A 57671-nucleotide genomic window follows, 5' to 3' on the forward strand; every position below is an offset into this window, starting at 1 on the left:
ACCCGGCACCCGCACCACGCCCAGCAGGCCCGCGCCGAACGCGCCGACCAGCGCGCCTGCGAGCGTGTAGCCGAGCACGCGGCCGAGGTTGGGCTGTACCGCGCGCCACCAGCCGCCGCGCTGCGCCAGCGTGAGGCCGGTGGCGATGCCGCCGCACATCGCCGCGCAGTGCGCGCCGCCGAGCAGCCCGGTCAGCGCCGCGGCGCCGAGCACCAGCCAGTCAGGCACGGCCGGGGCCCCCCTGCGCGTCGTCGGTCAGGATGTCGAGCGCCGCGGCGTCGAGTTCGTCGAACTGGCCGCGCCGCACCGCCCACACGAACGCCCATACCGCCACGCCCAGCAGCATCAGGCTCAGCGGAATCAGCATCAGCAGGATGGTCATGGCGCCTCCCGGCGGGCGAGCCGCAGTGCGTTGAGGGTGACGGTGAGCGAGGAGACGGCCATGCCGAGCGCGGCGATCCACGGCGTCACCAGCCCGAGCATCGCCAGCGGCAGCGCGACCACGTTGTAGCCCACCGCCCAGGCGAAGTTCTGGCGGACGATGGCGCGCGTGCGGCGGGCCAGCGCGAACGCCGCCGGCAGGCGGTCCAGGCGCGCGCGCGTGAGCACGAAGTCGGCGCTGCGGTGGGCGAGCGCGGCACCGCTGTCCATCGCGAAGGACACATCGGCGCCGGCCAGCACGGGCGCGTCGTTGAGGCCGTCGCCGACCATCGCCACCCTGCGGCCGTCGTGCTGCAGCGCGCGGATGCGCTCGAGCTTGTGTTCCGGCAGCAGGCGCGCCTGCGCCGCGTCGATGCCGAGCGTGCGCGCGGTGCGGGCCACCGCCTCGGCGCCGTCGCCGCTGGCGAGCTGCAGCGACAGCCCCGCCGCGCGCAGCGCCGCCAGCGCGGCGGGCGCGTCCTCGCGCAGGCGCTCGCCGAGCACGAAGCGCGCGGCGGCGGTGCCGTCCACGCCCAGCCACACCTGGCCGTCGTCCTGTGCGCCGTCGACCGCGAAACCGGCCTGGCCGAGCCGCCAGCGGCGGCCGTCGATGACGCCTTCGATGCCGCGCCCGCCGACCGCGACGACCTCGCGCACGGCGCGGCCGTCGTCGTGCGCGGCGAACGCCTGCGCCAAGGGATGGCCGCTGTCGCGTTCGAGCGCGGCGGCGATCGCGAGCGCGTCGCGCTCGGACACGACGCCAAATGTGTCGATGCGTTCGAGCGCGGGATGCGGATCGGTCAGCGTGCCGGTCTTGTCGAACACCACCGTGTCGATTTCGGCCAGGCGTTCGAGCGCGTCCGGCCGCAGCGCCAGCACGCCCATCCGCGCGAGCGCGCCGTGGGCGACGGCCAGCGCGGTCGGCACCGCCAGCGACAGCGCGCACGGGCAGGAGATCACCAGCAGCGCCAGCGCAACCTCGAATGCGCGCTCGGGCGCGTACAGCCGCCAGCCGAGCCAGGTCAGCGCGGCGAGCAGGAGCAGCGCGACCACGAACACGCTGGCGACGCGGTCGGCCACGCGCGCCAGCGGCGGGCGGTGCGCCTGCGCCTCCTCGACCAGCCGCGCGAGTTGCGACAGCCGGGTGGCGGCGCCGGTGGCGGTCACGCGCAGGCGCGCCGGGCGCTCGCGGCACAGCGTGCCGGCGTAGACGCGCTCGCCGGCCGCGCGCGCGACCGGATGCGATTCGCCGGTCAGCAACGCTTCCTCGAACGCGGCCGGTTCCAGCAGCTCGCCGTCGGCGGGGACGGTGTCGCCGATGCCGAGGCAGACCACGTCGCCCACCGCCAGCGCCGCCAGAGGCACCGACTCGCGGCCGCCGTCGGCGCGTTCGCGCACGGCGAACGCCGGCCGCGCCCGCGCCAGCGCGTCGACCTGCGCGCTGGCGATCGCGCGTGCGCGCTGTTCGAGCATGCGCGCGGCCAGCAGCAGGAACACGAACATCACCGCGGCGTCGTACCAGACGTGGGCGCCGCCGCGGACGGTCTCGATCGCGCTCGCCGCCCAGGCGAGCAGGGTGGAGGCGGCCACCAGCGTGTCCATGCCCGGCCGGTGCCCGCGCAGCTCGCGCGCCATGCCGGTGAGGAACGGCCAGCCGGCGTAGAACACCACCGGGGTGGCGACGAGGAAGGTGATCCAGCGCAGGAAGTCACGCGTGGGGATCGCCATGCTGCCGGTGGTGTCGAGGTACAGCGCCTCGGCGAACATCATCGCCTGCATCGCGCCGAGCCCGGCCACGCCGAGCCGCAGCAGCCAGCGGTTGCGCTCGCTGCGGCGCGCGCGCTCGCGCTGCTCGCCGGTGGCGAGCCACGGCCGGTAGCCGAGCGCGGCCAGCCGGCGCAGCGGCTGCGAGAGCGGCGCCACGCGCGGGTCCCACACCAGCCGCACGCGGCCGGTGACCGCGTTCGCGCCGGCCTCGCGCACGCCGGGCTCGCGGCTCAGCGCGCGGTCGATCAGCCAGGCGCAGGCCGCGCAGCGCATGCCGTCGGCGACCAGGGTGATCTCGCGGCAGCCGTCCTCGCGCGTGCGCGCGTGCTCGGCGAGCACGTCGTCGCGGTCCCACAGCGACAGGTCGGGCAGGTCGGGCTGCACCTTCGCGCCTTCCGCGGTGCGCAGGCGGTAGTAGTCGTCGAGGTGGGCATCGACGATCCACTGCGCGGCCGCCAGGCAGCCGTCGCAGCAGAACGCGCGTTCGGCGCCGGCGAACGCCGCGCGCAGTGCGTCGGCCGCCGCGGGCTGGCCGCAGTGGTGGCAGCACGCGGAAGCGGCGGCGGCCGGAACGGCGGTGGCGGCGACGGCGTTCATCGCGTGCCGGTGGCCTCCGTGAGCGCCGGCGCCAGGCGCACGGCGTACTGCGCGCGCGGCAGGCGGCCGACGATGCGCCAGCGGCGGGCCTGGTCGCCGGCTTCGAGATTCCAGTCGTGGCCGTCGTCGAGCGCCGCCTTCGCGCGCCAGCCGGTGGCGGTGGGCTGCAGCACCAGCCGCACGTCGCGCGCGGCCTCGGTCGGGTGGCGGGCGAACACCTGCAGCGGCTGTGCGCGGTCGAAGTCGCCGGTGACGGGCAGCAGCTCGACCACGCCGTCCTGACTGCGCAGCACCGCGCTGAGCTTGCGCGCGCGCGCCTCGGCGTCGGGCCCGACGTCGGCCACCTGCACCTGCGCGGTGCGCCGCACCGGATCGGCCACGCTGTCGATGCTGCCGCCGCGCGAGGAGATCACCACCATCGCGATGCCGGCGACGATCGCCACCGCGGGCAGCGCGATCACCAGCCAGACGATGGGCACGCGCCAGAAGGGCGTCTTTTCGTTCATGGTTGCGGTCCGAAGAAGGTGTTCTCGACGGTCCGGCTTCGGCCGTCGTCGGACTCGACGATGAAGGCGATCTCGTGACGGCCGCGCACCGGGCCGCTCGCCAGCACCGTCAGCGGCACCGCGCTCACCGCCGAGGCGGCGACGTCGATGCGCAGCTCGCCGCCGCGCAGCGTCAGCGGCAGGCCGGCCGCGTCGAGCCGCACGCGGTAGCGGTGCGGCCGGTCGGTCTTGTTGACCAGCTTGAGCGTGTAGCCGTTCTCGATGCCGTCGGCGCTCGCGCGGTAGAGCGCGTTGCGGTCGCGCAGCGCCTCGGCGATGAACGGCTCGCGGTGGGTGACGCCCCAGGCGAACGCCGACAGCAGCACGAGCAGCAGCGTGCCGTAGACGAAGATGCGCGGCCGCAGCACGCGCGAGGGCCTGCCGTCGATCGCGTTCTGGGTGGTGTAGCGGATCAACCCGTGCGGATAGCCGAGCTTGCCCATGACGTCGTCGCAGGCGTCGATGCAGGCGCCGCAGGCGATGCACTCGTATTGCAGGCCGTTGCGGATGTCGATGCCGGTCGGGCAGACCTGCACGCAGATGGTGCAGTCGATGCAGTCGCCCAGCTCCTCCGGCGCGAACTTCGGCAGCGGCTCGGCCTTCTCGCCGGCATGGGCGAGCGTGATGGTGCCGCGCGCCTGCGCACGCGCGTCCGCCGCGCTCGGGTGCCGGCTGGCGCGGAACACGTAGTCGTAGGCGGTCGACAGGTCGAGCAGGCCGCGCGCGCGCTCCAGCACGCTGGCCAGTCCGCGCTTGCGCGGGCCGCGCGGTTCGCCGCGGCGCGGGTCGTAGGCGATCAGCAGCGTGTTGCGGTCGAACATCGCGCTCTGGAAACGCGCGTACGGGCACATGTACTTGCACACCTGCTCGCGCAGGAAGCCGGCGTTGCCCCAGGTGGCGAGCGCGTAGAACAGCACCCAGAACGTCTCCCAGCCGCCCCATTCGAACGGCACCAGGCGCGCGGCGAGGTCGGTGATCGGGGTGAAGAAGCCGACGAAGGTGAAGCCGGTCCAGAGCGCGAACGCGAGCCACAGCAGGTGCTTGGCGCCCTTGCGCAGCGCCTTCTCGCGCGTCCACGGGCCCTGGTCGAGCTTCATGCGCCTGCCGCGGTCGCCTTCGGTCCAGCGTTCCATCCACAGGAACACCTCGGTCCACACCGTCTGCGGGCAGGCGTAGCCGCACCACAGGCGGCCGGCGAGGGCGGTGAAGAAGAACAGCGCGATGCCGGCGATGATCAGCAGCAGCGCCAGGAACACGAAGTCCTGCGGCCAGAACGTCAGCCCGAACACGTGGAACCTGCGCGCCGGCAGGTCGAACAGCACCGCCTGGCGACCGTCCCAGCGCAGCCAGGGGAACACGTAGAACATGCCGAGCAGCCAGATCACGGCCGCCACGCGCAGGCGCGCGAACGTGCCGGACACGTCGCGCGGGTAGATCTTGCGCTCGCTGACGTAGAGCAGGTTGCCCTCGTCGTCGCGCAATTGCAGGGGGATGGCTTTGCTCATCGCATCACGCGTCCGGCGGCAGCGGCTTGTTGAAGCGGCTGGCCGGGCGCAACAGGATCCAGGTGAACAGGCTGGAGGCGGCGGTCGACGCCCAGAACAGGAAGAACGCCACCGAATAGCCCAGCCCGCGGCTGATCCGCAGCCGCGGGAAAGTGATGTCGCGCAGTTCGAGCGGATCGACGAAGGCGAAGAACACCATCGTCGCCACGCCCGCCGCGAAGAAGCTGGGCCACAGGATCGCGCCGAGGCGCTGGGCCAGCGGTCGCGGCGGGTGGTCGAACGCCGTCATCGCATCACTCCAGCGCGCGCATGGTCGGCGCTTCGCCGTCCGCACCGGCGGTGTCCGCCGACGCGGTCGCGGTCGCCGTTGCGGTGCGCGTGGCGGCGGCGTTGGACAGCGACCACACGTACGCCGCGACCAGACGCGCGCGGGTTTCGCCGAGCAGCTCGCGGTGCGCCGGCATCACGCCGTGGCGGCCTTCGCGGATGGTCTTGACGATGCTGGCCTTGTCGCTGCCGTACAGCCAGTAGTCGTCCGTCAGGTCGGGCGCGCCCATGCTGGGGTTGCCCTTGCCGTCGACGCCGTGGCAGGCGGCGCACACACCCTCGTAGTACTTGCGGCCCTGATGGGCGAGCACGTCGTTGGCGGGGATCTTCTCCATGCCCATCACCTGCACGTACGCCGCCACCGCGTCCACCGCGATCTCGCCGCCCATGCCGGTCAGCACCTGGCCCCAGCCCGGCATGACGCCTTCGCGGCCGTCGAGCACGGTTTCGAGGATGCGCTCGGGTTCGCCGCCCCAGTGCCAGACGTCGTCGGTGAGGTCGGGGTAGCCGACCGCGCCCTTGCCGCCCGAGCCATGGCAGGTGGCGCAGGTGTTGGCGAAGATGGACCGCCCCAGCTCCAGCGCGCGCGGGTCGCGTGCCAACGCGTCGACCGGCTTGCCTTCGTACGGCGCGAACGTCTCGGCCAGGCGTGCCTGGTAGCGCGCCTTCTGCAGGTCGTGCTCCTTCGCCGAGCTCCAGCCGCCGTAGCCGGCGAAGCTGCCGAGGCCGGGATACCAGATCAGATAGCCGATGCTGAAGACGATGGTCAGATAGAACAGGTTGATCCACCAGCGCGGCAGCGGCTTGTTGTACTCGGTGATGTTGCCGTCCCACACGTGGCCGGTGTCTTCGGGCTTGGGGTCGCCCGGACGGCGCCTGGCCGTCCACCACAGCAGCCACACGCAGCCGACGATGTTGATCGCGACCAGCGCGATCACGTACCAGGACCACGAGGCGCTCATCGCTGCGTCTCCCCTTCGTGCTCATCCAGCGGCATGCGCGCCGCTTCCTCGAACTCCGCGCGCCGGCGCGGGCTCCAGACCCAGATCGTGCCGCCGACGAACAGCGTCAGCAGCGTGGCGGTGACGATTCCCGACAGCATCGGTCAGTTCCCCTTGGGTGCGTGCTTGCCGAGGCCCTGCAGGTAGGCGACCACGGCATCCAGTTCGGTCTTGCCGGCGACGTCGGCGGCGGCTCCGGCGATCTGCTCATCGGTGTACGGATCGCCCAGCGCCTTGAGCGCGCGCATCCGCTCGGCGACCTGCGCGCCGTCGATCTCGCGCTCGGCCAGCCACGGGAACGAGGGCATGTTCGACTCCGGCACCACGTCGCGCGGGTTGATCAGGTGGACGCGGTGCCAGTCGTCGGAGTAGCGGCCGCCGACGCGCGCGAGGTCCGGCCCGGTGCGCTTGGAGCCCCACTGGAACGGGCGGTCGTAGACCGACTCGCCGGCCAGCGAGTAGTGGCCGTAGCGCTCGGTCTCGAAGCGCAGCGTGCGCACCATCTGCGAATGGCAGTTGTAGCAGCCCTCGCGGACGTAGACGTCGCGCCCGGCCAGCTCCAGCGGCGGATACGGCTTCACGCCCGGCAGCGGCTCGATCGCCTCGGCCTGGTACATCAGCGGCACGATCTCGGCCAGGCCGCCGAAGGAGACGACCACCGCGATCAGCACGGCCAGCAGGCCGACGTTCTTCTCGACTTTCTCGTGTGCAAGGCTCATGTGCGGTCCTCAGGCGCGCGCTTCTTCGGGGTGCGGCATCAGCACCGGCTGCTCGGCCGGCTCGCGCGCCATCGCGTAGGTCTTCCAGGTGTTCCAGGCCATCACGCCCATGCCGCCCAGCACCAGCAGGCCACCGGCCAGACGGCCGAGGTAGTAGGGGTAGGTGGCGTTGAGCGCCTCGACGAAGCTGTAGGTGAGCGTGCCGTCGGGGTTGGTGGCGCGCCACATCAGGCCCTGCATCACCCCGGCGATCCACATCGAGACGATGTAGAACACCACGCCGACGGTGTGGATCCAGAAGTGCAGGTCGATCGCCCGGATCGAGTACATCGACTTCAGGCCGAGCATGCGCGGCAGCAGCGCGTACAGCGAGCCGATCGAGATCATCGCCACCCAGCCGAGCGCGCCGGCGTGCACGTGGCCCACCGTCCAGTCGGTGTAGTGGCTGAGCGAGTTGACCGTCTTGATCGACATCATCGGCCCCTCGAAGGTGGCGATCATGTAGAACGAGACGGCGACGATCAGGAACTTCAGGATCGGGTCGGTGCGCAGCTTGTACCAGACACCCGACAGGGTCATGATGCCGTTGATCGCGCCGCCCCAGGACGGGGCCAGCAGGATCAGCGAGAACACCATGCCCAGCGACTGCGCCCAGTCGGGCAGCGCGGTGTACTGCAGGTGGTGCGGGCCGGCCCACATGTACACGGCGATCAGCGCCCAGAAGTGCACGATCGACAGGCGGTAGGAGTAGACCGGGCGCTCGACCTGCTTGGGGATGTAGTAGTACATCATCCCGAGGAAGCCCGCGGTCAGGAAGAAGCCGACCGCGTTGTGACCGTACCACCACTGCACCATCGCATCGACCGCGCCCGAGTACACCGGGTACGACTTCCAGAGCCCGGCCGGCATGGCGATGTTGTTGACGATGTGCAGCAGCGCCACGGCGATGATGAAGCTGCCGTAGAACCAGTTGGCGACGTAGATGTGCTTCACCCGGCGCCGGGCGATGGTGCCGAAGAACAGCACCGCGTAGGCCACCCACACCGCCGTGATCAGCAGGTCGATCGGCCACTCCAGCTCGGCGTATTCCTTGCTCTGGGTGATGCCGAGCGGCAGCGTGATGGCGGCGGCGACGATCACCACCTGCCAGCCCCAGAACACGAACGCGGCCAGCCTGTCGGAGATCAGCCGCACATGGCAGGTGCGCTGCACGACGTGCAGCGAGGTCGCGAACAGCGCCGAACCGCCGAAGGCGAAGATCACCGCGTTGGTGTGCAGCGGCCGCAGGCGGCCGTAGCTGAGCCACGGGATACCTTCGCCGATCTGCGGCCAGTAGAGCTGCGCCGCAATCAGCACGCCGACCGCCATGCCGACGATGCCCCACAGGATGGTGGCGACCGTGAACTGGCGGACGACCTTGTCGTTGTAGAAGCCCCCGGCGGCGGCCGGCGCGCGCGAGGCGACGGCGCTCCCCGGTTCGGTGGCGTGGTTGGCGATCATGGATTGCCCCTGTTTCAGGTGCGCGCATTGTTCCCAAGCGCGCCTGCGGGCTTCTTGATCCAGATCAATTCGACGTGAAGGGCGCCGTGCGCGCGTGGCCTTGCAGCGTCGCGGCAGCGGGATGCGACGGTGCGTTCCGTGCGCGGCCGGGTCGGAGGCTTGGGGGTTCGGTGTGGCGCGGCTTGGCGTGAAGCTCGGCGGTAGCGTGCGCGCCTGCGGCGCGCCCCCTCACCCCAGCCCTCTCCCCCGCGAGCGGGGGAGAGGGGGATGGGTGCGCGGCTTGGGTGTGAGGCTCGGCGGTATGGGTGTGCCGCGAGCTTGGGAGTGGCTTCAGCCGGGATCGCGGAACCGGCGCTGCGTTCGCGCGCCTGCGGCGCGCCCCCTCACCCCAGCCCTCTCCCCCGCGAGCGGGGGAGAGGGGGAAGGGCGCGCGGTGGCGGTAGGCGCCGCACCTTCGCGTCGGTCCGCGTTCGGGTCAGTCGAGGGCGAGGGTGCCGTCCGCGGCAGCCGCGGCGCATTCGGTCGCCATTTCGGCCTGCTCGTCGACCTCCACCTGCCACACGGCCACGGGCGCGTCGGCGTGGTTCAGGCGGGCGGCGCCGCCCGCGTTGGCCTGGGCGTCGAGGCCGATGCCGAGCCACGCCAGCCGCGCGGCGATCATCGCGCGCACGGCCGCCGAGCGCGCGCCGATGCCGCCGCTGAAGACGAGGTGGTCGATGCCGCCGAGGCTGGTGCCCATCGCGGCGATGCCCTGCGCGACGCGGCGCGCGAACACGTCCAGCGCCAGCCGCGCCGCCGGCTCCGGCGAGCGCAGCAGCTCGCGCACGTCGCCCGACGATCCGGACAGCCCGCGCAGGCCGGAGTCGCGGTAGAGCGCGTGCTCGAGCGCGTCCTCGCGCATCGCATGCCGGCGCATCAGGAACAGCAGCGCGCCGGGGTCGAGACTGCCGCTGCGGGTGCTCATCGGCAGGCCGTCCAGAGGCGTCATCCCCATCGTGGTGTCCACACTGCGGCCCGCGGCCACCGCGCACAGGCTGGAGCCGCCGCCCAGATGCGCCAGCACCACGCGCGCCTGCGCCGCATCGGCCGCCAGGGCGGTCAACGCGCGCATCGCCGCCGCGAACGCGAGGCCGTGGAAGCCGTACCGGCGCACGCCCAGCGCGTGCCAGGCCTCCGGCACCGGCAGCCGTCTCACCGCCTCCGGCAGCGTGGCGTGCCAAGCGGTGTCGTAGACGCCGAACTGCCGCGCCGCGGGCCACAGCGCGCACGCGCGGCCGACCAGCGCGAGCGCGCCCGGCTGGTGGATCGGCGCCAGCGGCGCGAGCGCATGCAGCCGCGCCAGCTCCTCCTCGTCGAGCGGCCTCGGCCGGGTGGCGTCGCCGCCGTGGACGATGCGGTGCGCGACCCAGGCCGGCGCGCGCGGCAGGCCGAGCGCGGCGGCGGCGCGGGTCAACAGCGCGTCCGGCCCGTCGGCGGCACCGAGGTCGAGTTCGACGCGGCCGAGCGGCTGCGCGCGGTGCGCGCGCAGGCCGCCGAAACAGGCCACCTTCAACGTCGAGGAGCCGAGGTTGAGCGTCAGCAGCAGCGCATCGTTCATGGCGCCTCGTCGTCCGGAACGAGCACGGCCGCGCCGTCCAGCGCGCCGGCGCGCAGCGCGGCGAGCGCGGCGTCGGCGGCGGTCAGCGGGTAGCGCACCACGTGGGTCGTCACGCGCGCCTGCGCGGCGGCGTCGAAGAAGGTCGCCGCGTCCTCGCGGGTGAGGTTGGCCACCGACACCAGTTCGCGCTCCTCCCACAGGAGCCGGTACGGGAATGCGGGGATGTCGCTCATGTGGATGCCGGCGCAGACCACGCGGGCGCCCTTGCGCACCTGGCGCAGCGCATGCGGCACCAGCGCGCCGACCGGCGCGAACAGGATCGCGGCGTCCAGCGGCTCCGGCGCGTCCTGGTCCGAACCGCCCGCCCAGCACGCGCCCAGCGAGCGCGCGAACGCCTGCGCCCGCGCGTCGCCCGGACGGGTGAACGCGAACACGCGCTGCCCGCGCCAGCGCGCAAGCTGCACGACGATGTGCGCGGCGGCGCCGAAGCCGTACAGGCCCAGGCGCGGCGCTTCGCCGGCGATGCGCAGCGCGCGCCAGCCGATCAGGCCCGCGCACAGCAACGGCGCGGCCGCCACCGGGTCCGGCCAGCGCGCATCGAGCGGCACGCAGAACGCCGCCTCGGCCACGACGTGGGTGGCGTAGCCGCCGTCGCGGGTGCAGCCGGTGAAGGCGGGCGCGTCGCACAGGTTCTCGCGCCCCATCCGGCAGTAATCGCAGCGCCCGCAGGTGTGGCCGAGCCAGGGCACGCCGACGCGCTGGCCGGGCGTGAGGTTGCGCACGCCCTCGCCGAGCGCTTCCACGATGCCCACCGCCTCGTGTCCCGGCACGACCGGATAGCGCGCCTGCGGCAGTTCGCCGTCGAGCAGGTGCAGATCGGTGCGGCACACGCCGCAGGCTTCGACCCGCAGCCGCACCTCGCCCGCACCCGGCGCCGCGGGCGGACGCACGGTGCGCTCCAGCCGCGTGTGCGGCGCGCGCAGCAGCATCGCGTAGCCCCCGCTCACGCGCGGTCCTCAGCCGGGGCCGGCGCGCAGCGCGGCGGGATCGCCGCGGCCTTCGACCGCCGCGCGTTCGTCGGTGTCGAGCAGGGCATCGACCGGAAGCATCAGCACCTCCGCCGCCGCGGCCAGCGCGTGCGCCCAGGTGCAGCGGTTGGCGAACAGCAGGCCGTCGACGTCGAGCGTTCCGCCGCGGTTGATGTAGCCGAGCGCGCGCGTCGTCTGCGGTCCGGTGTCGATCCGGCGCAGCGCGCCGAGCAGTGGCTCGGGCCGGGTGTGGGTGAGGAACACGCGCGGCAGCCCCGGCGGGAACAGGCGCGCGAGCGCGGCATCGTCGAGCGTCCACGCCGCCTCGTATTCGTCGCGTGGCGTGCGCAGCCGCCCCGGTTCGGCGATGCACAGCACCGCGGGCGGGTGGCCGCGTTCGCGCAGACGGCGCGCGGCGCGGCGCGCCTCGGCGAGCTGGTAGGCGCCGACCGCGATCAGCAGCAGCTCCGCGGCGTCCGCCTCGCCCTCGATCGCCGCGACGCCGTCGTCCGCCAGCCGTTCGGCCTGCGCGGGCGTGGTGACGTCGGCCACCTCGCGCTTGGGGATCACCATCGCGGCGATGCGGCCGTGGCGCCGGTACGCGCGGTCCAGTGCATGCAGCGCGCTTTGCGCATCGGGCGGGAACAGCACCGAGACGGTGTCGGCCATCTCGCCGAGCAACGCTTCGGCCAGGGTCGGATCCTGGTGCGAGATCTCGTTCTTGGCGTTCTCCCAGGTGTGCGAGGTGAGCACCACCGGCACCGTCAGCCAGCGCGCCGGGCGGCCGGCGATCGCCTGCTGGCGGGCGAAGGTGATCTCCTGCCGCAGCGCGCCCAGCATCTTCGGCGCGAACGCCTCGTAGGTGACGACGAGGTTCAGCCCGCCCTTGTTGCCGAGCGCGGCGCATACCACCGCTTCCTCGTTGAGCGCGGTGACGACCGCGCCGGTGCGCGATTCGGCGATGCCGGGCTCGGGATCGGGCACGCGGTGGCGGAGCAGGTCGAGCGTGCGGTCGAGCTTGTTGCTGCGCAGCTCGTCCGGATTGCCGACCCGCACGCGCAGATGCGGATTGGCCTGCACGATGGCGCAGAAGTGCGCGTCGAACGCCGCCATCGGCGAGCGCGCGCCGCCGGGCGCGATCGGCTCGACCGGCGGCAGCGCGGGCGTGGCCACGTCGCGGGTGGCGAGCGCGTGGTCGCGCTCGAGCGGACGTCCCTGCGCGGCGTGGGTGGCGAGCGCGGCCACCGCCTCGCGCAGGGCGTCGGGCGCCACGTGCAGGCGCGCGGCGCCCTCGTTGAACAGCGCGCGCGAGGCCGCGTCGCGCGCCGGGTTGCCCGGCAGCGGCAGGTTGTGCGCGCGGTTGCTGCCGGCGCCCGGAAAGCCGTAGCCCTTGATCGTTTCGGCGATGCCGTAGTGCAGTGGCGCGGCGGCCGCCTCCTGCGCGCCGCGCTCCACGCGCCAGATGCCCCAGGCGATCGCCGCCGGATCGCGGCCGTCGATGCCGACCGGGCGGAAGCCGTTGAGCTGCAGATGGCGGTGCAGCCAGCGCTCGCCGCCCTGCTGTTCGATCGTGGTGCGCTGCTCGATGCGCCGGCCGTTGAGGATCATGATCGGCGCCACGAGGCCGCTGTCCTCCGCGCGCCACCAGCGCGGCGCCCAGTCGCTGCCGCGCTGCTCCTCGAACGCACCGTCGCTGAGGAAGGCCACCAGCCGCTCGCCCGGCAGCGGCGCGTGCACGTAGTGCAGCTCGGCGAAGCCCAGATAGCCGCCCTCCAGCACGCCGCCGGCGGTGTGCACGTTGACGTGCGAGCCGAGCGGGGCCTCCGGCAGGCCGTCGGCGCGCACGCGATAGCCGTAGAAGTCCTGCGTCAGCCGGGTGAGGCCGGCATCGCTCAGGCCGTAGCGCGCGGCGTGCGCCGCGGTCATGTTGCCGACGATCGCGTTGACCGCGTCGATCGCCGCCACGCAGTGGCCCTGGCCCATCAGCCACGCGCGCGTGCGGCCGTCGAGCGCATTGATCGCCAGATAGCCGGCGTACGCCACCGCCATGTTGAGCGAGCCGCCGGTGTGGCCTTCGGGCGTCGGCTTGAACTGCGCGGCTTGCAGCGGCGCGCCGTCGAGCCGCACCTCGCGCGCGTAGGTCATGTGCACCACCAGCCACATGCCGGCGCTGGCGATGCGGTCCGCCGCCTGCAGGCGGCGCCAGCCGGTGGCGGCGTCGGGCAGCGCGCCCTCGGCGACCAGCGCCTGCACCATCGCGTGCACGCGCAGTTGGGTCAGCGGATCGTGCGCGATCACGCCGTAGCCCCGCGCCCACGCCGCGAACGCGGCATCGGCCTCGCGCAGCGCGGCCGCCCGTGCGGCCGCCTCGTCGCGCGCGACGGGCGGCAGATCCTCGCTGCCGCTGCACGGCAGATGCTCGCCCGCGCTCATGGCACCGCCTCCACGGCCGCCGGCGCGAACATCGCCGGCAGCTCGGCGGCGATCAGCGGCGCCAGCGTGATGCCGCTGGTGGCGTGCGGGATGCTGTCGGTGGTGACGATGCGGGTGGCGCCGGCCTCGCGCAGCCGCACGTCGGCCTGTTCGGCGAACACGCCGTGGATCGCCACGCACACCACCTCGTCGAAGCCGAGCGCGCGCAGCCGGCGCACGGTTTCGATCGCGGTGTGGCCGGAGGCGACGATGTCGTCCACCACCACCGGCGTGCGGCCGCGCGCGCCCGCCAGATCGGGCAGGGAGATCTCCACCTCGCGGTCGCCGCGGCGGGTCTTCTGCAGCACCTGCCAGGGCAGGCCGGCGAGCGCGGCGATGCGGCCGACCCACTGCGCGCTTTCCGAATCCGGCCCGACCAGCACCGCGTCCGGCACCTCGCGCGCGATCCACCCGGCCAGCCGCGGCGCGGCTTCCACGCAGCGGGTCGGGATCGGGTAGATCGCCGACAGCGTGTCGTACCGGTGCAGGTGCGGATCGACCGTCAGCAGCCAGTCGAAGCCCTGCGCGAGGAAGCGCGCGAACAGCGGCGCGCTGACCGCTTCGCCGGGGCGGAAACGCGCGTCCTGGCGCATGTAGGCCAGATACGGCGCGACCAGCCCGACGCGGCGCGCGCCGAACTCGCGCGCGGTGTCGGCGGCGAAGCGCAGCGCCAGCGCCTTGGTGTCCGGATCGTCGAGGCTGGCGACGATCGCCACCTCGCAGCCGGCAAGCGATTCGTCCAGCGTCACCAGCGATTCGCCGTCGGGGAAGCGGCGCCACTCGAAGCGGCCGACGCGCGCGCCCACCGACGGCGCGATCGCCTCGGCCAGCGGCCGCTGGGCGGGCAGGGGCAGCAGCACGCGGTTCATGCGGTCTCTCCGATCAGCACGATGTCGGCATGGGCCTGCGCGTATTCCAGCGCATAGGCCAGTTCACCCGGCGTGTGCGCGTGGACGTGCAGCAGCGGCTGGCCGCGCTCGACCGGATCGCCGACGCGCAGCCGGAAGTCCACTCCGGCGGTGGCGCTGGCGGGCGCACCGGCCAGCTTGGCGATGCGCGCCAGGCGGCGGTTGTCGACCGCGCGCACCACGCCGTGATGCGCGCACGGCAGCGGCGCGACGTGCGGCGCCTGCGCGGGTTCGCGGAAGCCGCCCTGCGCCTCGCAGATGCGCAGGAACTTCCGCAGCGCCGCGCCGCCGGCGAGCAGCCGCTCGGCCTGCGCGCGGCCCTGGCCGGGCGCGGCGCCGGGCGCGATCTCGAGCAGGGCGCCGGCCAGATGCAGCGCGCGTTCGCGCAGGTCGGCCGGCGCGCCGGGTTCGTTGCGCAGCACCGCCAGCACGTCGCGCGCCTCCAGCGCCGGGCCGATGCCGTGGCCGACCGGCTGGCGGCCGTCGGTCATGCGCACCTCGAGCGCGATGCCGAGCGCGGCGGCGGTGACCGCCAGCCGCGCGCGCAGCGCCTCGGCGGCCTCGGCCGAGCGCACTTTCGCGGTCGGGCCGACCGGCACGTCCACCAGCACGTGCGTCGCGCCCGCGGCGGCCTTCTTCGACAGCACGCTGGCGACCAGTTGGCCGTCGCTGTCGAAATCGAGCGGGCGTTCGACGCGGATCAGCACGTCGTCGGCCGGGCTCAGGCGCACGGTGCCGCCCCACACCACGCAGCCGCCCTCGCGTTCGACCACGCGGCGCATGGCGTCCAGCCCGAGCGCCACCGGCGCCATCACCTCCATCGTGTCGGCGGTGCCGGCGGGCGAGGTGATCGCGCGCGAGGACGTCTTGGGGATGCGGTGGCCGGCGGCGGCGACGATCGCCACCACGATCGGTGTGGTGCGGTTGCCCGGCAGGCCGCCGACGCAGTGCTTGTCCAGCACCGCGCCGCCGCCCCAGTCGAGCCGCTCGCCCACCGCCACCATCGCGCGCGTCAGCGCGATCGTCTCGGCGTGGTCGAGCCGCGTGCCGGCGCAGGCGGTGACGAACGCCGCCAGTTCGATGTCCGACAGCCGGTTGGCGACGGTGTCGCGCATCAGTTGCAGGAAGTCGGCCTCGTCGAGCCGTTGGCCGAACACCTTGGCGCGCAGGGCCGCCGCCGACGGCGGCGGCTCGGCGTGGGTGATCGTGGCATAGCCGTCGTGTTCGGGCCGCAGCGCGTTCCACGCCGCTTCCGACAGCGCGGCGACGTCGGTCGGCGGCCAGTCGCCGGTGCCGACGTTCAACGTCGCCACCAGTTCGCCCCCGCCATTGCGGATGCGCACGCGGGTGAGGGCGGTGAAGCCTTCCGAGCGGCAGACCGCGCAATCGCGATGCATGAACACCACCGGCTGCTGGTAGGTGTCGATCCCGGCACGGACCAGGCGCAGGCGGTTGGGGCGGGACGCATCGGCCATGGCGCTTCTCGAAGGACGGCCGGGCCACCATAGCCCGGCGTGCGTGGAGGGAATTGACGCAGGTCAAGCCGCGCCGCGCCGGCGCATGCGCACCGCGTCGGCGATCGCCAGCAGCGCCCACGGCGCGGCCAGCGCGCCGAGCGCGTAGGCCGGCGGCGGCGGCGCGAAGCCGAACGCGCGCGCCGCCGTGTCCCACGAGGCGAGCGTGGCCAGCAACGCCAGCGCGGCCGCCGCGATCGCACGGAACGCCGGGTTGGCGCGCACCACCGCGGCCACGAACGAGTGCGCGTGCTGGCGGTTGAACACGATCAGGCCGAGGTTGCCGGCCACCAGCGCGATGAACGCCAGCGCGCCGGCCTGCGGCGCGGGCAGCGCGTTCCACAGCGCGGCGCCGTACACGGCCGCCACCGCGAGAAATACCAGCGCCCCGGCGCCGAGGCCGGAGGCGAGCGTGCGCGCGTCGAGCAGGCGCGCGCCGGGCGGCCGCGGCGGGCGGCGCATCACGTCGGCGGCGGGCGGCTCGCGCTCGAACACCAGCGTCGAGGCCGGATCGATGATCAGTTCCAGGATCACTACGTGCAGAGGCAGCAGCACCAGCGGCTGGCCGAGCAGCAACGGCAGCAGCGCGAGCCCGGTGATCGGCACGTGCACGGCGAGGATGTAGCGCACCGCGCGCACGATGTTGTCGTAGATCGCGCGGCCCTGGCGGATCGCGTGCACGACGGTGACGAAGTCGTCGTCCAGCAGCACGATCGCCGCCGCCTCGCGCGCGACGTCGGTGCCGCGTCCGCCCATCGCCACGCCGACGTCGGCGGCGACCAGCGCCGGCGCGTCGTTGACGCCGTCGCCGGTCATCGCCACCACCGCGCCCTGCGCCTTGAGCGCGCGCACCAGACGCAGTTTCTGCTCGGGCTTCATGCGCGCGAACACGTCGATTCCGGCCGCGCAGCGCGCCAGCGCCGCGTCGTCGAGCCGGGCGACATCGGCGCCGGTGCGCGCCTCCCCGGCCCGCGCCAGCCCGGCCTGCGCCGCGATCGCGCGCGCGGTCTCCAGGTGATCGCCGGTCATCATCACCACGCGCACGCCCGCCGCCTGCGCCTCGGCCACCGCGGCCGGGACGCCCTCGCGCAACGGATCGGCGAGTGCGATCAGACCGCGCCATGCGAAGCGGAAGCCGCGCGCGCCGAGCGGCAGCGTGCGCGCATCGTCCACCCACTCGGCCGAGCACGCGCCGAGCACGCGCAGGCCGCGTCGCGCCATCGCCTCCGCCTCGCCCGAAAGCCGCGCGCGTTCCTCGTCGGGCAGGCCGCACAGCTCGGCGACCGCTTCCGGCGCGCCCTTGCACGCCACCTGCAGCCGCGCGGCGCCGGGCGCGCGCCAGACGTGCGCGGTCGCCAGCAGCTCGGGAGAAAGCGGGTATTCGTGCACGCGCACCCAGTCGGCGCGGTCCGGCACGCCGGCCGCGCGCGCGGCGTCGCGGATGGCGCGCTCCATCGGATCGTGCGGCGCATCCGGACAGGCGCGTTCGGCGCATTCGACGAGCGCGCGCAGCGCCGGCGCCAGCCCCTCGCGCGGGGGCGCACGCAGCCCTTCGGCGCACAGCTCGGCGACCCGCATGCGGTTCTCGGTGAGCGTGCCGGTCTTGTCGGTGCACAGCACGGTGACGGCGCCGAGCGCCTCGATCGCCGGCGGGCGCCGCACCAGCGCGCGATGGCGCGCCATCCGCCACGCGCCAAGGGCGAGGAACACCGTCAGCACCACCGGGAACTCCTCCGGAATGTTGGCGATCGCCAGCGTGATGCCCGCCAGCAGGGCCTGCAGCCAGTCGCGGTAGCGCAGCATCACCAGCGCGACCACCAGCACCGAGACGGCGATGCTCAACGCGGCGAACACGCGGACGACGCGGCGCATCTCGCGCTGCATCGGGGTCGGCTGCGGGCGCAGCGTGCGCAGCGTGCTGCCGATGCGGCCGACCTCGGTGTCGGCGCCGATGGCGATCACCTCGGCCACGCCGTGGCCGGCCACCACCAGGGTGGACGCATGCAGCACCGCGTCGCCGCTCGCCGCGCCGGCGGCGACCGTGCGCCGCACCGGCACCGACTCGCCGGTCAGCAGCGACTCGTCGACCGTCAGCCCGCTCTCCTCCAGCACGCGCGCGTCGGCCGGGACCCGGTCGCCTTCGGACACCAGCATCACGTCGCCCACCACCACCTCGCGGCCCGGCACCACACGCACTTCGCCGTCGCGCAGCACCCGCGCGCGCGGGCTGCTGAGGTCGCGCAGCGCCTGCAGCGCGCGTTCCGAACGCAGCTCCTGGTAGGCCGTGATCGCGACCACCAGCACCACCGAGAGCGCCAGCGCGACGGCCTCCTGCGGATCGCCCAGCAGCACGTAGAGCGCCGCCGCGCCGATCAGCAGCAGGATCATCGGCTCGCGCAGCACCGCGATCACCAGCGCGAACGTGCCGCGCCGGTCCGGTTGCGGCAGCACGTTCGGCCCGTGGCGGGCCAGCCGCTCGGCCGCCTGCGCCGCGCTCAGGCCCCGCGGCGGTGTCGCCGGTGCCGTCATCCGGCAGTGCCGCGGCGCGCCGCCGCGCGCCGGATCGCGGGACGCGCGCGCCGGGGCCGCGTCGGCGAGCGCATGCTCAGTGCCTCATGAACAGCGGCACGCGGCTGCGGTGCAGCAGCTCGCGGGTCACGCCGCCGAGCATCCATTCGGCCAGACGCGTGCGTCCATAAGCGCCCATCACGATCAGATCGGCCTCCGCCGCGAACGCGGTCGAGAGGATGACGTGGGCGGGATCGGCATCGGCCGCGATCCGGCGGAGCTCGTACTCGAGCTGATGGCGCGCGGCCCAGTCGGCCAGATCGAAGTCCGGCAGCGGGCGGTCGGGCTTGCGTTCTTCCCCGGCGACGACGGTGATGCGGCGCGCCCGCTCCAGCAGCGGCAGGGCGTCGTGCAGCGCGCGGATGGCTTCGGCCGAACCGTTCCAGGCGATGACCACCCGCTCGCAGTTGGGGTCGTCGGCCGTGCAGTCGGCCGGAACGACGATGCAGGGCACTCCGGCGGTCAGCACCAGCTCGGCCAGGCCGCCCGGCGTTCCCCACGGCTCGGCCGGGTTGGCGCCGAGCACCAGCAGGTCGTGCCAGTGCCCCATGTAGCGCAGCACGTTGGCGGGCAGTCCGCTGGAGACCACCCAGCGCGGATGCGGCACGCCGAGCGACGACGCCCAGGCGAGGACGTCCGGCCCGGCGGCGCGCGCGCGTTCCAGTTCCTCCTGCACGCTGGCGTATTCGACCAGCGCGAACGCGGCGTCGTACATCGGCGGCACCGGCAGGCCGGGCGGAACGTTCACCGCGGTCAGCGTGGCGCGCCAGCGCGCCGCGAGCGCGGCGGCGTAGGTCAGCGCCGGCTCGCGGCGGGTGTGGTCGAGCACATGGACGAGTACGTCGCGCATTTCCCTGCTCCTTCTCGCGCCGGAAGGCCGGCGCCCGGATGGTGATCCCGTGGCGCGCGGCCGGTATTGATCCGCGTCAAGCCGGCCTCGACCGTGCCGCGGGCGCCGTCCGATGCCGCGCACCCTCGCTCCGCGCGGGTGAAGCGGCGGTCTCGGACGCAGCGGGCCGCTGCGCGTCGAGCCGCACCTGTTCCAGGTGCTCGGGCACGCGGCAGGTCCATCCCAGTTCGTTCTGGATGCGGCGGCGCAGGGTGTCGGACGCGTTCGGCTCGCCGTGGGTGACGTAGGCGACCGCCGGACGGCTGCCGCCCTCGCGCATCCACGCCAGCAGTTCATCGGCGTCGGCGTGCGCCGAATAGCCCTGCAACTGCACCACCTCGGCGCGGATCGGGACGTCGCGGCCGAACATGCGCAGCGTCTTCGCGCCCGCCGCCAGCGAAGCGCCGCGGGTGCCGCCGGCCTGGTAGCCGCTGAGCAGGATGGCGTTGCGCGGATCCGGGCCGAACGCGGCGATGTGGTGCAGCACGCGCCCGCCGGTGGCCATGCCGCTGGCGGAGATGATGATCATCGGCCCGGAGCGGCGGTTCAGCGCCTTGGACTCCTCGACCGAGTGCACGAAGTGCGCGGTCTCGTACATGCGCCGGCACTCCTCCTCGCCGAGCCGGTGCTCGCCGCCGTGGCGGTGATAGAGCGCGGTCGCGTCCACCGCCATCGGGCTGTTGAGGAAGATCGGCACCGCCGGCAGCTCGCCGCGCTGGCGCAGCCGGGCCAGATGCAGCAGCAGCGACTGCGCGCGGCCGACCGCGAACGCCGGCACCACCACCACGCCGCCGCGCGCGATCACCCGCCGCACCGCGACCGACAGCTCGCGGTCGGGATCGACCGCCGCATGCGCGCGGTCGCCGTAGGTCGATTCGCACACCAGCACGTCGCAATCGGGACGGGGCGCCGGCGGGCGCATCAGCGCATCGTCGGGGCGGCCGAGATCGCCGCTGAAGTGCACGCGGACGCCGTCGATCTCCAGCGTGATCTGCGCCGCGCCGAGAATGTGCCCGGCCGGCCGGAAGCTCGCGCGGATGCCCGGCGCCAGCTCGCGCGTGCGGTCGAAGTCGCAGTCGCGCAGCAGTCCGAGGGCGTCGCGCGCATCGCGTTCGGTGTACAGCGGACGCGGCTGCGCATGGCGGGAATAGCCGTGACGCCGTGCGAACTCGGCTTCCTCCTCGAGCAGCCGGCCCGAGTCGGGCAGCAGCAGGCCGCACAGCTCGCGCGTGCCCGACGTGCACCACACCGGCCCGCGGAAACCGTCGCGCGCCAGCGCGGGCAGGTAGCCGGAATGGTCCAGGTGCGCATGCGTGAGCAGCACCGCGTCGATCGTCGCCGGATCGACCGGGAACGGCTGCCGGTTGCGTTCGCGCAACTGCTTGTAGCCCTGGAACAGGCCGCAATCGACCAGCACGCGCAGGCGTCCGGTATCGATCAGATAGCGCGAGCCGGTGACGGTGCCTGCGGCACCGAGGAACCGCAGCGTCGGGGTGTCGGTCATGGGCGCTCTCCGGCTCAGCGTGCGGTGTAGCCGCCGTCGATCACCAGCTCGGCGCCGGTGACGAACTTCGACTCGTCCGAGGCCAGGTACACCACGCCCCAGGCGATGTCGTCCGGCTCGCCGATGTGGCCGAGCGGATGCAGGTTGCCCAGGTCCTTCAGCGCCTGCTCGAGATCGGTGGCGCCGCTGGACTGCAGATGGTGCTCGACCATCGGCGTGCGGATGTAGCCGGGATGGATCGAGTTCACCCGGATACGGTCGGGCGCGTAGATCAGCGCGTCGGTCTTGGTCATCAGCCGCACCGCGCCCTTGGAGGCGTGATACGGCGGCACGTCGGGCGCGCCGACCAGACCGTAGATCGACGACAGATTGACGATGCTGCCGCCGCCCGCGCGCTTCAGGTGCGGGATCGCGTGCTTGGTGCAGAGGAACACGCCCTTGACGTTGACCGCCTGCACGCGGTCCCACTCCTCCACGGTCACTTCGTGGGTGGGTTTGTTGATGCCGGCGATGCCGGCGTTGTTGACCAGCACGTCGAGGCCGCCGAACCAGGCGGCGGCCTCGTCGATCGCACGCTGCACCTCGCTTTCGGAGGCGACGTCGACGTGCCAGTAGCGCGACTCGTGGCCCTGCACCTGCAACTGGCGCAGCAGCGCCTGGCCCTCGCTGTCGAGCACATCGAACAGCGCGACCCGCGCGCCTTCCTCCGCCATCCGCAGCGCGCAGGCGCGGCCGATGCCGACGGCTGCGCCGGTGACGATGCAGACCTTGTCCTTGAGGCGGTTCATCGCTTCGCTCCCGATCCGGAGGCCCCACCTTGCGCCGCACCGGGGCAGGGTGCCTTGACCCGGATCAAACCGCGGTGGACGGGCTGCCGGGGTTTGCGACCGCCCGCACGTCGCGCCCGCCGCCGCGGTGCCGGCGCCGTCGCACGCCTATTTACTGGCGTGCGGGGCTGCTCCAAGCTCGCGCCATGCCGCTCTTCGACACCGTGCAGGGGTTCCTGGTCGCGCTGGGCATCGGCCTGCTGGTCGGTGTCGACCGCGAGCGTCGCAAGGGCCGCGAGCGCGCGCACGGCGTGGCCGGGCTGCGCACGTTCGCGCTGGCCGCGTTGCTGGGGGCGGTCGCGCACGAGCTGGGGCCGGTCGCGATGGCCGTCGCCGGCGCGTTCGTCACCGCCGCGTCGCTCGCGAGCTGGTTCTGGACCCGCGCCCGCGACCCCGGCCTGACCACCGAGACCGCGCTGCTGGTGGTGTTCCTGCTGGGCATGGTGGCGATGCGCGAGCCGGTGCTGGCGGGCGGGCTGGGCGTGGCGGTGGCGGTGCTGCTGGCCGCGAAGTCGCAACTGCACCGCTTCGCGCGCAGCGTGCTGAGCGAACAGGAGCTGCACGACGCGTTGATGCTGGCGGCCGGCGCGCTGATCGTCCTGCCGCTGTTGCCCGACGACGCGATCGATCCCTGGGGCGTGCTCAATCCGCGCGCCCTGTGGCTGCTGGTGCTGCTGGTGATCGCCATCAACGCCGGCGGCCACGTCGCGCTGCGGCTGTTCGGCGCGCGCGGGGGGCTGCTGTTCGCCGGATTCGCCGGCGGGTTCGTTTCCAGCACGGCCACCATCGCCGCGCTCGGGGTGCGTGCGAAGGCGACGCCGGCGGTCATGCCGGCGTGCGTCAGCGCGGCTGTTGTGTCCAACCTGAGCACGGTGATCCAGCTCGCGCTGATCACCGGCGCGCTCTCGCCGCGGCTCACCGTGTCGATGGCCGGACCGCTGCTCGCCGCCGCGCTGGCGGTGCTGGCGTTCGCCGCGATCGCGGGCTGGCGCGGCCGCGATCGGCCGCCGCCGGAGGGCGGCGTGCTCGCCGATCATGCGTTCAAGCTGCGCTACGTGCTGATGTTCGTCGCGGTGCTGAGCGCGGTGATGCTGGCATCCGCCGCCGCGCTCGCGTACTGGGGCCATGCCGCGCTCGGCTGGACGCTGGCGCTGTCCGGCTTCGCCGACGTGCACGCCGCCGCCGCCACCGCGGCGCAACTGGTGGCGGTCGGGCACGTACCGGTGAGCGATGCGGGCACCGGCGTGCTCGCCGCGCTGGCGACCAATTCGCTGATGAAGCTGTTGATGGCGCTGGCCAGCGGCGGGCGCGGCTATGCGCTGCGCGTGCTGCCCGGCGTGGCGGCGATGGTGGCCGCGTTCGCGGCCGCGCTGTGGCTGGGCGCCTGAAACCCCGACGCGCCCGACATTGCAGGAGCGGCTTCAGCCGCTCCTGCAGCGCGCGGGCGGCGCTTACTTGGTGACGACCAGCTTGCCCTTCATGATCCCCGAGTGGCCGGGGAAGGAGCAGAAGAACGTGTAGTCGCCGCCGGCCTGCAGCTTGGCGCCGGGCATCGTCGCGCGGGTGGTTGCGCCGCCGCCGATGACCGAGGTGAAGCCGAGCACGCGGGCGTCGCCCTTCGGCACGTACTGGTTCGGCAGTCCGGCCTTCATGCCGGCCGCGGCCACCGCGGAGACGTCCGCGGTCCGCGTGACTACGACGTTGTGGCCCATCGCCTGCGCCGGCAGCTTGCCGACGTGCGCGAGCTCGAGCGTGATGGTCTTGCACGAAGCCGACACGGTGACGGTCTTCTGGTCGAACTGCATGCGATCGTCGCCCTTGAGCTTGACGGTGCAGTTCGGCGCGGCCTGCGCCTGGGCGGCGGCGAACAGCAGCCCGAGGGCGAGGAGGGAGAGCGGGAGTTTCATGAACAACCTCGTGGAAACGTGGGAGGAGGGGAATCAGGGCGTCGTCGCGCGGCGCACCGCGGCGATGAAGTCCGGATCGGGACGCGCGCCCATCCGCTCGGTGCGCGCCAGCACGCGGCCGTCGGCATCGAGCAGCACCAGCGCGCTGGTGTGGTTGAACTCGCCGTCGGCGAGCGGGCGGTAGCGGATGCCGAGCACGCCGGCCACCGCGCGCACCTCGGTCGGAGGCGGGCTGGCCAGCGTCCAGCGCGCGGTGTCGAGCCTGCGCCTTGCAGCCACCGCCTTCAGCGCGGCCGGCGTGTCGCGCCCCGGGTCCATGCTGATCAGCAGCACGCCCAGGCGCTGCTTCTGCGCCGGCGTGAGGTTGCGGTCGATCGCCTGCGCCGAGTCGACGATCAGCGGGCAGATGTACTGGCAGGAGGTGTAGAACATCGACACCAGTTGCGGCTTGCCGCGACGCGTGCGCCAGTCGGCGCGGCGGCCGTCCTGGTCGGTGAGCGGAAGCGTGAGCTGGTAGACCGAATCGGACGGCAGCGGCGCGGCCGCCTTCCTCGGCGGTGCCGCGACCGCGACGGACGCGAACGCGGCCAGCAGCAGCGGAAGCGGGCGGAGGAGCGTCTTCATTCGCGTGCACCCCGTGCGCAGCGGAAGCCGAGGTTGGCGGTGGTGTCGGCGCCGTCGAGTGCGGACAGCATCGCGACCCGCATCAGCACCGCGTAGTTCTCGCGGTCGTCCATCGAGATCGCGCCGGCGCCGCAGAAGCGCAGCTTGTCGGCGTCGCCCTGTTCGCGGTTGTCGGAGGACACCAGCAGGGCGGAGTAGTCGTCGGTCCATTCCCACACCAGGCCGTGCAGGTCCTGCACGCCCCAGGCGTTGGGCGGTTGCAGCCCGGCGCGCGGCAGCACTTCGTTCGAAGGCCGCGCGTACCAGGCGAGGATGCGCCTGCGCCAGGCCGGATCGCGCCGCGCGTCGGTGCGGCGCTCGTCGGCGGCGGCGGCGAATTCCCATTCGTTCCAGGTCGGCAGGCGCGCGCCCTGGTCCTCGCAGTAGGCGTTGGCGGCGAACCAGCTCACCCAGGTCACCGGCTGGTCCGGCAGCGCACGCGGGCCGAGCGTGGTGGGTCCGGCCCAGTGCGAGAGGTAGCGCTGCTCGGCGAACACCTTGGCGATCCGGCCGCGCTGCCACTCGGGGCGACGCCTGACGAAGGCGAGGAATTCGGCGTTCGTCACCGGCCGCTGCATCAGCTCGAACGGCGCGATGCGCACCGGCGCGCCCTTGACGTCCTCGTACTGCAGCGCCGAGCGGAACGTGCCGCCGGGCAGCCGCACGTAGCGCGCGCCGCTGTCGCCGGCCAGTCCCGCCGCCGGCAGCGCCAGCGCGAGCAGCGCCGCCAGCGCTTTCCGCGCCGTGGCAGCGGCTCGCGCGACGGCCGGGCGCGCGTCGCGCACCCGGCCCGCGTTGCGGCGAAGGGCGGTCGCCCGGGGCATCGCTCAGTGGCCCTCGGAGGCGTTGGCCGGCTTGCTGGCGCGGATCTGCGCGACTTCCTCCTTGGTCACGCGGCCGCCCGGATTGCCCCAGTTGTTGAGCACGAAGGTGGAGATGTTCGCCACTTCGTCGTCGGTGAGCTGGTTCATCGGCGGCATCACCGAGTTGTACTCCTTGCCGTTGACCACGACCTTGCCCTGCAGGCCGTGCAGGATCGCGGTCGGCACGCCCTTCGGGTTCTTCGCGATCCAGTCGGACTTGGCCAGCGGCGGGAACACGCCCTCGAGGCCCTCGCCGTTGGCCTGGTGGCAGGTGGAGCAGGTGCCGGCGAACAGCGCCTTGCCGGCGGCGATCTGGTCCTGCACGGTCAGCGCGCCGGTCTTGGCCGCGGCGGCCGCCGTCGCCACCGCCTGCAGGTTGGCCTGCGCGCGGTCGCCCAGATACACCTCGTCGACTTCCTTGCCGGAGTAGATGTCCTTCCGCTCGGGGCCGTCCGCCTTGAGGATCGCCAGCGCGCCCTTGTTGAAGGCGCGGAAGATCGAGTGGTCGACCAGGACGTAGCTGCCCGGTACTTCGAGGTGGAAGTCCATCATCGCCGCGCCGCCGGCCGGGATCAGCGTGGTCTGCACGTTCTCCTGGTACTTGGTGCCGCCCTCGAACCAGACCTTGTCGAAGATCTCGCCGATCACGTGGAAGCTCGACACCAGGTTGGGGCCGCCGTTGCCGACGTACAGGCGCACCGTCTCGCCGGTCTTGGCGGTGAGCGCCTTGTCGCCGGTCAGCGCGCCTTCGGCGCCGTTGAACAGCACGTAGGTCGGGTGCTCGTCGATCGCCTTCTCCATGTCGAAGGGCTGGTGGCCTTTCTCGCGGTACTTGCCCTTGGTGTAGAAGTCGCCCTGCATCACGTAGTACTCGCGATCGACCTTGGGCATGCCTTCCGGCGGCTCGACCAGGATCAGGCCGTACATGCCGTTGGCCACGTGCATGCCGACCGGCGCGGTGGCGCAGTGGTAGACGTACAGGCCGGCGTTGAGCGCCTTGAAGGTGAAGCGCGACTTGTGGCCGGGCGCCGTGAAGCTGGAAGCCGCGCCGCCGCCGGGGCCGGTGACGCCGTGCAGGTCGATGTTGTGCGGCATCTTGCTGTCCGGCGCGTTCTTCAGGTGGAACTCGACGGTGTCGCCCTGGCGCACGCGGATGAAGCTGCCCGGCACGGTGCCGCCGAAGGTCCAGAAGGTGTAGGTCACGCCTTCGGAGATCGGCATCTCCTTCTCGACGACTTCCAGCTCGACGATCACCTTGGCCGGATGGTTGCGGTTGACCGGCGGCGGCACCATCGGCGGCGCGGTCAGCACCGCCTTGATGGGCTCGCCCTGCGGCGGGCCGAAATCGCCCTTCTTCGAACCGCCGCTGTCGTCCGACTGCGCGGTGCCGGCGGGCTTCGCATCGTCGGCGTCGGCATCGCGGCCGCGATCGCATCCCGCCAGCGCGAGAGCGACCGCCACGGCAACGGCAAGAGCACGGGTTGCAGCTTGCATGGGAATCCCCCTGTTGGGTTGGTGTCTTGTTCTTCGACGGGAGCCAGCATGCGCTTCGGCGACATCCGCCACCTTGATCTGGATCAACCCCGACCGTGGCGATGGAAGCGGACGTTTGATCTGGATCATGGCGGCGCGTCCCTGCACGGCCGAGAGTGCGACGCATCCATTCGGAGACGCCGTGATGACTTCGCAGAGGTCGTGTGCAATCGCCATCGCCTGTGCCGCGTTCGTGACCTCCGTCGCGCACGCCGCGCCCCCCGAACTGCGCTGGGACTGGAACCTGCGCGCACGCCACGAACAGGTCGACGACGAGGCCTTCGCGCGCGAGGGCGCGCTCACCACGCTGCGCCTGCGCGCCGGGTTCGACGCGCGCCTGCCGCGCGGCTTCGGCGTGCGCCTCGAAGGCGAGGGCGTGCTCGCCGACGACGACCGCGCCAACACCACCGCCAACGGCCGCGCCGAGTACCCCGCGATCGCCGATCCCGAAGGCGCCGAGATCAACCAGGCCTTCCTGCGCTGGGAGGGGACGCGGATGGCGGCGACGCTCGGACGCCAGCGCATCAACCTCGACAACCAGCGCTGGATCGGCGCGGTCGGCTGGCGCCAGAACGAGCAGACCTTCGATGCCGCGCAGATCGAACTGAAGCCGGCGAAGGACTGGCAGGTGCGCTACGCCTGGCTCGATCGCGCGCATCGCGTCAACGGCGATCGCGCGCGCGATCCGCTGCTGCGCGAGCGCGCGCTCGATACGCATCTGCTCAACGTGGCGCACACACGCGGCATCCAGCGCTGGGTGGGCTATGCCTACCTGCACGAGGACCGCGACGTCGCGCGCGCATCGAGCGCCACCTACGGCGTGCGCTGGAACGCCGGGCGCGTGACGGAAGGCAGGGGCTGGGGCCTGACCGTGGAAGCGGCGCAACAGCGCGACTACGGCGGCAACCCGGACGACTTCGCGCACGGCTACTGGCTGGTCGAACCGTCGATCACCCATGCCGGCATCGCCTGGCGCGCGGGCTGGGAGCATCTCGGGGGCAACGGCCGTCACGCGCTGCAGACGCCGCTGGCGACGCTGCACGCGTTCAACGGCTGGGCGGACAAGTTCACCACCACGCCGCCGGGGGGGCTGGAGGACGTATACGCCGGCGCCGGCGGCAAGCTGCCGCGCGGCCTGGAATGGGCGGTGACGTGGCACCACTACCGCGCCGACGCCGGCGGCCGTTACGGACGCGAGTGGGACGCCTCGCTGGCGTTCCCGGTCGGCAGACAGGTCAAGGGTCTGGCGAAAATCGCCGACTACCGCAGCGACGGTTTCGCGCGCGACACGCGCAAGCTCTGGCTGCAACTGGAGTGGAGCCGGTAGAGCGGATCCGGCATCGGCAGGCGCCCGGGCGCGAGCGTTCAGCCCGCCTCGGTGCGGTTGCGTCCGGCGGCCTTGGCGCGGTACAGCGCGGCATCGGCGCGCGCCAGCAGCGTGGCCTCGTCCTCGTTCGACCGCAGCGTCGCCGCGCCGATGCTCACCGTGATGCCGATCCGGCCGTTGGGCACGTCCACCCGCGTGCGTTCGATGAGCGCGCGGATGCGTTCGGCGACGTCCAGCGCCTCGCGCGGTCCGCTGTCGGGCAGCACGACCAGGAACTCCTCGCCGCCGAAGCGCGCGGCGAGGTCGCACTCGCGCACCTCGCGCGCGAGCAGGCGCGCCACCGCCGCCAGCACGCGGTCGCCGTCGGCGTGGCCCCAGCGGTCGTTGACGCGCTTGAAGTGGTCGATGTCGAGCATCAGCAGCGACAGCGGCGCGCCGCCGCGGTGCGCGCGGGCGCGCTCGACCGCCAGCCGTGCTTCGGCGGCGCGGCGGTTCGGAAGACCGGTGAGCGCATCGTGCAACGCGTCGCGCCGCGCGCCGAGCAGGTCGACCAGCAACCGCAACTGGGAATGCCCGACCCATGCGGCGATGGCCGCGATCGTGCCGTACAGCCACACGCCGCGCCAGAACGGCGGGTCCGCCTCCATGTCGGCGGACGCCAGCGGAATCACCAGCAGCCAGGCCGGAATCAGCGCGGCGCGCAGGCTGCGAATCCACGGCAGCGGCAGCGCGGCCAGTTGCGCGACGACCAGGAACGGCGCGAGCGTGTAGTTGAGATGCATCACCGAGGCGTGCATCGACTCCAGCGCGATCGACATCGCACCGAATCCCGCGACTTGCGCCCACAGGACCAGCCGCACCAGATTCACCGGCGACAAGCGGGTGGCGAACCGGGCGAGCGCCAGCAGCGCCACCGCCAGCAGCAGGCGCAGCGGCAGCACCCGCATCAGTTCTTCCCGTTGCAGCGCGTACAGATCCAGCGGCACCCAGCCCACCACCAGCGCCGCCAGCATCCGCGCCAGCGTCGCCACCCGTTCCTGGATCAGCCGGCCCTGCTGTGCGCGGTGGATGCGCGGCACCCACACGCGCCCGGACCACCACGCGTCGAAGCGGTGCAGCAGGCGGGGGAGCGGCAGGCGGGTCAGGGCGACCATGCGATCGGCACGCGGTACGCGAAGGTGAGGGGCGCGCGTCCCTGCGCCGCGGGCCGTCCGGGGCGTGTGCCGCCGGCCGGTCTCACCCGAGCACCTCGCGCACCAACGTGGCCAGATGGTCGAAGTAGAGGTCGATGTAGCTGATTCCGTTGCCGGTGTCGAGCAGGTAGGGATTCATCAATGTGTGGCGCAGGATCAGCAGACGGTCGGCGCCGTCGCGGTCGCCGAAGGTGGCAGGGTCCAGTCCGAGCGCGCGCGCGGTCCGCTCCATCTCCGCCGCGCCGATCGCCTCGGGGCGCAACGTGGTGGTGGTGCCGAAGAACTGCCTCGACTGCACCGGCTGGTCCGGCGCGCAGCGCAGCCGCGCGGCGAGCGCGCGCACGAACGCGTTCGTCTGCGCCACGTCGCGGTTGCCGGCGGGGTTGAGCGCCAGACACACCAGATTGCTGTCGGGCGGATAGGGCACGCGCGCGTTGACGAGCCCGGCCATGCGCTGCGCGAAGCGCTGGGCGGCCTCGTGGAAGGCCTCCGCGGCGAGCACCGTCTGCCGCGGCAGCAGGCCGAAGCCGGTGTGGTCGAGCGGCAGCACGCGATGGGTGACGTACACCGCCGCCGCGCTCGCGCCCGCCTTGGAGCCTTCCAGCACGTAGCGGCCGAGATGCCGGTAGCGCGCCAGGTAGCCGGCGTCCTCGCCGCCGTCGAACACGTAATCCGCCTCCTCGGTCAGCAGCGCCATCGCGCGGTGGTCGCGGCAGACGAAGGCGCCGGCGCCGTAGGGCAGGTAGCCGAGCTTGTGCGGATCGACGGTGACCGAATCGGCCCCGCCCAAGGCGGCGAACGCGGCATGCACGTGCGGCTGCGGGAAACCGCGGTACTCCGCGCGCATCTCCTCGCGCGTGCGCAGGCTGCCGTCGGGATTGCGGAACAGGGTGGCGAGATAGCCGCCCCAGGCGGCATCCACGTGCACCGAGAAGCCCAGCCCGCGCGCGGCCATCGCCTCGCGCGCCGCCACCGCGCGATCGACCGGGTCGATCGTGCCGTACTCGGTGGTGCCGAGCACGGCCACCACGGCCAGCACCGGCTGGCGCTCGCGCGCGCAGCGCTCCAGCGCGGCGTCGAGCGCGTCGGCGTCCAGCCGCATGCCGCGTTCGGGCAGCAGATGCAGTTGTTCGCTGCCCAGGCCCAGCAGCTTGATGCCCTTGCTCCAGGAATAGTGCGCGGTGATCGGCGCCAGCACGCGCGGCACGCGCAGCGCGGGATGGCGCGCGAAGAACGCGGTGAGGCCGAGCGTCTCGATGCGTTGCGCCTGCACCCGCCGCCGCCAGCGGCGGCGCTCGTCGGCCGGCTGCGCGGCCAGCCAGCGCTGCCAGCGCGTCAGCAGCGCGATGCCTTCCGCCGGCGCGAGGTTGAACGCCCGCACCGCGTCCGCGGGCGCGGCGATGTCCGGCGCGCCGGCGGCGTGCAGCGCCACCGGGAAGGCCTTCAGCGCCAGCGCGAGCCGCAGCGCCTGGTAGTTGGCCGCGGTGCCGCCGGAGGCGAGGTGGCCGAACGCGCAGTCCTCGCGCGCCGGATCGTCGGGGAAGCCGAGCATGCGCGCGAGCTGCAGGCCGACCTGCACCTCCAGATCCACCGTCACCGGCGCGACGTCCTCGCAGACGTTGTTCGGGTTGTACGGCAGCGTCAGCATCTGCGCGGCCAGCCCCGGCAGCAGCAGATCGGACGCCATGTGGCCGATGTAGCGCGGGCTGTGGAACGGCACCGAGCGCTTGAGCGCGGCCGACAGGCGGTGCAGTTCGTGACGCATGCGCGCCTCGAAGGTCTGGTAGGCCGGATGCTGCGCGGCGCGGGTGGGAATCGCCGGCGGGTCGTCCGGATGCACGTTGCGGCGCCAGTAGACGTGGTCGCGCAGGAACTCGACCACCAGCTTCTCCAGCAGGCCGTCGTTCTCGCCGTACGGACCGAGGAAGCAGGCGTCCAGCGTGCGCCGTTCGGTGTCCGGGTCCGGAAAGGCGGCCGACGGCGGACGCGCCGCGGCCTCGGCCGCCGGCGGGAGAGGAAGGGGCGAGAGGGCCATGTGCGCTCCGGGCCGGAACGTCCGGCCGAGGGTCATGGCCTCAGGCTAGGGCGCGCGAGGCGGGCCGGCCTTGATCCGGATCAACCCGCGCTCAGGCCCCGAGCAGCGCGAACACGCCCAGCGGATGGTGCGCGCGCGCCACCCCGATCATGTACGCGTAAGTGACCAGCGCGGCCACGTAGAACCCGGCGCGCGCGGCGCGCGTGCGGGCGCGGCGCAGCGCCATCGCCCCCAGCACGACGTAAGCCACCAGCAGCGTCAGCTTCACCGCCAGCCAGCCGTTGGCGAACATCGCGCCGGGCAGGATGGTCAGCAGCATCAGCGCCGCGGTCAGCAGGGTGGTGTCGATGGTGTAGCTCAGCCAGCGCACCGGCGCCGCGTTCGGCCAGCGCGCGCCGAGCAGCACGCCCAGCCCGCGCAGCGCGAACAGGCCGCCGCTGAGCAGCACGGTGAGCACGTGGACGTTCTTGATCTGCGGATAGAACTCGATCATCGCCTCATCCCGGTCGTCCGTCGGCGCGCGGCGCCAGATAGATCCGCCCCAGCCGCACGATCCACGGCGCCAGTGCCACCAGCCAGCCGGCCGCGGACAGCGCTTGCCAGGTCATGCCGTCGTCCGCCAGCTCCGCGCCCAGACGCATCAGCGTCACGCCCTGGATCGCCCAGAACGCGTACCACGCCACCTTCGGCATCACCAGCGGCCGGCCGGAGTGGCCCTGGGTGACGCGGGTGACCATCGCGATCAGCACGCTGCCGAAAAAGCCCACGAACAGCGCGTGCGCCGGCGCGCGGCCGAGCAGGAACGCGCCGCTGGCGGCGTAGACGAGGCTCTGCCCCGCGTACAGCGCGAACGCCACGGGCAGCCACAGCAGGCCGAGGAACAGCACGCGCAGGAGGCCCGGGGCCGCCCCGCGCGGCCACCAGCGCGCCAGCGCCAGCAGCGTCAGCGCGAGCAGGCCCAGATCCGGCAGCCACAGCCAGGCGTAGCCGTGCACCAGTTCCAGCCCCAGGTGCGCGAGCGCAAGCGCGAGGACCGCGCCCAGCAGCCAGAACGGGCGCCACATCGTGTAGCCCTGGACCGCGTTGCCGGCGAAGAACGGGAACATGCGGTGGGCGACGGTGAAGTAGATCGGCAGCAGGAAGCCGAAGCTGCCGATCTTGATCGCGGCGAACGCCCACGACGGCGATGCCCCGAGCAGGAACGCCAGCCACCCGCCCAGCCCGATCAGCCCCAGCCACAACGCCCCGAAGCAGGCGCGCGCGTGCCAGGTCGCGCCGCGCTCCTGCCACAGCAGCGGAGCCAGCGCCGACAGCGCGGCCAGCCAGCCGGCCAGCGTCATCAGGGTGCCCACCAGCACGCCCGCGTCCCAGCCCAGCGCGCCCAGCAGCGTGACGATCTGCCCGCCGAACAGGCCGGCGCCGACCGGCACGTAGCGCCAGCGGTCCGGTTCCGGCAGTCCCATCCAGCGCGGGAACACGGTCAGCAGGAAGCCGAAGATGAAGCTGGCCAGCATCTGGTACTGCATCACGAACGCATGCAGCCAGCCGGCGTAAGGCTCCGGCTGCGGATAGCCCGCGATCCAGCCGCGCGCGGCGGCCAGCCAGCCGAACCACCACAGCATCGCCAGCAGCACGTTGCTGGCGCCGACGAAGAACATCAGCCGGTGAGGCGCGGCGGCGAGCAGGCGGGGCGAGAGCGGGCGAGGCGGCGTGGCGGTCTGCATGCGCCGCAGTATCCGCATCGCGCGTGCAGGGCACCTTGATCTGGATCAGCCGCGTCGGACGGCGCGTCTTCGCAGGGGGGGCTTTCCTCTCCTCCCCTACGAATGCAGGGGGAGGTCGGGAGGGGGTTGCGCAGAATCCGAGGCGCGGTGGCCTCGCCGACACCATCCCCACCCAGCCCTCCCCTTGAAGGGGGGTAGGCTCCTCCCCCTGCGAATGCAGGGGGAGGCCGCAAGGCACTCCTCCCCTTGCTCGCGCAGCGAGCAGGGGGAGGTGGGGAGGGGGTTGCTCGGCAGCCGACGCACTGCGGGTCACCAACGCAACCCCACCCAACCCTCCCCTGTAAACAGGGGAGGGCTCTCCTCCCCCTGCGAATGCAGGGGGAGGCCGGGAGGGGGTTGCGTGGTCCCTGCCGGATTGCAGCCGCAGCATGCTCCCGGCCCGCAGCGACCACTCCTCCCCTTGCCCGCGTAGCGAGCAGGGGGAGGTGGGGAGGGGGTGCTCGGCAGCCGACGCACCGCGGGGCGCCGGCGCAACCCTGCCGAACAAAAAAGAGCCCCGGCCAAGGCCGGGGCTCGCAGGACGGCACGCGATCAGCGATCGGTTTCGGTCACGCCGCCGCCGACCTCCTCGCGTCGCGGCGCCACCCAGAGCCGGAACACGAACCAGGTCAGGGCGAGCGCGCCGATGCTGAACACCGTGTCCCCCGGCACGCGCAGCCACACCAGCATGTCGACGATCGGCTTCTGCATGAAATCGGCCGAACGCGCATACCAGTAGCCGTGCTCGATCGCCGCCAGCAACTGCAGCGTGCCCAGCGGCAGCAGGGTCAGCAGCGCCATCAGGCCCAGGCCGATGTTGAACGACCAGAACGAGATCTTCAGCGCCCGCGTATCCCAGCGCATCTGGCCGCGCAGCCCGCGCAGGCTGAACAGCAGCAGGGCGATGCCGAGCATGCCGTACACGCCGAACAGCGCGGTGTGGCCGTGCAGCGGCGTCAGATTCAGGCCCTGCATGAAGTACAGCGACAGCGGCGGATTGATGAGGAAGCCGAACAGGCCGGCGCCCACCAGGTTCCAGAACGACACCGCGATGAAGAACAGGATCGGCCACTTGTAGCGGACCATCCACGGCGTCGCCTTGCCCAGCTTGTAGGTGTGGTAGGCCTCGAAGCCGATGTAGGCCAGCGGCACCACTTCCAGCGCGCTGAAGCTCGCGCCCAGCGCCACCACCGCGGTCGGCGTGCCGACGAAGTAGAGGTGGTGCAGCGTGCCCAGCACGCCGCCGGCGAGGAAGATCACCGTGGCGAACAGCACCGCCACCGTCGCCGTGTGCGCGCGGATCAGGCCGAGCCGGACGAAGATCAGCGACATCACCGCGGCGGCGAACACCTCGAAGAAGCCCTCCACCCACAGGTGCACCAGCCACCAGCGCCAGTACTCCACCTCGCTGATGTGCGTGTGCTCGCCCCACATCAGCGCCGAGGCGAAGAACAGACCGATGGCGACGGTGGACAGGAACATCAGCCCGACGATCGACTTGGTGTCGCTCTTGGGCCCGCGCAGCACCGGCCACAGCGCCCGGCCGACCAGCGTCAGCCACAGGATCAGGCCGATGAACAGGAACCACTGCCAGAAGCGGCCCATGTCGGCGTATTCCCAGCCCTGGTGGCCGAACCAGAAGTTGTTCTCCAGCCCCAGCTTCTGCATCACCGCCATCCACTGCCCGGCGAAGGAACCGACGACGATGATCAGCAGACACACGAACAGGAAGTTCACCCCGAGACGCTGGAACTTCGGCTCGTGCCCGGAGAGCGCCGGCGCGATGTACAGGCCGGTGCCGAGCCAGGCCACCGCGATCCACAGCACCGCCAGTTGCGTGTGCCAGGTGCGGGTGATCGAGTAGGGCAGCACTTCCGACAGCGCGAAGCCGTACGCCTCCTGGCCTTCGACCTGGTAGTGCGCGGTGATCGCGCCCAGCAGGATCTGCACCAGGAACAGCGCCAGCACCACCCAGAAGTACTTGGCGGTGGCGCGCATCGACGGCGTCACCCGCAGCGTCGCCAGCGGATCGCTGGCCGGGAAGGTGTGGTGCTCCTCCTGGTGCGTGCGCGCGTGGTGCCAGCCGAGCAGGCCGATGCCCGCCAGCAGGAACAGCACCGAGAACGCCGACCACACCCACAGCGACGGCGGCGGCGTGTTGCCCACCAGCGGCTCGCTCGGCCAGTTGTTGGTGTAGGTGACGCGCTTGTCCACCACGCCGGGCTGGCTCGGGGCGAGCGTGTCGCCGGCGGCGCCGCCGCGTTCCGTGGTGGCCGCCCACGCCGTCCACCAGAAGAACGCGGTCAGCGCGCGCCGGTGGTCGGCGGCGGGGACCGTGTCGTTCTTCATCGCGTAGGCCTCGCGCAGCGAGGCGGTGGCCGGGTCGTTGCCGAACAGGCTCTCGTAGTGCGCGGCGACGTTGGAGATCGCCGCCACCCGGTCTTCGTCCAGGGTGATGGTGCCGGTCGCGGGATCGTAAGTGTTCTTGCGCATCATCGGCTGCAGGCGCGCCTGCAGCATGCCCTGCTCCTCGGGCGTGAGCGCATGGAAGTTCGCCGCGCCCTCCTGCCGCGCCCAGATGTCGAGCACGCCGAGCGCCTCGCGGTGCAGCCAGTCGGCGCTCCAGTCCGGCGCGACGTAGCCGCCGTGCCCCCAGATCGAGCCGAGCTGCATGCCGCCGATCGACTGCCACACCTGACGGCCCTTCTCGATGTCGGCGCGGGTGTAGATCACCTGACCGCTCTCGCTCACCACGCGTTCGGGCACGGGCGGTGCGGCGCGGAAGATCTCTCCTCCGGCCCACAGCAGCACGCCGAACGAGACGATGAGCAGGGCCGCAAGGCCCAGCCACAACTTTCTCGTATTACCCATGACGGTTCCTCCCAGGATCGCGGCCAGCATGCGCGTCCGGCCGGTACGGGCGCATTGACCCAGATCAACCTGACGCTCGATGCAGGCTGACCGCGGCGTCGTGAAGGAAGCGGCCATGCAGCGTGTCCGTCGCGTCGCACGCAACGCGGCGCGACGCGGTTTCCTGGCGTGCGCACAAGGCAGGCGCTTTTGCTCCTCCCCCTGCGAATGCAGGGGGAGGTGGGGAGGGGGTGCGCGGCAGCCGACGCACCGCGGGTCACCGACGCAACCCCACCCAACCCTCCCCTGTAAACAGGGGAGGGCTTTACTCCTCCCCCTGCGAATGCAGGGGGAGGCCGGGAGGGGGTTGCGTGGTCCCTGCCGGATTGCAGCCGCTGCATGCTCCCGGCCCACAGCGACCACTCCCTTTGCTCGCGTAGCGAGCAGGGGGAGGTGGGGAGGAGGTGCGCGGCAGCCGACGCACCGCGAGTCACCGACGCAACCCCACCCAACCCTCCCCTGTAAACAGGGGAGGGCTTTACTCCTCCCCCTGCGAATGCAGGGGGAGGCCGGGGGGGGTTGCGTGGTCCCTGCGGCATTGCAGCCGCCGCATGCTCCCGGCCTGCAGCGACCACTCCTCCCCTTGCTCGCGTAGCGAGCAGGGGGAGGTGGGGAGGGTTTGCGCGGCAGCCGACGCACCGCGGGTCACCGACGCAACCCCACCCAACCCTCCCCTGTAAACAGGGGAGGGCTTTCTCCTCCCCCTGCGAATGCAGGGGGAGGCCGGGAGGGGGTTGCACGGAATCCGACGCAGCGGCGGCCCTCAACACCATCCCCACCCGACCCTTGGAAGGGGGGGCTTTGGAAGCGAGGGCTCTACGCCTCAGCCGCGCAGCACCGGCGCGGCCAGGGCCTCGAGCGCGGCGCGGTCGAGCAGCTCCATCTCGCGACGGTCCACCCGCAGCAACCCTTCCTGCTGCAGGCGCTTGAGCACACGGCTCACGGTCTCGGGCGCCAGCCGCAGGTAGTTGGCGATGTCGGTGCGCGCCATCGTGAGCTGGAAGCGGGTGGGCGAGTAGCCGCGCGCGGCCAGCCGGCGCGAGAAGCCGATCAGGAACGCGGCCAGCCGCTGCTCGGCCGACCAGTCGCCCGCCAGCAGGGCGGCGCGGCCGATGTCGCGGCTGAGCAGGCGGAACAGTTGCTGCTGAAGCCCCGGCACGCGCGCGGCCAGCACCGCGATCTTGGGGAACGAGAACCGGCACAGCATCACCGTATCCAGCGCCACCGCATTGCACGGGTACTGCTCGCTGTCGATGGCGCTCAGCCCGATCACCTCGCCCGGCAGGTGGAAGCCGAGCACGTGCTCGCGCCCCTCGCTGTCGATCACGTAGGTCTTCACCGTGCCGGCGCGCACCGCGGCGATCGCGTCGAACGGATCGCCCTCGCGGAACACGTGCTCGCCGGCGTGCAGCGGGCCGACGTGTTCGACCAGCACGTGCAGATCGCGCAGCGCCGACTTGTCCATGCCCTGCGACAGGCAGGCCTGCGAGAACGCGCAGGTCGAGCAGAAATGCAGCGCATCGCCGTCGTCCGGCAGCGTGCGCGCATCGGTACGCGGAAAGGCCGCGGTGTTCACCGGGAGCGCCTCCGGGGCCGGATCAGATGGCACGCGAGAACCGGGGCGTGGCGAGTTCCGCGGGCTGCTCGAGGTAGCGGTCGAAGCACATGGCGATGTTACGCAACAGCAGGCGGCCTGCGGGCGTCACCGCGATCCGTTCCGGCTCCCGGCGCACCAGGCCGTCCTCGGCCAGCGGCGCCAGTTTGTCCAGCGCGCCGGCGAAGTAGCGGTCGAAATCGATCGCATAGCGCCGCTCGAGCGCGCGCACCGGGATCTCGCCCTGGCACATCAGGGTCTGGATCAGGTCGGCGCGCAACTGGTCGTCCTCGCTCAGGCGCAGGCCGCGGAACACCGGCAGGCGGCCTTCGTCGAGCGCGGCCTGCCAGCCCGGCAGATCGCGGTGGTTCTGGCTGAAGCTGTCGCCGATGTGGCTGATCGCGCTGACGCCGAAACCGATCAGGTCGCTGTCGGCGTGCGTGGTGTAGCCCATGAAGTTGCGGTGCAGCCCGCCGCGTGCCTGCGCCTGGGCGAGATCGTCGTCGGGCAGGGCGAAGTGGTCCATGCCGATGTAGACGTAGCCCGCTGCGGTGAGCTTCTCGATCGCCAGCCGCAGCAGCGCCAGCTTGGTCGCCGCGTCCGGAAGGTCGGCCGCCTCGATCTGCCGCTGCGGGCGGAACAGGTGCGGCATGTGCGCGTAGCTGTAGATCGCCAGCCGGTCGGGGCGGATCGCCACCACCTCGTCGAGCGTGCGCCCGAACCCGTCCAGCGTCTGCTTCGGCAGACCGTAGATCAGGTCGATGTTCACCGAGCGGAAGCCGTTGGCGCGGCAGGCGTCCACCACCGCGCGGGTCTGCTCGATGCTCTGGATGCGGTTGACCGCCGCCTGCACCGCCGGGTCGAAGTCCTGCACGCCCAGGCTGGCGCGGTTGAAGCCGATCGCCGCCAGTTCCGCCACCGCCTCCGGCGTGATGAAGCGCGGGTCCAGCTCGATCGAGATGTCGCGCTCGCGGCTTTCGGCGAAGTGGAAGTGGCTGCGCAGGGTATCGACCACCTCGCGCAGTTGCGCGGCGGTGAGGAAGTTCGGCGTGCCGCCGCCGAAGTGGAGCTGGATCACCTCGCGGTCGCGGTCGAACAGCGGCGCCATCAGTGCGATCTCGCGGTACAACCGGGCCAGATACGGCTCCGAGCGCGACTTGTCGCGCGTGATGACGCGGTTGCAGCCGCAGTAGAAGCAGGGGCTCTCGCAGAACGGCACGTGCACGTACAGCGACAGCCGGCGCGGGATCGGATCGCCGTTGCTGGCGCGCGCGGCTTCCTTGAGCTGCGCCTCGCCGAAACCGGCCTGGAACTGCGGCGCGGTCGGGTACGACGTGTAGCGCGGACCGGGGCGGTCGTAACGCGTCAGCAGGGCCGGATCGAGCTGGAGCGATGACGTGTGCATGGCGCGCAGGGTAGGGGCGGGCCCGCGCGCACGTATTGACCTGGATCAAGTGCGTGCCACCGCACCGCGCGCGGGGCGAAACCGCGCACGGCATTCATTAAGATCGTCGCATGCGTTACCCGGACATGCCGTTACCCGAACTGCCCCCCATGGACGACACCGAGCGCCTGGCGCGCGCGCGTGCCTTCGCCGAGGAGATGGCGCGCCGCCGCAGCGTGCGCGAGTTCGCGCCGACGCCGGTGCCGCGCGCGGTGATCGAGGAGGCGCTGCGCGCGGCCGCCTCCGCGCCCAGCGGCGCCAACCAGCAGCCCTGGCGCTTCGTCGCGGTACAGGACCCGGCCGTCAGGCGCGCGCTGCGCGAAGCTTCGGAGGAGGCCGAGCGCGAGTTCTACCAGCACCGCGCGCCGGAGGAATGGCTGATGGCGCTGGCGCCGTTCGGAACTCACGCGGCCAAGCCGTTCCTGGAGACCGCGCCGTGGGTGATCGCGGTGTTCTACGAGCGCTACGGCTTCGACCGCCGGGGCGAGCGCGTGCGCCGCTACTTCCCGCTGGAATCGACCGCGATCGCCACCGGCCTGCTGCTGGCCGCGCTGCATCGCGCGGGGCTGGCGACGCTGATGTACGTCCCGGCGTCCACCGAGTTCCTCAACGACCTGCTCGGGCGCTCGCGCAACGAAATGCCGTTCGCGCTGGTGGTGACGGGGCACCCGGCGCCGCTCTGCCGCGTGCCGTCGCTGCCGCGGCTCGCGTTCGACGAGTACGCGGTGTTCCTCTGATCGGCCGCCGCGCGCGGCGGGGCTAAGATGACGCCGCGGGCCGCGGATGGCCCGCGTTCCTTGTCCGGAGAAAGCATGCGCGATCCGTCCACCGCCCGCATCGGAATCGTCGGTCTGGGGTACGTCGGCCTGCCGCTGGCGATCGAATTCGGCCGGCGCTTTCCGACCGTCGGCTACGACATCGCCCCCGAGCGCGTGCGCGAGCTGCGCGAGGGGCGCGACCGCAACGGCGAGACCACCGCCGAGGAGATCGCCGCCGCCGCCCAGCTTCGCTTCGCCGAGGCGCTGCAGGACCTGGCCGACTGCAACGTCTACGTGGTCACCGTGCCGACCCCGGTCGATGCGCACAAGCGGCCGGACTTCTCGCCGCTGATCGCCGCCAGCCGCATGCTCGGCGGGCTGCTGCGCGCGGGCGACGTGGTGATCTACGAATCGACCGTGTACCCCGGCGCCACCGAGGAGATCTGCGTGCCGGAGCTCGAACGCGCCTCCGGCCTGCTGTTCAACCGCGACTTCTTCGTCGGCTACAGCCCCGAGCGCATCAACCCGGGCGACCGCCGCCGCCGTCTGCCCGACATCGTCAAGGTGACGTCCGGCTCGACGCCGCAGATCGCCGATTTCGTCGATGCGCTCTACCGGGCGATCGTGCCCGCCGGTACCCACAAGGTCTCCAGCCTGCGCGTGGCTGAGGCGGCGAAGGTGGTCGAGAACACCCAGCGCGACGTCAACATCGCGCTGGTCAACGAGTTCGCGCTGATCTTCCAGCGGCTGGGCATCGACACCAGCGAAGTGCTCGACGCCGCCGCCACCAAGTGGAACTTCCTGCCGTTCCGGCCGGGCCTGGTGGGCGGCCACTGCATCGGCGTGGACCCGTACTACCTGATCCAGAAGGCGCAGTCGGTCGGCTACTACCCCGACATCCTGCTCGCCTGCCGGCGCATCAACGACGCGATGGGCGAGCACGTCGCCGCCGAGGTCATCAAGCTGATGATCCAGCGTGGCATGCAGATCGCCGGCGCGCGCGTGCTGATCCTCGGCGTGGCGTTCAAGGAGAACTGCGCGGACCTGCGCAATACGCGGGTGATCGAGCTGGCGCGCCGTTTCCGCGAGTACCGCGCCGACGTCGATCTCTACGATCCGTGGGTGGATGCCGAGCAGGCGCGGCTGGAGTACGGCGAGACGGTGATGACATCGCCGCCGCCGGCCGGGCGCTACGATGCGGTGGTGCTGGCGGTCGCGCACGACCAGTTCCGCCTGCTGGGCGCCGAGGGCGCGCGCGCGTTCGGGCGGCCGGGCGCGCTGCTGTACGACATCAAGAGCGTGTTTCCGCGCGAGGCCGTGGACGCGCGCCTCTAGCCGGAGACCGCATGCGCTACGCCGCCTACGTCGTCAGTCTGCTCCTGCTCGCCGCGGCGATCGCGGCGGCCGCGTGGAATCGCGACCACGCCTGGCTGGCGCTGCTGGCCGCGGTGCCCGCGGCGGTCGGCACCATCGACCTGCTGCAGCGGCGCAGCACCCTGCGCCGCAACTATCCGCTGCTGGCGCATTTCCGCTACGGGCTGGAGTCGATCGGGCCGGAGATGCGGCAGTACTTCATTGAGTCGGACACCGCCGAGGTGCCGTTCTCGCGCCAGCAGCGCGCGCTGGTCTACCAGCGCGCCAAGTCGGTCAACGACGTGCGCCCGTTCGGCACCCTGCAGGACGTCTACGGCAGCGACTACGAATGGATCAACCACTCGCTCGCGCCGGGCGAGCTGCGTTCGCACGATTTCCGCCTGACGATCGGCGCGGGCTGCGCGCAGCCGTACAGCGCGAGCGTGTTCAACATCTCGGCGATGAGCTTCGGCTCGCTGTCGCCGAACGCGATCCGTGCGCTCAATGCCGGCGCCAGACGCGGCGGCTTCTACCACGACACCGGCGAGGGCTCGATCTCGCCGTACCACCGCGAGCACGGCGGCGATCTGGTGTGGGAGATCGGCTCGGGCTACTTCGGCTGCCGCGACGCGCAGGGCCGTTTCGACCCCGACCGCTTCGCCGCCGCAGCGCGCGATCCGCAGGTGAAGATGGTCGAGGTGAAGCTGTCGCAGGGCGCCAAGCCCGGCCACGGCGGGGTGCTGCCGGCGGCGAAGGTGAGCGCGGAGATCGCGGCCACGCGCGGCGTGCCGATGGGCATGGACTGCGTCTCGCCGGCGCGGCATTCGGCGTTCGATTCGCCGCGCGGCCTGCTCGAGTTCGTCGCCCGCCTGCGCGAGCTGTCGGGCGGCAAGCCGGCCGGGTTCAAGCTGGCGATCGGTCATCCTTGGGAATGGTTCGGCATCGCCAAGGCGATGCACGAGACCGGCCTGCTGCCGGATTTCATCGTCGTCGACGGCGCGGAAGGCGGCACCGGCGCGGCGCCGGCGGAGTTCATCGACCACGTCGGCGTGCCTCTGCAGGAGGCGCTGATGCTGGTGCACAACACGCTGGTCGGCCTGGGGCTGCGCGAACGCGTGCGCATCGGCGCCGCGGGCCGCATCGTGAGCGCGTTCGACATCGCCCGCACGCTGGCGCTCGGCGCCGATTGGTGCAACGCCGCGCGCGGGTTCATGTTCGCGCTCGGTTGCATCCAGGCGCAGAGCTGCCATACCGACCGCTGCCCCACCGGCGTGGCGACGCAGGACCCGCGCCGCTGGAAGGCGCTCGACGTGCCCGACAAGGCCACGCGCGTGTTCAACTTCCACCAGAACACGCTGAAGGCGCTGCGCGACCTGATCTGCGCGGCGGGTCTGGAGCATCCGTGCCAGATCGGTCCGGAGCACATCCTGCGCCGCGTCTCGCCGACCGAAGTGCGTTCACTGGGCGCGCTCTACCGCTTCCTCGCGCCGGGCGAGCTGCTGGGGCGCATCCCCGAGCACGCGGTGTTCCAGGCGTACTGGGCCAGCGCGCGCAGCGACAGCTTCGGGCCGCCCGCGTCGGTCACCGCATTGCGGCGCAGCAAGGCGGTCTGAGCGGCATTCCGACACCATCCCCACCCAACCCACCCTCGAAGGGGAGGGCTCACTCCTCCCCCTGCGACTGCAGGGGGAGGCTGGGAGGGGGTTGCACGGATCCGACGCAACGGCGGCCTCCACCACCATCCCCACCCAACCCTCCCCTTGAAGGGGAGGGCCAACTCCTCACCCTTGCTCGCTGAGCGAGCAGGGAGGCTTTTCCTCCTCCCCCTGCGAATGCAGGGGGAGGCTGGGAGGGGGTTGCACGGATCCGACGCAACGGCGGCCTCCACCACCATCCCCACCCAACCCTCCCCTTGAAGGGGAGGGCTTCAGACACCCGCGCCACCGGCCGCAAGCGCCCCGCGCCTTACTGCCGGATCAGTTCGATCGTACCGACCATCGGTTCGCCGCCGCTCGGCCGTCCGGCGGGGGCGATGATCACCCGCAGCGCGTTGGGGGTGGTGATGCGCTGCCGCCTGAAACGCTCCAGGATCGGCGTCACGTCGAAGCTGTAGAAGTTGTCGCCGAGCGCCAGATCGAGCGGCTGCTGGCCGTGGTCGTGGAACTGCGCATCGAAGAAGTGGATGTTGCCGGCGTAATGCGCCGCGTCCATGCGGGTCGGGCCGTCGGCCGGCGCCACCCAGACGTGGAACAGCACTTCCGGCTGCGACCAGGTGTGCAGGTTGCGCAGCACCAGGTAGGCCCGCTTGCCCGGATCGCGATCGTCGAGCCCCAGCACCGGCGAACGCGGTTCCGGCGTGGAGCGTTCGACCACGACGACCGACACCGCCGCGCCAAGTTCGGCGGCCCTGCGCGCGCGGCCGACCCGTTCCGCGCGCGTGCCGGGCGAGGCCGGCGCCGCCATCGCCATCGTCGTCGTGGCGGGCCGCGGGATGAAGGTGTCGTAGGTGTAGCCCAGCGACAGCGCGCTCATGAAGCTCTTCAGCGGGCGGTTCACGCGGCTGCCGTCCGCATCGACCATCGTGAAGCGGTTTTCCAGCCAGGGCGCGCTGGTGGGCGAAGGATTGGGGTTGCCGTTCTTGTTCCAGCTCGCCCACATGCGGTCGATGTTGGCATGGTGCAGCCAGAACAGCGGATCGTTGGCCGCGTAGGGCACCGCGCCCATGTTCTGGCTGGTGCCGACCAACACGTGGATGCGGCCGTGGATGCCGGAATCGATCGCGCGGCAGAAGCCCATCACGCCCTCCACCGTGCTGTAGTGCGTCTTGGCCATCGCCTCGCCGATGTCCATGACGTCGGTGGGCTGGTTCATGTGGATCGGCTGGCCGCTGTTGGCGAGCGTGGTGCGGTTGGCCCGGTAGAGGCAGTCGAACACCGGGTCGTCGGGCATGCGGAACTGCGGCGGTACCACGCCGCGCTTGGCCGGGTCGGAGGAGGTGTAGTCCCAGTACGGCAGCGTGAACTCCGGATAGCCGCTCACCTGGCGCACGATGCGCTCGAAGTAGTAGACGAACATCCGGTGCCAGGGCAGGAAGTGGTTCGAGTTCTGCCCGGCGTGCGACTGGCAGGTGTTCCAGGTTTCCTCGGCGAGCGAGCGGTACGGCGAATCGGCCGTCGCGAACACGCGGGTGAGCTCGTCGGCCTTGGTGGTCGTGCCGTTGACGAAGTGGGTGTACCACTGCCACATCCAGCTCAGCGGATTGTCCGGCCCCATCGCCTCCATGCGGCGCACGGCGATCGCGTAGATCTCCAGCATGCGCTGGCCTTCGGCGCTGGCGCAGTCGTAGCGCACATGGGTCGTGTTGGCGCCAGCCAGGCGCGGAAGCGCGAACGCGGCGGGGAGCGTGGCCAGCGCCTTCACGAATGCTCGGCGGGAGCATGACGTCATGATTTCCTCCTGCGGTACCCGCAGTCGTCGGGGACGGGGGAGTGCCGGAGGTCGCGATGCGGCACGGGGACGACTGCGGGCCGATAGGGGACACCAGGCGAAGTGACGGAGTGATCAACCCGAGCGTGACCGCATTCGTTTTCGTGACGAAAGCGTGGCGGCTTGGCGCGATCACTCCGCAGCGATCACTGGCGTACCAGCTCGAGCGTGCCCACCATCGGTTCGCCGCCGATCGGGCGCCCGGCGGGCGCGATGGTCACGGTCAGCGCATCGCGCGCCGCGGCCAGGCGTTGCCGGCGGAAGCGCTGCAGCAGATCGGTGACGTCGAAGCTGTGGAAGTTCTCGCCGAGCGCCATGTCGAGCGCGTGTTCGCCGTGGTCGTGGAACTCCGCGTCGAAGAAATGGATCGCGCCGACGTGATGCGCGCGATCGAGCGCTCCACCGCGCCGCCCCGGCGAGAGGTAGACGTGGAACAGCACCTCCGGCTGCGCCCAGGTGTGCAGGTCGCGCAGCACCAGGTAGGCGCGCTTGCCCGGCCGGCCGTCGTCGAGCCCCAGCACGCCCGAGCGCAGCGGCGCGAGCGGTTCGAGCGCGACCTGCGCCGGACGCGGGCCCAGCCGCGCGGCCTCGCGCGCGCGCGCCACCTTCTCGGCGCGCCCGCCCGCGCCCGCGGCGGCGAGCGCCGTCGTGGCGGCCGGGGCGTCGATGTAGCTGTCGTAGACGTAGCCCAGGGCCGCGGTGCCGAAGAACTCGCGCAGCCGGCGGCGCACGCGCACGCCATCGACGTCGGCGAAGGTGAAGTAGGTCCCCGACCACGTCGCGGTGCCGGGGTTGGTGCCGCCGTTGCGGTTCCAGCTCGCCCACATGCGGTCGATGTTGACGTGGTGCAGCCAGAACAGCGGGTCGTTGGCGGCGTAGGGCACCGCGCCCATGTTCTTGCTGTTGCCCACCAGCACGTGGATGCGGCCGTGGATGCCGGAATCGACCGCGCGGCAGAAGCCCATCACCGAATCGACCGTGCTGTAGTGCGTCTTGGCCATCGCCTCGCCGATGTCCATGACGTCGGCCGGCTGGTACTTGTGGATCGGCTGGCCGCTGTTGGCCAGCGAAGTGCGGGCGGAGCGGTAGAGGTTCTTCCACAGCGGATCGGTCGGCTGGCGGAACTCGACCGGCACGATGCCGCGCTTGTCCGGATCGGAGGAGGTGTAGTCCCAGTAGGGCAGGGTGAAATCCGGGCGCTCGCTGACCGCGCGCACGATCCGCTCGAAGTAGTGGACGAACATCCGGTGCCACGGCAGGAAGTGGTTGGAGTTCTGCCCGGAATGCGACTGGCAGGTGTTCCAGGTTTCGGTGGCCAGCGACTTCAGGGTGGACGACTCGGCACCGAAGATGCGGGTCAGCTCGGCGCTCCTGGTGGTCGTGCCGTTGACGAAATGCGTGTACCACTGCCACAGCCAACCCATCGGGTCGGCATCGCCGAGCGCACGCATGCGCTGGACGGCATCGGCGTAGATCGCGAGCATTTCGCGCCCCGGGTCGCTCGCGCAGTCGTAGCGGACGAGCGGTTCGGTCTGCGCACGCGCCAGGCGCGGCAGCGCCATCGTTAACGGCAGCGCGGCCGCGCCCTGGATGAATGCGCGTCGGGATAGGGTGTTCACGTCGGATCCTCCTGAACTGCGGGAGAGCCGTAGCGGCTGCCGGCACCCAAACGTGCCGGTCATGGACTGCGTCCTCGACCGCTCACGGGGCGGGGGCTCGCGCCCCGGCCGGCGCCTAGGAGACGGGTTGAAGCGTGATAAAATCGTCAATTCGACTGTGACTTGCATCACATAATTCCGCGACCCCGTCTATTCGCGGTCTACGTCGTCCGGCCTCTGCGGCCGGGCCGCACCCGAGGCCCGGACGTGCGCGGCGCATCCCCAAAAGAGAAGCGCCCCCTGCCACGGCAGGGGGCGCTTGGGATCGGCGTGGAACGGGCGACGTTACTGGCGCACGAGTTCGATGGTGCCCACCATCGGCTTGCCGCCCGGCGCCGGCCGCCCGCCGGGGACGAACAGCACCGACAGCGCCTCCTGGCCGAGCCGCGCACGACCGCGGTCGGAGGCGAACGCGCGCAGGGCGTCGGTGACGTCGAAGCTGTAGAAGTTGTCGCCCAGCGCCATGTCGAGCGCGTGCTCGCCGTGGTCGTGGAACTCCGCGTCGAAGAAATGGATGGTGCCGACGTGGCGCGCCTGTCCCAGGCCCGCTCCGCGGCCCGGGGCGAGATAGACGTGGTAGAGCACTTCCGGCTGCTTCCACGTGTGCAGGTTCTTGAGCACGAGGTAGGCGCGCTTGTCCGGCTGGCGGTCGTCCAGGCCCAGCACGCTGACCGGGCGGATGCCCGCGAGCGGCTCCAGCAGCGCGCGCACCGGCCGCGCGTCCAGCTCGGCGCCGGCGCGCGACAGCGCGACGCGCTCGGCGCGCAGTCCCGGCCGCGTGGCGAACGCGGCCTTGGCCGCCATCGTCGTCGCGGTCGGGATGTAGAGGTCGTAGGTATAGCCGAGCGCCACGTCGCTGAAGAAATCCTTCAGCGGCCTGCGCACGCGGGTGCCATCGGCATCGACGAAGGTGAACTGGTTGTTGACCCAGGTGGCGGTGGTCGGGTTCGTGTTGCCGGCGAGATTCCAGCTCGCCCACATGCGGTCGATGTTGACGTGGTGCAGCCAGAACAGCGGGTCGTTGGCGGCGTAGGGCACCGCGCCCATGTTCTTGCTGTTGCCCACCAGCACGTGGATGCGGCCGTGGATGCCGGAATCGACCGCGCGGCAGAAGCCCATCACCGAATCGACCGTGCTGTAGTGCGTCTTGGCCATCGTCTCGCTGATGTCCATGACGTCCGTGGTCTGGTTCTTGTGGATGGGCTGACCGGTGTTGGCCAGCGTGGTGCGGTTGGCGCGGTACAGGCTTCCGAACACCGGATCGTCGGGCATGCGGAACTGCGGCGGCACCACGCCGCGCTTGGCCGGATCGGAGGACGTGTAGTCCCAGTACGGCAGCGCGAAGTCCGGCACGCCGGTCACCTGTCGCACGATCCGCTCGAAGTAGTACAGGAACGCGCGGTGCCACGGCAGGAAGTGGTTCGAGTTCTGCCCGGCGTGCGACTGGCAGGTGTTCCAGACCTCGTTGGCCAGCGCCTTCTGCGGCGAATCGGCCTCGCCGAAGATGCGGGTGAGCTCGGCCGACTTGGTGGTCGCGCCGCTGACGAAGTGCGTGTACCACTGCCACATCCAGCTCAGCGGATTGTCCGGGCCCATGGCTTCCATCTGGCGGACCGCCTGCGCGTAGATCTCCAGCATCCGCAGTCCTTCCGGACAGGCGCAGTCGTAGCGGATCCACACGGTGTTGGCGTGGGCGATGCGCGGCAGCGCCGCCGTCAGGGGCAACGCGGCCAGGCCCTTGACGAAGGCGCGACGGGAAAACGAAGTCACGGGAAACCTCCTGTACGGCGTGGGGCGGGCGCGTCGCGCCCGAGCGTGCGCCCGCGCCGGCCACGCGCAGCGCCCGTGGGCGCGCGGGCACCGCTTGGCAGGCGACGCGCGCGGCGGCGGCAACGGGACATGCGGGAGCTCGTGGCGGCGGGCCCGTATACAGGACACCGCGGACAGTGATGGCGCGGTCAAGAAATGTGTGACGAAGTCGTCATTTTGACTGGCTGCTTAACAGCCGCACACGGGCCTGTGCGTGCGCCCGGGCGCGTCCGGAGCTCGGACTCCCCGCCGAACCCGTCCCGGTTGAGCCTGCGCGCGGCGATTCGCTAGCCTGTGCCGATGAACGGACCCACGCGCGTGCTCATCCACGGTGCCAGCGGCCGCATGGGCCAGGCGCTCCTGCGGCTGGCCGCCGAGCGCGGCGATGTCGAGGTGGTGGCGGCCGTGTCGCGCGGGCAGCCGGCGCAGCGCGTGGTCGAGCGCGTGGCGTACTTCGCCGCCAGCGAGCTGCACGGCGTACCGGCGTTCGACGTGGCGATCGACTTCAGCCTTCCCGAAGGCTTCGACGGCATCCTGCGGCTGTGCGAGGAGCGCGCATGCGCCTTCGTGTCCGGCACCACCGGGTTGAGCGATGCGCAGCGCGCCGCGCTGGAAGCGGCCGCGCATCGCATCCCGGCGCTGTGGGCGGCCAACTTCAGCCTCGGCGTGGCGGTGCTCGGCGAACTGGTCGAACGCGCCGCCGCCGCGCTGCAGGGCTGGGACTGCGACATCGTCGAGGCGCACCACGTGCACAAGAAGGACGCGCCCTCCGGCACCGCGCTCGCGCTCGGCGCCTGCGCCGGACGCGGCGGCGCGCAACCGCGCTACGCCTCGCTGCGCGCCGGCGACATCGTCGGCGAGCACACCGTGCAGTTCGCCTCGGCCGGCGAGCGCATCGAACTGGTCCATCGCGCCACCAACCGCGACATCTTCGCCCGCGGCGCGCTGCACGTCGCGCGCCGCCTGGCCGGGCGCGCGCCGGGCCTGTACCGCGTGCGCGATCTGCTCGACTGAAACGGCGCGCTGGCGCCGGCACGCAACGGCCGCTACAATTGCGGCTCGCCTGTACCTCGCACGCCGGACCGGTTCACGACCGCGTCCGCGCTTTCGTGCAAGCGCGTTTTGCCGAAGGCGTGCGGGTCGGCATCCACCGGCAGCCAAGGCGATTCCCGTGACCCAACCCGCAATCCTCGTCCTCGAAGACGGCACCGTGTTCGAGGGCATCTCGGTAGGCGCGCCCGGCCTTTCGGTCGGCGAAGTGGTGTTCAACACTGCGCTCACCGGCTATCAGGAAATCGTGACCGACGCGTCCTATGCGCGCCAGATCGTCACGCTCACCTATCCGCACATCGGCAACGTCGGCTGCAATGCGTTCGACGACGAGGCGAAACAGGTCTGGGCCGCCGGCCTGATCGTGCGCGACGTCCCGCGCCGGCCCAGCAACTGGCGCAGTCAGGCGTCGCTGCCGGAGTGGCTCGCGGCGCGCGGCGTGGTCGCCATCGCCGAGGTCGACACCCGCAAGCTCACCCGCATCCTGCGCGACCGCGGCGCGCAGAACGGCGCGCTGATGGCCGGCGAAATCGACGTCGAGCGCGCGCTCGAAGCTGCCCGCAAATTCCCCGGCCTGAAGGGCATGGATCTGGCGAAGGAAGTGAGCACGCGCGAGCGCTACGAATGGCGCGACGGGCAGCTCGATCTCGACCGCAACGCGCCAGTGCGGGTCGATGCGCGCTTCCACGTCGTGGTCTACGACTTCGGTGTGAAGCTCAACATCCTGCGCATGCTGGCCGAGCGCGGCTGCCGCGTGACCGTGGTGCCGGCGCGGACGCCGGCGTCGGAGGTGTTCGCGCTGGATCCGGACGGCGTGCTGCTGTCCAACGGCCCGGGCGATCCGGAGCCGTGCACCTACGCGATCGAGGCGACGCGCGAGTTCATCGCGCGCAAGCTGCCGGTGTACGGCATCTGCCTGGGCCACCAGTTGCTGGCGCTCGCGGCCGGCGCGCGCACGGTGAAGATGAAGTTCGGCCATCACGGCGCCAACCACCCGGTCCAGGATCTGGACACCGGCCGGGTGATGATCACCTCGCAGAACCACGGCTTCGCGGTGGACGAATCCAGCCTGCCGGCCAACGTGCGCGTGACCCACCGCTCGCTGTTCGACGGCAGCAACCAGGGCATCGCGCTGACCGATGCCCCGGCCTTCAGTTTCCAGGGGCATCCCGAGGCCAGCCCCGGGCCACACGACGTCTCCGGCCTGTTCGACCGGTTCGTCGCCAGCATGGAGAAACGCGCATGACCCGATTCCGTTCGCTCGCGGCCGCGGCCGCGCTGTTCGCATGCGCGCTGCCGGCGCTGGCGGCGCCGCCGAGCACCGACCAGGTGCGGCGCATCCGCCAGGTGCTCGGCTTCGACCTGGCGATGCACGCGATGCTGGACAAGGAGATCGCCAAGGCGGCCGAGCAGCGCAAGTGGGATGCGGGCGGCCGCGCCTGCGTCCGCGACGAGATCGTGCCGGTGCTGTCCGACGCGCTCGACATAGCGTTCGCGGACCTGTTCGAATCCAGCGAGAACGCGCAGGCGTGGCTCGATTTCGCCGACAAGCCGGCAGGGCGGACGATGATGGAATACGTGCGCGCCGACGTCGCCGCCTCGGTGCGCGGCGAGGGCGAGAAGCCGGACGCCAGCGCGCTCGCCTCGCAGATGAGCGAGGAGGACCAGATCGAGATGCTGACCTTCATCCTCTCGCCGGCGGCGCAGGTGCTGCAGAAGCAGTTCCCCGAGCTCGACCTGCCGGCGGAGCGGCGCGATGCGCTGCAGGCGAAGATCCGCTCGACCTGCGGCGTCGAGTTCGACGTCGCAGGCGCATTCTCCTCCTGAGGCGCGGATGCCGGCGCGCGCGCAACGCCGACGCGGTCGCCTGCGCCGGGCGCTGCTCCTCGCCGCGCTGCTGTCGGCGTATCCCGCGTTCGTGCTCGGCGCCACCTACGCGCAGTTCTTCCGCGCCGGCCTGCCGGGCGGGCGGCACGGACCGGCGGACGCCTATCGCCACGCGCTGGCCAGCGCGATCGTCGCCTGGACGCTGTCGCCGCGCTGCGTGGAGTGGGTGACGGCGGTGATGGAACGCGACGGCCGCGGCAACGCGGCGCGTGCGATGGACGCGCACAACAACCGGATCGGCGCGCGCATCGGCGCGCGCGCCGGAAGTTGGGACGACCTGCAGCGCGCGGTGCGCGAGGCGGTCGACCGGGGCGGCGTGAACGCGCGCTCGCCCGAGCGAATCACCTGGCTCGCGCCCGACGCGTGGCAGGACCGACTGTACTGAGGACCCTATGCCCAAGCGCACCGACATCAAGACCATCCTCATCATCGGCGCCGGGCCGATCGTGATCGGACAGGCCTGCGAGTTCGACTATTCCGGCGCGCAGGCGTGCAAGGCGCTGCGCGAGGAAGGCTTCCGCGTGGTGCTGGTCAACAGCAATCCGGCGACGATCATGACCGATCCGGAGATGGCCGACGCCGTCTACATCGAGCCGATCAACTGGCAGACGGTCGAGAAGATCATCGCCAAGGAGCGCCCGGACGCGCTGCTGCCGACCATGGGCGGGCAGACCGCCCTCAACTGCGCGCTCGACCTGGCCGACCACGGCGTGCTCGAGAAGTACGGCGTCGAGCTGATCGGCGCCTCGCGCGAGGCCATCCGCATGGCCGAGGACCGCGAGCTGTTCCGCGTGGCGATGGCCGAGATCGGCCTGGAATGCCCGAAGGCGGCGATCGCGCGCAGCTTCGAGGAGGCGGTCGAGATCCAGGCGAAGGTGGGCTATCCGACCATCATCCGTCCTTCCTTCACGCTGGGCGGCACCGGCGGCGGCATCGCCTACAACCGCGAGGAGTTCGAGGAGATCGCCAAGCGCGGGCTGGAACTGTCGCCCGTGCACGAGATCCTGGTCGAGGAGTCGGTGCTGGGCTGGAAGGAGTTCGAGATGGAAGTGGTCCGCGACAAGGCGGACAACTGCATCATCGTCTGCTCGATCGAGAATTTCGATCCGATGGGCGTGCACACGGGCGACTCGATCACCGTCGCGCCGGCACAGACGCTCACCGACAAGGAATACCAGCGCATGCGCGACGCCTCGATCGCCGTGCTGCGCAAGATCGGCGTCGATACCGGCGGCTCCAACGTGCAGTTCGGCATCAACGCGTCGAACGGCCGCATGGTGGTGATCGAGATGAACCCGCGGGTGTCGCGCTCCTCGGCGCTGGCGTCCAAGGCGACCGGCTTCCCGATCGCCAAGGTCGCCGCCAAGCTGGCGGTCGGCTACACGCTGGACGAGCTGAAGAACGAGATCACCGGCGGCATGACCCCGGCCTCGTTCGAACCGAGCATCGACTACGTCGTCACCAAGATCCCGCGCTTCGCGTTCGAGAAGTTCCCGCAGACCGACGCGCGGCTGACCACCCAGATGAAGTCGGTGGGCGAGGTGATGGCGATGGGCCGCACGTTCCAGGAGTCGCTGCAGAAGGCGCTGCGGGGTCTCGAGACCGGCAAGGTGGGGCTCGATCCGACCGGCCTGTCGCTCGACGACGCCGAGGATCTCGCGCGGCTGCGTCGCGAACTGAAGGAGCCCGGCCCCGACCGCGTGTTCTACATCGCCGACGCCTTCCGCGCCGGCATGACGGTCGATGAGGTGTACGCGCTGTCCAAGGTGGACTACTGGTTCCTCGACCAGATCGAGGACATCGTGCGCGCCGAGAAGGAGGTCGCCGCCGCCGGTCTTTCCTCGTTCGATGCACGGCGGATGCGCGCGCTCAAGCGCATGGGCTTCTCCGACGCGCGCCTGGCGCAGCTCACCGGCACCGACGAAGGCGCGGTGCGCGCGCTGCGGCGTGCGTTCGGCGTGCGCCCGGTGTACAAGCGCGTCGACTCCTGCGCGGCCGAGTTCGCCACCACCACCGCCTACATGTACTCGACCTACGAGGACGAGTGCGAAGCCAATCCGTCGAGCCGCGACAAAATCATCGTGCTCGGCGGCGGTCCCAACCGCATCGGCCAAGGTATCGAATTCGACTACTGCTGCGTGCACGCCGCGCTCGCCCTGCGCGAGGACGGGTTCGAGACCATCATGGTCAACTGCAACCCGGAGACGGTCTCGACCGACTACGACACCTCCGACCGCCTGTACTTCGAGCCGCTGACGCTCGAGGACGTGCTGGAGATCGTCGATCTGGAGAAGCCCAGGGGCGTGATCGTGCAGTACGGCGGGCAGACGCCGCTGAAGCTGGCGCAGGCGCTGGAAGCCAACGGCGTGCCGATCGTCGGCACCAGCCCGGACAGCATCGACCTCGCCGAGGACCGCGAGCGCTTCCAGAAGCTGGTCAACGACCTCGGCCTCAGGCAGCCGCCGAACCGCACCGCGCGCACGCCCGACGAGGCGCTGACGCTGGCGCGCGAGATCGGCTACCCGCTGGTGGTGCGCCCGAGCTACGTGCTCGGCGGCCGCGCGATGGAGATCGTCTACTCGGACGCCGACCTGACGCGCTACATCCGCGACGCGGTGAAGGTCTCCAACGAGTCGCCGGTGCTGCTGGACCGCTTCCTCGACCATGCGGTCGAGGTGGACGTGGACATCATCGCCGACCGCGACGGCAACGTGCTGATCGGCGGGATCATGGAGCACATCGAGGAGGCCGGCGTGCATTCCGGCGATTCGTCGTGCTCGCTGCCGCCGTACTCGCTGTCGCCGGCCACCCAGGACCGGCTGCGCGAGCAGGTGATCGCGCTGGCGCGCGCGCTCAAGGTCGTGGGCCTGATGAACACGCAGTTCGCGATCCAGCAGGAGGAGGACGGCCGCGACACCATCTTCCTGCTGGAGGTGAATCCGCGCGCCTCGCGCACGGTGCCGTTCGTCTCGAAGGCCACCGGCGTGCCGCTGGCCAAGATCGCCGCGCGCTGCATGGTCGGCCGCACGCTGACCGAGCAGGGCGCGACCCGCGAGGTGATCCCCGCCTACTACTCGGTGAAGGAGGCGATCTTCCCGTTCGCCAAGTTCCAGGGCGTGGATCCGATCCTCGGTCCGGAGATGCGCTCCACCGGCGAGGTGATGGGCATCGGCCGCACGTTCGGCGCGGCGTTCGCGCGCGGACACGAGGCCGCCGGCATCAAGGCGCCGGCGCAGGGCAAGGTGTTCATCTCGGTGCGCGATCCGGACAAGCCGCGCGTGCTGCCGGTGGCGCAGGAGCTGCTGGCGCGCGGCTACACGCTGGTCGCCACGCGCGGCACCGCCTCCTACCTGCAGGGCAACGGGGTCGCCTGCGAGGTGGTCAACAAGGTGATGGAGGGCCGCCCGCACATCGTCGATCTGATCAAGAACGGCGAGATCGTCTATATCATCAACACCACCGAAGGGCGGCAGGCGATCGCCGACTCGTTCTCGATCCGCCGCGAGGCGCTGCAGCACCGCGTGACCTACTCGACCACGGTCGCCGGCGCGCGCGCGCTGGTGCATTCGCTCGACTGGCGCAACGCGGGTCCCGTGCTGTCGCTGCAGGAACTGCACGCGGAACTGGCGGCGAACGCTTGAACCGCCCTCGGATCGCGGCACCGCCGCGATCCCGGCACAATCCCGGCCAGGTGAACGCCTGGCCGGCGCTTTTTTGAAGGGAACGAACGCAATGAGAGCACCGTTGACGGCGAAGGGCGCGGCGCGCCTGCGCGCCGAACTCGAAGAGCTGAAGTCGGTCAAGCGGCCGGCGATCATCGCCGCCATCGCCGAGGCGCGCGCGCACGGCGATCTGCGCGAGAACGCCGAGTATCACGCCGCGCGCGAGCAGCAGGGCTTCATCGAAGGCCGCATCAAGCTGCTGGAGGGCGAGCTGTCGCACGCCGAGATCATCGACGTGTCGAAGATCAACGCCGGTTCGCGGGTGGTGTTCGGCGCGACCGTGGTGGTCGCCGACGCCGAAAGCGGCGAGGAGACGACGTACCAGATCGTCGGCGACCTGGAGGCCGACATCAAGCAGGGGCTGATCGCGATCACCTCGCCGCTGGCGCGCGCGCTGATCGGCAAGAACGAAGGCGACACGGTGACGCTGGAAGCGCCGGGCGGCCGCCGCGAGTTCGAGATCGTCGAAGTCCGCTACGAAGGCTGATGCGCGACACGCTGCTGCTGCCGCCGCGCGGGCGCTTCGCCGGAGTCGCGCTGCCGGCGCCGGTGGCGCGTGCGCTGGGGCGCGCACGGCAGGCGACGCTCGACCCCCCGGGCGCGGAAGCGGCGGCAGGCGTGTTCGAGGTGCTGCCGCGCGGCTGGCCTGCGGCGGCGGCGACGCGGCAGCGCGACTGCGGCGATGCGGCCGGAAGCCTCTGGCTCCGCGCCGATCCGGCGCACGTGCGGCCCGACATCAACGGCGCGCGCCTGCTGGGATACGGGCCCGCGCTCGGACTGACCGCGGAGGACGTCGATGCGCTGCTGCCCGCGCTGCGGCCGCTGTTCGGCGATGCGGGTTACGCGCTCGACGCGCCCACGCCGACGCGCTGGTATCTGCGCCTGCCGGCCGGCGCGCGCCTTCCGCGCTTCGTCGCGCCGGAAACGGCGCTCGGCGAGGACCTGTTCGACCACCTGCCGGGCGCCGACGACACCGGACCCGAGGCGCGCCGCTGGCGCGCGCTGCTGAGCGAGGCGCAGGTGGTGCTGCACAACCATCCGCACAACCGGCGCCGGCTCGACAGCGGCCGGGTCGCGGTGAATTCGCTGTGGTTCTGGGGCGGCGGCGCGCTGCCGCAGACGGTGCGCAGCGCCCATGCCGCGATCCACACCGACGACGAGGTGCTCGACGCGTTCGCGCGGCTCGCGCGCACCCCCGTTTCGCCATTGCCCGAGCGCTGGAGCGCGGGCAGCGGCGGACGGCTGTTCGACCTGCGCGCGCGGCGCGACGCCGAGGCGCTGCTGCGCGACTGGATCGCCCCGCTGGCGGACTCGCGCATGCCCGCCGAACTGCGCTTCGCCGACGGCGCCGCGTTCGTGCTCGATCCCGCGCAGCGCTGGCGTTTCTGGCGCGCGCCGTTGTCGATGCTCGCATGATCCGCACCGTCGCCCTGCGCCGTCGCGAATGCGGCGAGATCGGCGAGTGGCCGGCGCACGTGCCGCCGCTGCTGCGCCGGATCTACGCCGCGCGCGGCGCGACCCGCATCGAGCTCGCGCAGCCGCGGCTTGCGCATCTGCTGCCGCCGGACGGGCTGCTCGATCTGGACGCGGCGGTCGCGCTGCTCGGCGATGCGATCGAGCGCGATGCGCATATCGTGGTGGTCGGCGATTTCGACTGCGACGGCGCGACGGCCTGCGCGGTCGGCGTGCGCGGGCTGCGCATGCTCGGCGCGCGCCGTGTCTCGCACGCGGTGCCGAACCGGATGGTGCACGGCTACGGTCTGTCGCCGCCGCTGGTGGACGAGCTGGCCGCGCTCGAACCCGATCTGCTGGTGACCGTCGATCACGGCATCGCCTGCCACGCCGGCATCGCCGCGGCCAAGGCGCGCGGCTGGCGGGTTCTGGTGACCGATCACCATCTGCCCGGACCGACGCTGCCGCCGGCGGACGCCATCGTGAATCCCAACCGTCCCGGCGACGCTTTCCCGAGCAAGGCGATGGCGGGGGTGGGGGTGATGTTCTACGTGCTGCTGGCGCTGCGGCGGCATCTGCGCGAACGCGGGCGGCTGCCCGAGCCGGCGCCGGATCTGGCCGCGCTGCTCGACCTGGTCGCGGTCGGCACCATCGCCGATCTGGTGCCGCTGGATACCAACAACCGCGCGCTGGTGTCGGCCGGGCTGCGCCGCCTGCGCGCGGGGCAGGGGTGCGCGGGGCTGCGCGCATTGATCGAGGTGTCGCGTCGCGACGCCGTGGTGCTGACCGCCGCCGACATCGGCTATGCGATCGCGCCGCGGCTCAACGCCGCCGGGCGACTCGAGGACATGAGCCTGGGCATCGCCTGTCTGCTCGCCGAGGACATGGCGCAGGCGCGCGACATCGCGCAGACGCTGGACGAAATCAACGCCGAGCGCCGCGCCGTGCAGCAGCAGATGACCGAGGAGGCGGAAGCCGCGGTCGCGCGCATCGCGCTGGACGGCACGCTGCCGCCGGTGCTGTGCCTGTACGACCCGGAGTGGCATCCGGGCGTGGTGGGGCTGGTGGCGTCGAAGCTGAAGGAGCGTCTGCATCGCCCGGTGATCGCGTTCGCCCCGGCCGAGCCCGCGGCGTCCAGCCTGCGCGGCTCGGCGCGCTCGATTCCCGGCTTCCACATCCGCGACGCGCTGGCGACCGTGGCCGCGGCGCGCGCCGAGCTGCTCGAGCGGTTCGGCGGCCACGCGATGGCGGCCGGCCTGTCGCTGCGCAGCGATGCGCTGGCGGCGTTCCGCGCCGCGTTCGAGGAATGCGCCGCGCGTCTGCTGACGCCCGAGCTGCTGCAGGCCGAGCTGCACAGCGACGGCGAACTGGCGCTCGACGAGTTCACCCGCGGCCATGCGGAGTGCCTGCGCGACGGCGGGCCGTGGGGCATGGGCTTCCCCGAACCGCAGTTCGACGGCGTGTTCGAGGTGCTCGGCTGGCGGGTGGTCGGCGGCCGCCACCTGCGCATGGAGCTGGCCTGCGGCGGCCGCCGGCTCGATGCGATCGAGTTCGGCGGCTGGAGCGGAACGGCGCC

The 57671-nt window shown here is 72.0% G+C and carries 46 protein-coding genes (2 of these 46 running past the window's edge); 13 read left to right on the top strand and 33 right to left on the bottom strand.

From position 1 onward, the window contains the following. The 19 genes from FQY64_RS02905 to FQY64_RS02995 form a co-directional block, all read right to left on the bottom strand. On the bottom strand, nt 1-228 hold the beginning of the coding sequence (locus FQY64_RS02905; protein WP_146472207.1) for a sulfite exporter TauE/SafE family protein. 492 nt of this gene lie to the left of the window's left edge; the window shows 228 of its 720 coding nt (coding positions 1-228); it begins with the start codon at nt 226-228; its stop codon lies off the left edge, out of view. Then, nucleotides 221-382 (bottom strand): cbb3-type cytochrome oxidase assembly protein CcoS, encoded by a 162-nt coding sequence (gene ccoS, locus FQY64_RS02910; protein ID WP_146472208.1) that lies wholly within the window; start codon nt 380-382, stop codon nt 221-223. Before ccoS ends, FQY64_RS02905 begins: the two co-directional genes overlap by 8 nt. Next, complete coding sequence (locus tag FQY64_RS02915; RefSeq protein ID WP_146472209.1) at nt 379-2784, bottom strand: heavy metal translocating P-type ATPase; 2406 nt, start codon at nt 2782-2784, stop codon at nt 379-381. The genes ccoS and FQY64_RS02915 overlap by 4 nt, the downstream gene beginning before the upstream one ends. Beyond that, nucleotides 2781-3290, bottom strand: coding sequence for a FixH family protein (locus tag FQY64_RS02920; RefSeq protein WP_146472210.1), 510 nt, complete (start codon nt 3288-3290; stop codon nt 2781-2783). Before FQY64_RS02920 ends, FQY64_RS02915 begins: the two co-directional genes overlap by 4 nt. After that, nucleotides 3287-4834, bottom strand: coding sequence for a 4Fe-4S dicluster domain-containing protein (locus FQY64_RS02925; RefSeq protein WP_146472211.1), 1548 nt, complete (start codon nt 4832-4834; stop codon nt 3287-3289). The genes FQY64_RS02920 and FQY64_RS02925 overlap by 4 nt, the downstream gene beginning before the upstream one ends. 4 nt (nt 4835-4838) lie before the next feature. Continuing rightward, entirely contained in the window at nt 4839-5123 is a 285-nt protein-coding gene (locus FQY64_RS02930) for a hypothetical protein (protein ID WP_146472212.1), read from the bottom strand. 4 nt (nt 5124-5127) lie between these two features. Continuing rightward, on the bottom strand, nt 5128-6123 hold the full coding sequence (gene ccoP / locus FQY64_RS02935) for a cytochrome-c oxidase, cbb3-type subunit III (RefSeq protein WP_146472213.1): 996 nt from the start codon (nt 6121-6123) through the stop codon (nt 5128-5130). Further along, complete coding sequence (locus tag FQY64_RS02940; RefSeq protein WP_146472214.1) at nt 6120-6263, bottom strand: cbb3-type cytochrome oxidase subunit 3; 144 nt, start codon at nt 6261-6263, stop codon at nt 6120-6122. Before FQY64_RS02940 ends, ccoP begins: the two co-directional genes overlap by 4 nt. 3 nt (nt 6264-6266) lie before the next feature. Further along, a complete protein-coding gene (gene ccoO / locus FQY64_RS02945) occupies nt 6267-6881 on the bottom strand; it encodes a cytochrome-c oxidase, cbb3-type subunit II (protein ID WP_146472215.1) in 615 nt (204 codons plus the stop codon). Nucleotides 6882-6890: 9 nt separating this feature from the next. Beyond that, nucleotides 6891-8381 (bottom strand): cytochrome-c oxidase, cbb3-type subunit I, encoded by a 1491-nt coding sequence (gene ccoN / locus FQY64_RS02950; RefSeq protein WP_146472216.1) that lies wholly within the window; start codon nt 8379-8381, stop codon nt 6891-6893. A 475-nt stretch (nt 8382-8856) separates the two neighbouring features. Further along, on the bottom strand, nt 8857-9978 hold the full coding sequence (locus FQY64_RS02955) for an acetate/propionate family kinase (RefSeq protein ID WP_146472217.1): 1122 nt from the start codon (nt 9976-9978) through the stop codon (nt 8857-8859). Continuing rightward, the gene (locus FQY64_RS02960) at nt 9975-10985 is read right to left on the bottom strand and encodes a zinc-binding alcohol dehydrogenase family protein (protein ID WP_229814908.1); all 1011 of its coding nucleotides are present in this window, start codon (nt 10983-10985) and stop codon (nt 9975-9977) included. The genes FQY64_RS02955 and FQY64_RS02960 overlap by 4 nt, the downstream gene beginning before the upstream one ends. 9 nt (nt 10986-10994) lie before the next feature. Beyond that, nucleotides 10995-13439 carry a phosphoketolase family protein gene (locus FQY64_RS02965; protein ID WP_146472218.1) on the bottom strand — a complete coding sequence of 815 codons (2445 nt, stop codon included), beginning with the start codon at nt 13437-13439 and terminating at the stop codon, nt 10995-10997. Next, entirely contained in the window at nt 13436-14347 is a 912-nt protein-coding gene (locus tag FQY64_RS02970; RefSeq protein WP_146472219.1) for a ribose-phosphate diphosphokinase, read from the bottom strand. Before FQY64_RS02970 ends, FQY64_RS02965 begins: the two co-directional genes overlap by 4 nt. After that, entirely contained in the window at nt 14344-15861 is a 1518-nt protein-coding gene (locus FQY64_RS02975) for a thymidine phosphorylase family protein (protein WP_146472220.1), read from the bottom strand. Before FQY64_RS02975 ends, FQY64_RS02970 begins: the two co-directional genes overlap by 4 nt. A 63-nt stretch (nt 15862-15924) precedes the next feature. Further along, nucleotides 15925-18429, bottom strand: a complete 2505-nt coding sequence (locus tag FQY64_RS02980) for a cation-translocating P-type ATPase (protein ID WP_146472221.1) — start codon at nt 18427-18429, stop codon at nt 15925-15927. Nucleotides 18430-18505: 76 nt separating this feature from the next. After that, nucleotides 18506-19318, bottom strand: a complete 813-nt coding sequence (locus tag FQY64_RS02985) for a universal stress protein (RefSeq protein ID WP_146472222.1) — start codon at nt 19316-19318, stop codon at nt 18506-18508. Between the two features lie 76 nt (nt 19319-19394). Next, nucleotides 19395-20861 (bottom strand): MBL fold metallo-hydrolase RNA specificity domain-containing protein, encoded by a 1467-nt coding sequence (locus FQY64_RS02990; protein WP_146472223.1) that lies wholly within the window; start codon nt 20859-20861, stop codon nt 19395-19397. Between the two features lie 14 nt (nt 20862-20875). After that, a complete protein-coding gene (locus tag FQY64_RS02995; RefSeq protein WP_146472224.1) occupies nt 20876-21649 on the bottom strand; it encodes an SDR family NAD(P)-dependent oxidoreductase in 774 nt (257 codons plus the stop codon). A gap of 185 nt (nt 21650-21834) precedes the next feature. Between FQY64_RS02995 and FQY64_RS03000 the strand changes: the two genes are divergently transcribed. Next, a complete protein-coding gene (locus FQY64_RS03000; RefSeq protein WP_146472225.1) occupies nt 21835-23076 on the top strand; it encodes an MgtC/SapB family protein in 1242 nt (413 codons plus the stop codon). Between the two features lie 63 nt (nt 23077-23139). Here FQY64_RS03000 and azu read toward each other — a convergent pair whose 3' ends face one another. Genes azu through nirK form a run of 4 tightly spaced genes read right to left on the bottom strand, consistent with a single transcriptional unit; the run spans nt 23140 to nt 26582 of the window. Further along, the gene (gene azu / locus FQY64_RS03005) at nt 23140-23595 is read right to left on the bottom strand and encodes an azurin (RefSeq protein ID WP_146472226.1); all 456 of its coding nucleotides are present in this window, start codon (nt 23593-23595) and stop codon (nt 23140-23142) included. A 33-nt stretch (nt 23596-23628) separates the two neighbouring features. Further along, complete coding sequence (locus tag FQY64_RS03010) at nt 23629-24219, bottom strand: SCO family protein (RefSeq protein WP_146472227.1); 591 nt, start codon at nt 24217-24219, stop codon at nt 23629-23631. After that, a complete protein-coding gene (locus FQY64_RS03015) occupies nt 24216-25043 on the bottom strand; it encodes a formylglycine-generating enzyme family protein (protein ID WP_244942400.1) in 828 nt (275 codons plus the stop codon). Before FQY64_RS03015 ends, FQY64_RS03010 begins: the two co-directional genes overlap by 4 nt. 42 nt (nt 25044-25085) lie before the next feature. Further along, nucleotides 25086-26582 carry a copper-containing nitrite reductase gene (gene nirK, locus FQY64_RS03020; protein WP_229814907.1) on the bottom strand — a complete coding sequence of 499 codons (1497 nt, stop codon included), beginning with the start codon at nt 26580-26582 and terminating at the stop codon, nt 25086-25088. Nucleotides 26583-26847: 265 nt separating this feature from the next. On the opposite strand from nirK, the gene FQY64_RS03025 reads away from it, so the two are divergent. Beyond that, entirely contained in the window at nt 26848-27981 is a 1134-nt protein-coding gene (locus FQY64_RS03025; protein ID WP_229814906.1) for an alginate export family protein, read from the top strand. A gap of 38 nt (nt 27982-28019) precedes the next feature. Here the strand turns inward: FQY64_RS03025 and FQY64_RS03030 are convergent, their stop codons facing one another. From FQY64_RS03030 to hemN, 7 genes are all read right to left on the bottom strand, one after another. Next, entirely contained in the window at nt 28020-29135 is a 1116-nt protein-coding gene (locus tag FQY64_RS03030; protein ID WP_146472231.1) for a GGDEF domain-containing protein, read from the bottom strand. Nucleotides 29136-29217: 82 nt separating this feature from the next. Next, nucleotides 29218-31209, bottom strand: coding sequence for a pyridoxal phosphate-dependent decarboxylase family protein (locus FQY64_RS03035; protein ID WP_146472232.1), 1992 nt, complete (start codon nt 31207-31209; stop codon nt 29218-29220). 91 nt (nt 31210-31300) lie between these two features. After that, nucleotides 31301-31702 (bottom strand): SirB2 family protein, encoded by a 402-nt coding sequence (locus FQY64_RS03040; RefSeq protein ID WP_146472233.1) that lies wholly within the window; start codon nt 31700-31702, stop codon nt 31301-31303. A 4-nt stretch (nt 31703-31706) separates the two neighbouring features. Beyond that, on the bottom strand, nt 31707-32933 hold the full coding sequence (locus tag FQY64_RS03045; protein ID WP_146472234.1) for an NnrS family protein: 1227 nt from the start codon (nt 32931-32933) through the stop codon (nt 31707-31709). A 591-nt stretch (nt 32934-33524) separates the two neighbouring features. Further along, nucleotides 33525-35843: a nitric-oxide reductase large subunit gene (locus FQY64_RS03050; protein WP_146472235.1), complete on the bottom strand. Its 2319-nt coding sequence runs from the start codon at nt 35841-35843 to the stop codon at nt 33525-33527. A gap of 862 nt (nt 35844-36705) precedes the next feature. Then, nucleotides 36706-37458 (bottom strand): helix-turn-helix domain-containing protein, encoded by a 753-nt coding sequence (locus FQY64_RS03055; RefSeq protein WP_229814905.1) that lies wholly within the window; start codon nt 37456-37458, stop codon nt 36706-36708. A gap of 22 nt (nt 37459-37480) precedes the next feature. After that, entirely contained in the window at nt 37481-38881 is a 1401-nt protein-coding gene (gene hemN / locus FQY64_RS03060; protein WP_146472236.1) for an oxygen-independent coproporphyrinogen III oxidase, read from the bottom strand. A gap of 149 nt (nt 38882-39030) precedes the next feature. Here hemN and FQY64_RS03065 point away from each other — a divergent pair, with 149 nt between their 5' ends. The 3 genes from FQY64_RS03065 to FQY64_RS03075 all read left to right on the top strand — a co-directional run bounded on the left by FQY64_RS03065 (nt 39031) and on the right by FQY64_RS03075 (nt 42644). After that, nucleotides 39031-39657 carry a nitroreductase family protein gene (locus FQY64_RS03065; RefSeq protein ID WP_229814904.1) on the top strand — a complete coding sequence of 209 codons (627 nt, stop codon included), beginning with the start codon at nt 39031-39033 and terminating at the stop codon, nt 39655-39657. Between the two features lie 75 nt (nt 39658-39732). Next, a complete protein-coding gene (locus tag FQY64_RS03070) occupies nt 39733-41013 on the top strand; it encodes a nucleotide sugar dehydrogenase (RefSeq protein ID WP_146472238.1) in 1281 nt (426 codons plus the stop codon). Between the two features lie 11 nt (nt 41014-41024). Then, nucleotides 41025-42644: an FMN-binding glutamate synthase family protein gene (locus FQY64_RS03075; protein WP_146472239.1), complete on the top strand. Its 1620-nt coding sequence runs from the start codon at nt 41025-41027 to the stop codon at nt 42642-42644. Between the two features lie 352 nt (nt 42645-42996). Here FQY64_RS03075 and FQY64_RS03080 read toward each other — a convergent pair whose 3' ends face one another. From FQY64_RS03080 to FQY64_RS03090, 3 genes are all read right to left on the bottom strand, one after another. Beyond that, complete coding sequence (locus tag FQY64_RS03080) at nt 42997-44478, bottom strand: tyrosinase family protein (RefSeq protein WP_146472240.1); 1482 nt, start codon at nt 44476-44478, stop codon at nt 42997-42999. A 185-nt stretch (nt 44479-44663) separates the two neighbouring features. Then, nucleotides 44664-46136, bottom strand: coding sequence for a tyrosinase family protein (locus FQY64_RS03085; protein WP_186760834.1), 1473 nt, complete (start codon nt 46134-46136; stop codon nt 44664-44666). 324 nt (nt 46137-46460) lie between these two features. Next, nucleotides 46461-47945: a tyrosinase family protein gene (locus tag FQY64_RS03090; RefSeq protein WP_146472242.1), complete on the bottom strand. Its 1485-nt coding sequence runs from the start codon at nt 47943-47945 to the stop codon at nt 46461-46463. 339 nt (nt 47946-48284) lie between these two features. Here FQY64_RS03090 and dapB point away from each other — a divergent pair, with 339 nt between their 5' ends. From dapB to recJ, 8 genes are all read left to right on the top strand, one after another. Further along, nucleotides 48285-48998: a 4-hydroxy-tetrahydrodipicolinate reductase gene (dapB, locus tag FQY64_RS03095; protein ID WP_146472243.1), complete on the top strand. Its 714-nt coding sequence runs from the start codon at nt 48285-48287 to the stop codon at nt 48996-48998. A 157-nt stretch (nt 48999-49155) separates the two neighbouring features. After that, nucleotides 49156-50280 (top strand): glutamine-hydrolyzing carbamoyl-phosphate synthase small subunit, encoded by a 1125-nt coding sequence (carA, locus tag FQY64_RS03100; protein ID WP_146472244.1) that lies wholly within the window; start codon nt 49156-49158, stop codon nt 50278-50280. Beyond that, entirely contained in the window at nt 50277-50861 is a 585-nt protein-coding gene (locus FQY64_RS03105; protein ID WP_146472245.1) for a hypothetical protein, read from the top strand. The genes carA and FQY64_RS03105 overlap by 4 nt, the downstream gene beginning before the upstream one ends. Before the next feature lie 7 nt (nt 50862-50868). Then, nucleotides 50869-51306, top strand: a complete 438-nt coding sequence (locus FQY64_RS03110) for a DUF6973 domain-containing protein (RefSeq protein ID WP_146472246.1) — start codon at nt 50869-50871, stop codon at nt 51304-51306. Nucleotides 51307-51313: 7 nt separating this feature from the next. Continuing rightward, nucleotides 51314-54562: a carbamoyl-phosphate synthase large subunit gene (gene carB, locus FQY64_RS03115; RefSeq protein ID WP_146472247.1), complete on the top strand. Its 3249-nt coding sequence runs from the start codon at nt 51314-51316 to the stop codon at nt 54560-54562. A 91-nt stretch (nt 54563-54653) separates the two neighbouring features. Next, nucleotides 54654-55130, top strand: a complete 477-nt coding sequence (greA, locus tag FQY64_RS03120; protein WP_146472248.1) for a transcription elongation factor GreA — start codon at nt 54654-54656, stop codon at nt 55128-55130. Further along, nucleotides 55127-56059: a phosphoglycerate mutase gene (locus FQY64_RS03125; RefSeq protein WP_146472249.1), complete on the top strand. Its 933-nt coding sequence runs from the start codon at nt 55127-55129 to the stop codon at nt 56057-56059. The genes greA and FQY64_RS03125 overlap by 4 nt, the downstream gene beginning before the upstream one ends. Further along, nucleotides 56056-57671 carry the 5' portion of a single-stranded-DNA-specific exonuclease RecJ gene (recJ, locus tag FQY64_RS03130; RefSeq protein ID WP_146472250.1) on the top strand. The gene runs 97 nt beyond the window's last position, so the window shows 1616 of its 1713 coding nt (coding positions 1-1616); it begins with the start codon at nt 56056-56058; its stop codon lies off the right edge, out of view. Before FQY64_RS03125 ends, recJ begins: the two co-directional genes overlap by 4 nt.

The sequence above is a fragment of the Vulcaniibacterium thermophilum genome (assembly GCF_007923255.1).
Lineage (GTDB): Bacteria > Pseudomonadota > Gammaproteobacteria > Xanthomonadales > Xanthomonadaceae > Lysobacter_F > Lysobacter_F thermophilum.

Bases quoted from the DNA above. Each gene is read 5' to 3' on its own strand.
- FQY64_RS03000 (WP_146472225.1), top strand. From the start codon at position 21,835: ATGCCGCTCTTCGACACCGTGCAGGGGTTCCTGGTCGCGCTGGGCATC.
- FQY64_RS03080 (WP_146472240.1), bottom strand. From the start codon at position 44,478: ATGACGTCATGCTCCCGCCGAGCATTCGTGAAGGCGCTGGCCACGCTC.
- FQY64_RS02915 (WP_146472209.1), bottom strand. From the start codon at position 2,784: ATGAACGCCGTCGCCGCCACCGCCGTTCCGGCCGCCGCCGCTTCCGCG.
- FQY64_RS03045 (WP_146472234.1), bottom strand. From the start codon at position 32,933: ATGCAGACCGCCACGCCGCCTCGCCCGCTCTCGCCCCGCCTGCTCGCC.
- FQY64_RS02995 (WP_146472224.1), bottom strand. From the start codon at position 21,649: ATGAACCGCCTCAAGGACAAGGTCTGCATCGTCACCGGCGCAGCCGTC.
- FQY64_RS02970 (WP_146472219.1), bottom strand. From the start codon at position 14,347: ATGAACCGCGTGCTGCTGCCCCTGCCCGCCCAGCGGCCGCTGGCCGAG.
- FQY64_RS02990 (WP_146472223.1), bottom strand. From the start codon at position 20,861: ATGACCGACACCCCGACGCTGCGGTTCCTCGGTGCCGCAGGCACCGTC.
- FQY64_RS02930 (WP_146472212.1), bottom strand. From the start codon at position 5,123: ATGACGGCGTTCGACCACCCGCCGCGACCGCTGGCCCAGCGCCTCGGC.
- FQY64_RS03040 (WP_146472233.1), bottom strand. From the start codon at position 31,702: ATGATCGAGTTCTATCCGCAGATCAAGAACGTCCACGTGCTCACCGTG.
- FQY64_RS03010 (WP_146472227.1), bottom strand. From the start codon at position 24,219: ATGAAGACGCTCCTCCGCCCGCTTCCGCTGCTGCTGGCCGCGTTCGCG.
- FQY64_RS03035 (WP_146472232.1), bottom strand. From the start codon at position 31,209: ATGGCCCTCTCGCCCCTTCCTCTCCCGCCGGCGGCCGAGGCCGCGGCG.
- dapB (WP_146472243.1), top strand. From the start codon at position 48,285: ATGAACGGACCCACGCGCGTGCTCATCCACGGTGCCAGCGGCCGCATG.
- ccoO (WP_146472215.1), bottom strand. From the start codon at position 6,881: ATGAGCCTTGCACACGAGAAAGTCGAGAAGAACGTCGGCCTGCTGGCC.
- ccoP (WP_146472213.1), bottom strand. From the start codon at position 6,123: ATGAGCGCCTCGTGGTCCTGGTACGTGATCGCGCTGGTCGCGATCAAC.
- FQY64_RS03070 (WP_146472238.1), top strand. From the start codon at position 39,733: ATGCGCGATCCGTCCACCGCCCGCATCGGAATCGTCGGTCTGGGGTAC.
- azu (WP_146472226.1), bottom strand. From the start codon at position 23,595: ATGAAACTCCCGCTCTCCCTCCTCGCCCTCGGGCTGCTGTTCGCCGCC.
- FQY64_RS02975 (WP_146472220.1), bottom strand. From the start codon at position 15,861: ATGGCCGATGCGTCCCGCCCCAACCGCCTGCGCCTGGTCCGTGCCGGG.
- FQY64_RS02965 (WP_146472218.1), bottom strand. From the start codon at position 13,439: ATGAGCGCGGGCGAGCATCTGCCGTGCAGCGGCAGCGAGGATCTGCCG.
- ccoN (WP_146472216.1), bottom strand. From the start codon at position 8,381: ATGATCGCCAACCACGCCACCGAACCGGGGAGCGCCGTCGCCTCGCGC.
- FQY64_RS02920 (WP_146472210.1), bottom strand. From the start codon at position 3,290: ATGAACGAAAAGACGCCCTTCTGGCGCGTGCCCATCGTCTGGCTGGTG.
- FQY64_RS02955 (WP_146472217.1), bottom strand. From the start codon at position 9,978: ATGAACGATGCGCTGCTGCTGACGCTCAACCTCGGCTCCTCGACGTTG.
- FQY64_RS02985 (WP_146472222.1), bottom strand. From the start codon at position 19,318: ATGCGCGACGTACTCGTCCATGTGCTCGACCACACCCGCCGCGAGCCG.
- FQY64_RS03050 (WP_146472235.1), bottom strand. From the start codon at position 35,843: ATGGGTAATACGAGAAAGTTGTGGCTGGGCCTTGCGGCCCTGCTCATC.
- FQY64_RS03110 (WP_146472246.1), top strand. From the start codon at position 50,869: ATGCCGGCGCGCGCGCAACGCCGACGCGGTCGCCTGCGCCGGGCGCTG.
- FQY64_RS02940 (WP_146472214.1), bottom strand. From the start codon at position 6,263: ATGCTGTCGGGAATCGTCACCGCCACGCTGCTGACGCTGTTCGTCGGC.
- FQY64_RS03105 (WP_146472245.1), top strand. From the start codon at position 50,277: ATGACCCGATTCCGTTCGCTCGCGGCCGCGGCCGCGCTGTTCGCATGC.
- hemN (WP_146472236.1), bottom strand. From the start codon at position 38,881: ATGCACACGTCATCGCTCCAGCTCGATCCGGCCCTGCTGACGCGTTAC.
- FQY64_RS02980 (WP_146472221.1), bottom strand. From the start codon at position 18,429: ATGACGGCACCGGCGACACCGCCGCGGGGCCTGAGCGCGGCGCAGGCG.
- carB (WP_146472247.1), top strand. From the start codon at position 51,314: ATGCCCAAGCGCACCGACATCAAGACCATCCTCATCATCGGCGCCGGG.
- FQY64_RS02925 (WP_146472211.1), bottom strand. From the start codon at position 4,834: ATGAGCAAAGCCATCCCCCTGCAATTGCGCGACGACGAGGGCAACCTG.
- ccoS (WP_146472208.1), bottom strand. From the start codon at position 382: ATGACCATCCTGCTGATGCTGATTCCGCTGAGCCTGATGCTGCTGGGC.
- FQY64_RS03075 (WP_146472239.1), top strand. From the start codon at position 41,025: ATGCGCTACGCCGCCTACGTCGTCAGTCTGCTCCTGCTCGCCGCGGCG.
- greA (WP_146472248.1), top strand. From the start codon at position 54,654: ATGAGAGCACCGTTGACGGCGAAGGGCGCGGCGCGCCTGCGCGCCGAA.
- FQY64_RS03030 (WP_146472231.1), bottom strand. From the start codon at position 29,135: ATGGTCGCCCTGACCCGCCTGCCGCTCCCCCGCCTGCTGCACCGCTTC.
- FQY64_RS03065 (WP_229814904.1), top strand. From the start codon at position 39,031: ATGGACGACACCGAGCGCCTGGCGCGCGCGCGTGCCTTCGCCGAGGAG.